This is a genomic window from Rhodococcus sp. SMB37 (assembly GCF_004345605.1).
Taxonomy (GTDB): domain Bacteria; phylum Actinomycetota; class Actinomycetes; order Mycobacteriales; family Mycobacteriaceae; genus Rhodococcus.
In genome coordinates, this window is record NZ_SLVY01000008.1 from 115,116 (window position 1) to 171,027 (window position 55,912).

A 55,912-nucleotide genomic window follows, 5' to 3' on the forward strand; every position below is an offset into this window, starting at 1 on the left:
GCTGGTGGTTCTCGAGGAGCGCGACGAGCCAACGCGTGGTCGCCAACGTCCCGTTGAGGGTCGCAGCGGTCTGCGGCTTGCCGTTCTCGTCGCGATAGCGAACGCCGAGACGGCGGGCCTGGAACGTGGTGCAGTTCGACGTCGACGTCAGTTCGCGGTAACGCTCCTGAGTGGGAACCCATGCCTCGCAGTCGAACTTGCGGGCCGCCGAGGAGCCGAGGTCGCCGCCTGCGACGTCGATGACCCGGTAGGGCACGTCGATCGCGGCGAGCATCTCGCGTTCCCACACCAGCAGCCGCTGATGCTCCGCAGTCGCGTCCTCGGGCTTGCAGTAGACGAACATCTCGACCTTGTCGAACTGGTGCACGCGGATGATGCCGCGGGTGTCCTTGCCGTAGCTGCCGGCCTCGCGGCGGAAGCACGACGACCAGCCCGCGTATCGCTTGGGGCCGCCGGACAGGTCGAGGATCTCGCCCGAGTGGTAGCCGGCGAGCGGAACCTCGGACGTGCCGACCAGGTACAGGTCGTCGTCCTCGAGGTGGTACACCTCGTCTGCGTGCTGCCCGAGGAAGCCGGTTCCACGCATGATCTCAGGGCGCACCAGCACCGGCGGGATCATCATGGTGAATCCGTTGGCCGTGGCCTTCTGCGCAGCGAGCTGAAGGAGGCCGAGCTGCAGGAGCGCACCGTAGCCGGTGAGGAAGTAGAAGCGCGCACCGGAGACCTTCGCGCCGCGCTCCATGTCGATCAGGCCCAGCGACTCACCGAGAGTGAGGTGATCCTTCGGCTCGAAATCGAACGTCGGCAGGTCACCGACCGTCTCGAGGGTGACGAAATCGTCCTCACCGCCGGCCGGAGCACCCTCCTGGACGACGTTGGAGAGCGCCATGTGCGCCCGCTCGAGTGCCTCCTGCGCGGCGTTCTGCTCGGCTTCGAGTTCTTTCACCTTGGCCGCGAGTTCCTTCGCGCCGTCGAGCAGCGCGGGCCGCTCCTCCGGGGATGCCTTGCCGACCTTCTTACCGAGCGCCTTCTGCTCGGCGCGGGCGTTGTCGCCCGCCAGCACAGCGGCGCGACGAGAGGCATCCGCATCGAGCAGCGCATCGACGAGACCGGGGTCCTCGCCTCGAGTGCGCTGCGAGGCGCGAACGGTGTCGGGATTCTCGCGGAGGAACTTGAGGTCGATCACGAAGGTGAAGCCTACCTCTGCCAGAGCTGCAGGTAGTCCTCGCGCCCGAACATCTGCGCCGCGTCCACCGCGGTGGGGTGCCCGCCCAGCGGATCCGCGCCCGCCTCGGTCAACATCCGCACAACCTCTTCTTCGCCCTTGAAGACCGCGCCGGCGAGCGGAGTCTGGCCACGGTCGTTCGCACGGTTCACGTCCGCGCCGTTGTCGATGAGGACGCGCACGGCAGCGGCGTTCCCGCGGTAGGAGGCGAGCATGACGAGGGTGTCGCCGGCTCCGTTCGTCAGGTTCGCGGGGACGCCTGCCTCGATATATGTCGCCAAGGTCTCGCTGTCACCTGCGCGCGCTGCGTCGAAGCAACGCTGCGCGATCTCCTGGATGCGGGGATCGATCTGGTCGTCGGCCATGAACCGACGTTACCCGCAGGGACTGGGCCAGGGCATGATGGGAGGTGATGGCCGAAGACAAGAAGAAGAAGCCGGTACGGCGTCCGCCGTCAGCAAAGCTGACGCGGCGCGCGTTGGTATTCGTAGCTGCGGGTGCGGTCCTCGCCGCGATCGCGACGTTCGTCGTCGCGGGCTTCCAGGGCACCGACACCGTCGACGGAAACAACCGCGCTGCGTCCCCGTCGACCGGTGCCGTCGCCGGTGAAGCGTTCGGTACCTCCACCAGCGGAGACTGTCTGAGCTGGACGGAGCTCGATGCGAGCGACCTCGCGAAGGTGGACTGCGAGCAGACTCACCTGTTCGAGGTGGTCCGAGACGTAGACCTGAGTGTGTTTCCCGGCGCCGAGTGGGGGCCGGGGTCCCGTTTCCCGTCGGTGATGCGGTTCACCGAGCTCCGCGACGAGCAGTGCGAGCCTGCGGCGATGGACTACCTGAGCGGACGCTTCGATCCGCACGGCAAGTTCAGCGTCGGACTGATCAATCCCGGCGAAGCCGGTTGGGCCGCCGGCGAACGCACGTTGCGCTGTGGACTGCAGTTCTCGTCGACCACCGGCAACCTGCTGCCCATCAAGGGCCGGGTCGCCGATCAGGACCAGTCCCGCGCCTGGGACGTCGGCCTGTGCATCGGCATCAACAACGGGGTCCCGGCCGATCCCGTCGAATGCTCGAAGCCGCATGCGTTCGAAGTGGTCGCCACGGTGGACCTGTCCGAGAACTTCCCTGGCGGAGTGCCGAGCGTCGAGGATCAGGACGCCTACCTCGAACAGACCTGCACGGAGCGTGTGAACGAGTACCTGGGCGACCCGGACGCGTTGCGGAACAAGACGCTGACGCTGTTCTGGGACAACTTGAACTTCGACAGCTGGCTGGCGGGCAGCCGCAAGGTCAACTGCTCGATCGGTAAGCAGGTCGAGGGCGGCGGCTTCGCTTCCATCACGGGCAGCGCGAAGGGCGACATCCTCATCGACGGCCAGCCGCCTGTTCCCCCGCCAGCGCAGCCGGAGGGCAGGTCGCTCCCCACCCCGCTCCCCGGCGCAGCTCCCCTGCCGGGGGCCTGACCCGATGGTGGAGATGAGCGACGAGCGCTTCGACGGACTCGTCTCGGATGCGCTCGACGAGATTCCCGCGGAACTCACGCGGGCTATCGACAACGTGGTGGTGCTCGTCGAGCCGCGGCACGAGGACGAGCCGAGCCTGCTGGGTCTCTATCAGGGAATCGCGCTGACCGAACGCGACAGCCACTACGCCGGGTCGCTACCGGACACGATCACGATCTACCGCGACGCGATCCTCGACATCTGCGACACCGACGAGGATGTGGTGCACGAAGTCGCGGTGACGGTCGTGCACGAGATTGCGCATTACTTCGGAATCGAAGAGGAGCGCCTCCACCAGCTGGGCTGGGGGTAGGCGCTCGGACTCTTGCGAGGTCGGGCCGGGTCAGACGCGGGCGGGCGTGTTCCGCTCGACCTCGGCGTTCTTCTTGTCCGACGCCAGGAGGAAGTGCGGGCCGACGGTCGACGCCACGAGCAGGGTCAGGCAGCAGGCCACGACGACGGCAATACAAGCGACCACGATGACCATGCCGATCAGTTCAAACATGCCCGATTACCTCCACACTCGACGTAACAGTGCCGTGCAGTGACCACGGCACTCCGACGTTCACCTTAGCCGCCCGCGCCGGCAGGGCGGCGACCGGCGTCGGGCCCACCACGATTTCCGGTCGATCCCCCGGGGTTCTACGCTCAGCACATCCGGCGTCCGAACCTGTGAGGGAGAGCCTGTGAGTCTGCCACCCGTCCTGCAAGACCGACTGCGTCTGCCGCTCGTCGCGTCGCCGATGTTCATCGTGTCGAACCCCGATCTCGTCATCGCACAGTGCACCGCGGGCATCGTCGGCTCGTTCCCGTCGCTGAACGCGCGACCCCAGTCGCAGCTGCGTGAGTGGCTCACCCGGATCACCGAAGACCTCGCCAAGCACGACGCGAACAATCCCGACGCGCCGTCGGCTCCGTACGCGGTGAATCTGATCGTGCACCGGTCCAACGACCGCCTCGAGCAGGATCTCGCGACAGTCGTCGAGTTCGAGGTACCGATCGTCATCACCTCGCTCGGTGCGCGCACCGACGTCTACGACGCCGTGCACTCGTACGGCGGCATCGTGCTGCACGACGTCATCGACAACCGTTTCGCACGGAAGGCGATCGAGAAGGGCGCCGACGGCCTGATCGCGGTCGCGGCGGGCGCGGGCGGGCACGCCGGCACCCAGTCACCCTTCGCCCTGCTCCAGGAAATCCGCGAGTGGTTCGACGGGCCGCTGCTGCTGTCGGGGTCGATCGCACACGGCAACGCGATCCTCGCGGCGCAGGCAGCCGGTGCGGACCTCGCGTACGCCGGGTCGGTGTTCATCGCCACCGACGAGGCGAACGCCGTGGACGGCTACAAGCAGATGCTCGTGGACTCGACCGCGTCGGACATCGTCTACTCGAATCTGTTCACGGGCGTCCACGGCAACTACCTGCGCGGCAGCATCGAAGCTGCGGGCCTCGACCCCGATAACCTCGCCGAGTCGGATCCGTCGGCGATGAGCTTCGACTCGGACGACAGCACCAAGGCGTGGCGCGACGTGTGGGGTGCGGGCCAGGGCGTGGGCGCAATCGACTCGGTGGTTCCCGCTGCAGACGTCGTCGCGCGCCTGAGCGCCGAGTACGCGGGAGCCCGCCGACGCTTGTCGCTCCGGTAATCCGGGGATGCGGACCGGCGGTCTCCGGTACGTGCGTTATCTGCGCCGATACGAGGGAGGCCGCCGCTCCAGGAACGCGGCGGTCGCCTCGCCGCGATCCTCGGTGAGTGCAGTGAACACCTGCTGACGGTTCTCGAACTCCACCGACGAATCGAACGACGGCGTTTCGAGTGCAATCCACATGCCTTGTTTGGTGAGCTCCACCGACAACGGCGGATTCAGCATGATCTGCTGGGCCTTCGCGAGCGCGGAGTCGAGCAGTTCCTCCGGATCGAAGACTGCGGTGACGAGCCCGATCCGATGTGCCTCGGAGGCGTCGAAGCGCCGGCCGGTGAGCATGAGCTCGTGGGCCGGACCGGCGCCGACAATGCGTGGCAGCAGCCACGATACCCCGATGTCGCAGGCAGAGAAGCCCGCACGGATGAACGAGACCGCGAAGACCGCCGACGTCGCGGCGAGACGGATGTCGCTCGCGCACACCAGCGCGAGTCCACCGCCTGCCGCGGGTCCGTTGACCGCGGCAATCACCGGTTGCGGGAGTTCGTGCAACTGCTGCGCCAGCCCGGCGATGTCCCGCTGCCGAGAGAGCATCCGACCGACCGTGCCCTCGGCCGCGATCCGGTCCTCGTCGCCGTAGCCGTGGAGGTCGAGCCCCGCGCTGAACGCACGGCCGTCCCCGGTGAGCACCACGACACGACAGGACCGGTCGGCGGCGATGTCCGCCAGAACACTCCGGAACTCGGCCACCGAGTCCGAGGTCAGAGTGTTGAGGGCATCGGGCCGGTTCATCGTCACCTGCACAACGCCGGCGATCGGGGTCGAGACGACGACAGCGGTCACGAAACCGCCTTCTGCGAGTAGCGGTCGCGCAGCAGCCGCTTGTACAGCTTGCCGGTGGCGTGACGAGGCAACTCGTCGGCGAAATCGATCCGACGTGGGCATTTGTAGGTCGCCAGCTTCTCCCGGAGGAACGCGAGCAGTTCTTCCTCGAGCGCACTGTCGCTCGCCGCGCCCGGTGCCGGCTGCACGACCGCGTGCACGACCTCACCGAGTTCGTCGTGTGGGATACCGAACACCGCAGCATCGGCGACCTTCGGATGTACGACGAGTACGTCCTCCGATTCCCGCGGGTAGATGTTGACACCGCCCGACAGGATGAGATCGGCTCGCCGATCCGACAGGTAGAGATAGCCGTCCTCGTCGAGATAGCCGAGATCGCCCACCGTCGTCCAACCGGCCTCGTTGCGGGCTGCCGCGGTCTTCTCCGGATCGTTCAGATACTCGAACATCAGCCCGCCTTCCGACCAGATCGTGCCGGACTCCCCCGGTGGCAGTTCCTCCCCCGACTCGTCGAGGATGTGTGCGGTACCCAGGATCGGTCGTCCTACCGATCCGGGGTGGGCCAGCCACTCGTGCGAATCCAGGGCGGTGAACAGGCTGTTCTCTGTCGAAGAGTAGTACTCGTGGATGATCGGCCCGAGCCAGTCGATCATGGCTCGTTTGGTGTCCGGCGGACACGGCGCGGCGGCGTGGATGACAACTTGCAGCGACGAGACATCGAATGCGGCGCGTTGCGCCTCCGGGAGTTTGAGCATCCGGATGAACATGGTGGGCACCATCTGGGTATGGGTCACCCGGTAGCGCTCGACGAGTTCGAGCGCCTTCTCCGGGTCGAACCGCTCCATCACGATCGCGGTGCCGCCGTACCGATGCACCGTCATGGTGAAACGTAGCGGTGCAGCGTGATACAGCGGTGCCGGGGACAGATACACACTGTCCCGGCCGATCCCCCATTGGGTGTGCAACAGGCCGGCCACACCCGGCGGCGTCCCGAGCGGGTGGAGCGGCAGGTCCGCCACGACACCCTTGGGCCGACCTGTGGTGCCGGACGAATACAGCAGATCCACACCCTCACGCTCGTCCGGAACCACGGTAGACGCAGCGGAGTCCAGTTCGACCGCCAGATTCTCGAAGCCTCGGGCAGCCTCGTCCACAGTGAAGCGGTGCTGCACTCCCGGGGTCAGTTCTGCGGCATCGGCTGCCGCGTCGAGATAGCGCCCGCTGGTGAACAGCGCGCGTGCTCCGGAATCTCCCAGGATGTATGCGATTTCATCCGCCAGTAGACGCGTGGACAGAGTGACGTAGCGCAGTCCGATTCGCTGTGCCGCCCACGCGATCTTCGGAAACGACACACTGTTCTCCATCAACACAGCCACACAGTCGCCGTGTCGAAGACCTTTGGACCACAACATTTTTGCGATACTTAGCGAGTCGGCGACGAGCTCGCCGTAGGTCACGGCGGCACCGGTGTCCGCCATGATGTACGCGAGGCGACCGGGGTCGGCCTCAGCGTGGGTATCCGGGAAGTCCAGCATCTGTCTACTCCTGGTCGTATCGGGTCAGGCTGCGTCCACAGACTCGTGCGGCCGGGAATACCTCCGCACGATTGCGATCAGGCACAGCAGTCCGACCGCGGCGGAGAGGGCGAGGAATATGCCTACCTTCCACGCATTGCCGGCCTCGCCGTTGATGAGCAACACCATGACCATCGGAGCGAAGCCGCCGATGATGGCCGAGATCTGATAGCCGAGTGATGCTCCGGAGAAACGCACCTCGGGCGGGAACAGCTCCGAGAACAACGTCCCCTGGGTTCCTGTCTGGAGCGACATCGCGACAACGCCGACGATCACCGCAACCGCGAACGGCCACACCGTGTCCGGCCCGGACGCTCCGATCAGCAGCCACATCGGCAGGCCCCACACCATCATGGCGACGGTACCCGCACCGAAGACGAGTTTACGGCCGATGCGGTCCGACAGATGACCGAACAACGGCACCAACGGGATCTGGAGAAGGCACGCGATGAGGATGAACGTGAGTACGGTCGAGCGGCCGAGGCCGAGATAGGTCGTCGCGTACTGCACCGAGCCGGTGATCATCGTGTAGAAGAAGATGACACCGATCGCGTTCGAGCCCGCGGCCATGAGCACCGTGCCCGGATTCTTGCGCAGCACTTCGACGATCGGAGAACGACGGGCGGCCGGAGCCTCCTCGAGTTTCGCAGCAATCTTCTTGAACTCGGGGGTCTCCTCCAGGTAGCGATGGATCGCGAACGCCACCGGCAGCATGATGAGGCTGATCCAGAACGGGATTCGCCAGCCCCACGACAGGAACGAGTCCTGGGCGACGGTTGCGGTGAGTATCAGGAAGACGACGTTGCCGAGGACGACACCGATCGGAACGCCGAGCTGGGCGAAACTACCGAAGAATCCGCGACGATTCGCGGGGGCGTTCTCCGTGGCCAGCAGGACTGCGCCGCCCCACTGCGCGCCGACCGCCAATCCCTGACAGATACGCAGGGTGACGAGGAGCATCGGCGCAAGCCAGACGATCTCGGTGTTCGGTACGAAGCCGATCAGCGACGTCGCGACCGCCATGAGCACCACGGCAGCCACGAGCACCGGTTTACGCCCGACCTTGTCACCGAAGTGCCCGGCGAGGATACCGCCGATGGGTCGCGCGATGAATCCGACCGCGACGGTAGCGAAGGAGTTGACCGCCGCGACGACTTCGTTGCCGGTGGCGAAGAAGGTCACGTTGAACACGAGCGCAGCGGCCGTCGAATAGATGAAGAAGTCGTACCATTCGAGCGATGTGGAGATCGCGGCGGCAACAGCGGCGCGGCCGGCACGAGGGGCCGGACCCGCTGGCGTACCGAGAGGTTGTTCGTGGGTTTGTGTTTCGGACATCGTAGGTCCTCGTTTTCGAACCAGGGGGGAATTGGGGGATGGGGAGCGTCAGTGGTCGCCGGTCATCCGCGGACTTCTCGGATGGCGGGCGTGGCAGCGAATTCGGCGCGGGCGAGCGAACGACGGTGCACCTGGTCGGGGCCGTCGGCGATCTGCAGGAATCTGGCCTGCGAGTACAGCATGGCGAGCGGCGTGTCCTCGGACAATCCGGCACCGCCGAAGATCTGCATTGCTTCGTCGATGATCCACTTGGCCGTCGACGGCACCATGACCTTCGCGGCAGCGATGTCGTGACGAGCCTGTTTGGGGCCCTCGACGTCCATTCTCCATGCCGCGCGCAACACCATCAGACGTGCTGCGTCGACCTTGATCCGAGCGTCCGCGATCGTCGCCTGGACGACGCCTTCGTCTGCGAGAGGCCTGCCGAATGCCACCCGGGTGCGCGCGCGTTCGGCCATGAGCGCGATCGCGCGCTCGGCCATGCCGATCAGGCGCATGCAGTGATGGATGCGACCCGGACCGAGACGGGCCTGGGCCACCGCGAAGCCTTTGCCGCGAGGACCGAGCAGGTTCGCTTTCGGAACCCGAACGCGGTCGTAGACGATCTCGCCGTGACCACCCTCGTGCCGGTCGTCGAATCCGAGGACCATGGTGGACCGTTCGATGGTCACGCCGGGGGTGTCGGTGGGTACCAGCACGATCGAGTGACGCGAGCCGGCCGGCGCGTCGGGATCGGTGACGCCCATGACCATTGCGACCCGGTTGTCTTCGCGCAGCGCGGCGGTGGTCCACCATTTCCGGCCGGTGAGTACCCAGTCGTCGCCGTCCTCGGCGATGTCGAGCCGGACGTTGGAGGCATCCGAGCTCGCGACATCGGGCTCGGTCATCGAGAAGCAGGAGCGGATCTCACCCTCGAGGAGCGGGGCGAGCCACTGCTGCTTCTGATCCGCGGTGCCGTAGCGGGCGAGTAGTTCCATGTTGCCGGTGTCCGGCGCGTTGCAGTTCAGTGCTTCGGGAGCGAGCTGTGGGCTCCAGCCCGTGAGTTCGGCGAGCGGCGCGTACTCGAGGTTGGTCAGACCGGCACCACCGTCCTCCGGCAGGAAGAGGTTCCACAGTCCCTGCTGCTTGGCCGCGGCCTTGAGATCCGCCATGATCGGCGGCGCACCCCAGAAGTCCGGTTTGCTCGCAAGCTGTTGCGTTGCAATCGGTTCAGCAGGGAGAATGCGATCCTGCACGAACCCGGTCAGCTTCTCCCGCAGCTCCTCGACCTTGGGGCTGTACGCGAAATCCATTGTGCTGTCTCCGATCGGTGTGTGTGCCTACTGGCGAAGTTCGTGGAGCGACGACGTCTCGGCGAGCTCGAGCGCGCGCTGCAGCAGCGGGCCGACCATGTCCGCGATGTCCTCGAAGCCTTCACCGACGGTGTCGCCCTGCAGATGGCGGGCGTGGATCCCCTCGAGGATGACCGCGATCTTGAGGTCGGCAAATACTGTGTACCAGTCGATTTCGGTCAGTTCAATCCCACGCCTGGCCGCGTAACGGTCGACGAGTTCCGCTCGGGTGGGGAAGCCGTCGAGCGTCGCGAGACCCTTCGTGACCGGGTTGAACGGCGAGCCGGGCACATCCCAGAAGCTGAGCATGATGCCTACGTCGGCGAGGGTGTCGCCCAGAGTCGCCATCTCCCAGTCCAATACAGCGACGATGCTCGCCGGGTCTTCGTGAGCGACCAGCACATTGTCGAGTTTGACGTCGCCGTGCACGATGCCTGGGAATCGAGTGCGGGGCAGCGCTCTGCTCAATTTACCGAGTAGAGCGGCCACCTCCGAGCGCTCCGAGGTCTTGGACGACACCCACTGTCGCTCCCAGCGTTTCAGCTGCCGCTCGAGATACCCGTCCGGCCTGCCGAATTCGCTCAGCCCTACCGACGCGGGGTCGATCTCGTGGAGATCGGCCAGCGTGTCCGCGAGGTCGAGACCGAGACGGTGACGCTGCCCGGGAGTGAGGGCCTCGGCCTGCGACACGGTGCCGACGGATCGGCCGTCGACGAGCTCCATCAGGTAGAACGGCGCCCCGAGGATGTGTGTGTCCTCGCACAGATGCACTGCAGCAGGCACCGGGACCGCAGAGCCGGCGAGAGCGTCGATGACCGTGTACTCGCGCTTCATGTCGTGCGCGCTGGGAAGTACGTGACCATAAGGAGGCCGGCGCAGCACCCAAACGTTCTCGCCGTCGGTGAGGCGATAGGTCGGATTCGAGCGGCCGCCGCCGACAAGCGTGGCACTCAGGGGGCCCGCAATACCGCCGTGCAGGGTCGCCTGCAGATGGACACCGAGTGCGTCGAGGTCGAGTTCGGCAACTGCGCCGGCCATGGGAGCGGCCATCGACGGGCCTCCTTTCGATCACGTACCCAAACGATCGTTCGGGTAGCGCAATAGTGACTTAGCGCACGGCGCGTGTCAACTCTCTCGCAGTGACCTCATACTTTCTGCAGAATGACGCGCTGGTCCCAGAGGGGATTGCCCTCAGCCAATCAATCGTTCACTCGAATAAGGACATGCGACCAGCGCAGACGTCCAGGTTGCTGCGCTACCGGCCGTTCACGGGCTGCACCATGGCAAGTGCGAGCTCCGCGTATCGGTCCGCAAGCTCCTCGGGTGTCAAGGGCCCGTCCGACCGCCACCAGGTACACACCGACTGCCCCATGTGAATGATGGCGCGCGACGCATCCAGCGGCAGCGCAGTGGTGAACACACCATCGTCGACCCCCCTGTCGATGATCTCGCGGAAGACGCTCTCCTGTTCGTCACGCAGTGCGACCACCAGCCTGCGCCCCTCGTCGTCGAGGCTGCGCAACTCCGTGGCGCCGACAAGGGCGTCGGACTGTCGCGTCGTATGAAAAATGACCCACGCGCGCACGACCGCGCGGAGTTGTTCGGCGGAGGACCCTCCCGAACGCAGGAGCGCGGCCCGGGTCATCGCGAACGCGTCGTGCAACGCCCGGGTCATGATGTCCTGCAGGATTTCCTGCTTGGATTTGAAATGGTGATAGATCGATGCGACGGTGATGTCGGCGTCGCGCGCGATGTCGCGCATGGACGTGCCGTGATAGCCGCGGTGGTTCATGTTCCTGATGGCGGAATCCAGGATCACCTGGCGACCGGCACCCGGCACCGCCCCTTTTGCAGCACGCATTCTCTTCCCATCTCATCGCCGATCAACTACGCACAGCGTAGAGTCACGCGTCCCGAATCCGCCCTAGCGATCGTTCAATAACCGTGCGATGCTGTCCCGATGGAGCACATTCGACTCGACATCGCCGATGGGATCGCCACAATAACCCTGAATCGTCCCGACCAGCTCAACGCCTTCACGACCGTCATGGAGAACGAGCTGATCAACGCCTACGAACACTGTGACACCGACGACGGCGTCCGCGCCATCGTGCTCACCGGCGCCGGACGAGCGTTCTGTGCCGGGGCCGATCTCTCCGCCGGCGCGGACACCTTCACCGAGTGGCAGGACGAGCGCTCGGACAACGAGATGCGCCGCGACGGTGGCGGACGGGTCGTCCTGCGCATGTTCGAGTCGCGCAAGCCGATCATCGCGGCCATCAACGGTCCCGCCGTCGGTGTGGGCATCACCATGACCCTGGCAGCCGACTTCCGCCTCGCCGCCGACGACGCACGCATCGGATTCGTCTTCAATCGGCGCGGGCTGATTCCGGAATCGTGCTCGTCGTGGTTCCTGCCCAAACTGGTGCCGATGCAACGCGCGCTGGACTGGGTCTACTCCGGTCGGCTCATCGACGCCGCGGAGGCATACGAGTCGGGCCTGTTCTACGCACTCCATCCGAAGGCATCCGTACTCGACGAAGCGCTTGCCCTGGCACGCAGAATCACCGAACATTCGGCCCCGGTGTCCGTCGCGCTGTCCAGGCAGTTGATGTGGCGCATGCTCGGAACCGACCATCCGATGTTCGCCCACCGGGCCGAATCCAGAGGCATCAACCTCCGCGGCGTGGGACCGGATGCCCGCGAGGGCATCGCCGCGTTCCTCGAGAAACGTCCGGCGGTGTTCCCCGATCGCGTCGGCACCGACACACCCGACCTGTTCGGCGACGATCTACCCACCCGGACGTTCTTCGCGTGACAGTGGGGGCGCACCAGGGCGCACCCCCACTGGGAATTCGCGTATCAGAGCGCGTTGTAGTGCGTCAGCTTCGGCGCTCCTGCAAGCAGCGGCCCGAGATCGGTGATCGCACCTTCGCCCGCGCGGAACTTCCGGTATGCGGTGTCGTGCTCCTGCGACTGCCACTTCTCGACGACGACCCAGCGTGCCTCGTTCTTCTGGTCCACGAGGATCTCGATGCCGACGCACCCGTCGAACGCCCGGGTCTCGTCGAGGACGCGCGTCATGACCTTCTTCGCGTCGTCGAGCGCATCGGCCTTGAACTCGAGCTCCAGCAGTGCAGTGAGCGCCATGTTCTCCCTTTCGTAGAATGCGGTTTTCACGCTCTACATTTCCCGATCGCTCCGGGTCACGCAATAGGCCGGCCCGGCGCGAGGGAGAATCAGAACATGCTGTATCCGCCGTCGATGAGGGTCGTGCTTCCGGTCTGGAAACGCGACGCGTCGCTCGCCAGGTAGACGGCAATGCCCTCGAAGTCCTCGGGCGTGCCCCAGCGACCGAGCGGTACCCGGGAGATGACGTTGTTGTGGAAGACCTCGGAGTCCTGCAACTGCGCGGTCAGATCCGTCGCGATCCACCCCGGAAGGACACTGTTCACGCGGATACCGAACCGCGCGAACTCGACGGCGCACCCGTTGGCCATGGCCAGCACCGCGGCTTTGGTCGCACCGTACGCCTGATTGCGACCGGCACCCTGGAGCGCGCCGAGGCTCGACGTCACGATCATCGACCCACCGGTACCCTGCGCTACGAGAATCTTCGATGCCTCCCGCAACGTGAAGTATGCGCCGTCGACATTGGTCGCCATCACCTTCCGGTACAGCTCGGTCGACGATTCCGGGAACTTCTGCAGCGAACCGGTGATACCCGCGTTGGCGACGACGATATCGAGGCCACCGAGACCGTCGGCGGTGGCGACGACGCCGTCGATCACTGCTTGCTCGTCCGCCACGTCGACCGACCGGGTGCACACCGTCGTGCCGAAATCCGCGAGTTGGGCCGCCGCAGCCTCGAGCTTGTCGGGGCTGCGCCCCCAGAGCGCCACGTCGGCGCCGGCGCGCACAAGTCCGCGCGCCATGCCGAGCCCGAGACCGGCCGATCCGCCGGTCACCAGAGCCCTCTTACCGGTCAGATCGAACATGCCGCTCCCCATGGGTGACCTCGTTACTTGAACTCGGCGGCGATGTCGCGGCCGATGATTTCCTTCATGACCTCGGTGGTGCCGCCGTAGATGGTCTGGATGCGCGCGTCCCGGTAGGCGCGACCGATCGCGTACTCCATCATGAACCCGTAACCGCCGTGCAGCTGCACACCCCGGTCCACGACACGCTTCTGCAACTCGCTGGCCCACCACTTGGCCTTCGACGCATCGACCGCGGTGAGTTCCCCAGCGTTGAGCGCGAGAATGCACCGGTCGACGTGCGACTCGGTCACCTCGATCTCCGTGAGCATCTCCGCGAGCACAAATCGGGTGTTCTGCAGATCGCCGATCGGCTTTCCGAATGCCTTGCGCTCGAACACGTACTGCTTGGTCCACTCGTAGGCCGCGCGTGCCGAGGTGATGGCGCTGACGGCAATGCCGATCCGCTCGAGCGGCAGGTTCTCCATGAGGTGGATGAAGCCGCGCCCTTCGGTGCCGAGCAGGTTCTCGGCGGGTACGCGGGCGTCCTCGAACACCAGCTCGGCGGTGTCCTGCGCGGCGAGACCGACCTTGTCGAGTTTGCGTCCGCGGCTGAAGCCGGGAGTGTCGCGCTCGACCACGATGAGCGAGAACCCTTTCGACCCGGCACTCGGATCGGTGCGGCACACCACGATGACGAGGTCGGCGTGGATACCGTTGGTGATGAAGGTCTTCTGGCCGTTGATGATCCAGTCGTCGCCGTCGCGAACCGCGGTGGCCTTGACGCCCTGCAGGTCGGAACCGGCACCCGGTTCGGTCATCGCGATGGCACCGATGATCTCACCGGAGGCCATACGCGGCAGCCAGCGAGCCTTCTGCTCCTCGGTACCCAGGTGCAGCAGGTATGGGATGGCGATGTCGTCCTGCAGCGCCAGGGTCGCACCGAACGACGTGGTGTTCGTGCGGGCCGTCTCCTCCTGGACGATCTGACGGAACCGGTAGTCGGTGACACCGGACCCACCGAATTCTTCCGGAACTCCGAGGCCCAGGATGCCGGCCTTGCCGGCCGCCAGGTACACGGACCGGTCGATGAGCCGTTCCTCTTCCCAGCGTTCGTAGTTCGGTTCGACCTCGCGGGCGTAGAACTCACGCACCGTTTCCCGGTACGCCTCGTGATCACCTTCGAAATGGGTACGCTTCACAAATTCTCCTGGAAGTAGGCGCGCATCAGGCGTTCACGCGGTCGATCAGGCCCGCGAGACGCTCGGAGATCAGGGCTTCCGCGTCGGCGACGATGCGCTCGACGAGCTCACCTGCGGTGGGGATGTCGTGGATGATGCCCTGGACGGTGCCGACGGTCCAGATGCCGGCTTCCGGGTCGCCGTTCTCGTACACCAGGCGACCACGCGCACCGGCGACGAGTTCCTGCACATCGGGGAACTGTCCACCGCGGTCCAAGATCTCGACGACCTCACGGCTGACGCTGTTGCTGGCCACGCGCGCGGTGTTGCGGAGCGTACGGAAGATCAACTCGGTGTCGGTTTCCTTCGCCTCGACGATCGCTTCCTTGATCTTCTGGTGGATCGGCGATTCGACGGTGCACATGAAGCGGGTGCCCATGTTGATGCCGTCGGCACCGAGAGCGAGCGCGGCGACGAGACCGCGACCGTCACCGAAACCGCCCGAGGCGATCATCGGGATGCTGATCTGCTCTGCTGCTGCCGCGATGAGCACGAGACCCGGGATGTCGTCCTCACCGGGATGTCCGGCGCATTCGAACCCGTCGATGCTGATGCCGTCGACACCGACATCCTGTGCCTTGACGGCGTGGCGGACACTGGTGCACTTGTGCAGCACCTTGATTCCGGCGGCGTGGAAGTCGGGCAGGTGCGGCGCGGGATTGGATCCCGCGGTTTCGACGATCTTGATGCCGGAATCGATGATGACCCGGCGGTATTCGTCGTACGGCGGCGGCGTGATCGACGGCAGGATGGTGAGGTTGACACCGAACGGCTGGTCGGTGAGCTCACGGGTGCGGGCGATCTCCTTCGCGAGGTCTTCGGGCGTGGGCTGGGTGAGTGCGGTGATCATGCCGAGCGCACCTGCGTTGGCGACGGCGGCGACCAGTTCGGCGCGGCCGACCCACTGCATTCCGCCCTGCACGATGGGGTGACGAACTCCGAAGGTTTCGGTGAAAGCTGTGGACAGCACGAAAGATCTCCTCGCAGTGAGACGTTCAGGTGGTGGCGTGGTAGCCCACGATGCGCAGGGCGATCACGATGTAGCGGTCGGCGACCTGCGCCGGGGTGAGTGGTCCGTCGAGTTGGTACCAGCGGGCGATGGATTGCAGCATGCCGAGCATGGCCCGCACGGTCTCCTCTGCATCGTCGACGTCGAAGACTTCTGCCTCGGCTCCGTCACGGACGAGGTCGAGCATGATGAGTTCGAGGCGTTTCCGCGTGGCAGCGTAGGTGCGGCGGTTCTCGAAGGAGACGTGTCGCAGTTCGGAATCCAGTCCGGAACGCATGGCGCGGAACGTCATGTTGAGCACGATCGCCTCGACGGCATTGGAGAATCGGGCGACCGGGTCGGCGCCGCCGTCCGCGACCGCGGCCAGGACCCGGTCTATGAGGTCGACGACGGCGGCGTCGAGCAGGGTGACGAGAACGGCTTCCTTGTTCTCGAAGTGGTAATACAACGCGGGCACCGTCACGCCGACCCGGCGAGCCAGATCGCGAACAGTGGTGCCGTGGAAGCCGTTCTCGCTGAAGGCTTCCAACGCGTGCTCGAGGATGGGGTCGTACCGCAACGGTTCGAACACCCGCCACTGGGTGAACCCCGTCTCGGGCTGCGCGGTCATCGACCCCCTCCTCTCGCGTGTGCGTCGTGCGGTGTCTAGCGCGGTGCCATACGGATGGCGCCGTCGAGGCGGATGACCTCGCCGTTGAGCATCGGGTTCGACACGATGTGCGCGGCGAGAGCACCGTACTCGGCGGGGTCACCCAGGCGGGCGGGGTGCGGAACCTGCTGGCCGAGCGAGGCCTGTGCCTCTTCCGGGAGCGAACCGAGCAGCGGGGTCTTGAACAGGCCCGGAGCGATCGTCACGACGCGGATGAGCAGCGACGCGAGGTCGCGGGCGATCGGCAGGGTCATGCCGACGACGCCGCCCTTGGACGCGGAGTACGCGGCCTGACCGATCTGGCCGTCGAACGCAGCGACGGAGGCGGTGTTGATGATGACGCCGCGCTCGCCGTCGACCGGTTCGGTCTTCGAAATACGCTCGGCCGCCAGGCGGATCACGTTGAACGTGCCGATCAGGTTGACATCGATGACCTTCTTGAAACCATCGAGCGGGAACGCGCCCTTCTTGCTGACGGTCTTGACTGCGTTGCCGATGCCGGCGCAGTTCACCGCGACACGCAGCGGTCCGAGGGACTCGGCAAGATCGAGAGCCTCGACCACTGCTGCCTCGTCGGTGACGTCGGCCGGTGCGAAGCGCGCACGATCGCCGAGCTCCTTGGCGACGGCTTCACCGTTGGAGGAGGGGAGGTCGATGATGACGACGGTCGCACCGTCGGCGATCAGCGCCTTGGTGGTGGCGAGGCCGAGACCCGAGGCACCTCCGGTGACGACGGCAACGCTGTCATTGACGATCATTGAAATTCCTTCCGAATAGTGTTGTGTGTCAGATACGTTCGATGATGGTGGCGTTGGCCATGCCCGCGCCCTCACACATCGTCTGCAGACCGTAACGGCCGCCGGTGGCTTCGAGGTGGTTGACGAGCGTGCTCAGCAGACGGGTGCCCGACGAACCGAGCGCATGACCGAGCGCGATGGCGCCGCCCCACGGGTTGAGCTTGGCCGGGTCGGCGCCGAACTCGTGCGCCCACGCGAGCGGCACAGGAGCGAACGCTTCGTTGACCTCGTATGCGTCGATGTCGTCGATGCTCAGTCCCGCCTTGGCGAGAACCTTCTGCGTGGCCGGGATCGGCGCGGTGAGCATGAAGACCGGGTCGTCGCCGGCGACGGAGAACGAGTGGAAGCGGGCACGAGGGGTGAGACCGAGCTTGCTGGCGAGCTCCTCACTCATGATCAGTGCCGCGGAGGCACCGTCGGTGAGCGGCGACGAGTTGCCGGGGGTGATGATCCACTGCGCCTCGGGGAATCGGGCGGCGTATTCCTCGGTGTAGAACGACGGCTTCAGGCCGGCGAGTCCTTCTGCGGTGGTGGCGGCGCGCACGGTCTCGTCGACCGTGTGCTGCACCTGTTCGCCCGCTGCGTCGGTGACCTCGATCGGGACGATCTCCTTGTCGAAGTGTCCCGCGGCAATGGCGGCAGCGGCGCGCTGATGCGACTGCGCGGAGAACGCATCGAGCGCGTCACGGTCGAACTTCCACTTCGCCGAGATCAGCTCGGCGGAGATGCCCTGGTTGACCAGGCCCTCCGGGTAGCGGGCGCGGATGCTCGGACCGTGCGTGTCCTTGCCCATCGACGAGGTGCCCATCGGGATGCGGCTCATGGATTCGACGCCGCACGCGATAACCATGTCGTACGCGCCGGCGATGATGCCCTGCGCTGCGAAGTGGGCCGCCTGCTGGCTCGAACCGCACTGACGGTCGATGGTGGTGGCGGGCACGGATTCGGGGAAGCCCGCCGCGAGAAGCGCGGTGCGGGAGATGTTGAGTGCCTGTTCGGAGGCCTGGTTGACACAACCGCCGATGACGTCGTCGACCTGAGCGGGGTCGATGCCGTTGCGCTCGACGAGCGAGCGCAGCACGTGCGCGAGCAGTTCGACGGGATGGGTACCCGAAAGAGCCCCTCCGGGTTTGCCCTTGCCGACCGCGGTGCGGACGACGTCGACGATGACTGCATTGGTCATGGTGACTCCTGATGTTCGAACGGGACGGTCGTCGGAACGACCCGATGCCCCGGGAGCGGTTGGTGCGACCCGATGTCACAGGAGCGATCGCTGCGACACCGGGCCGGGATCCTGGGTCAGCGGCCCTTCCACACGGGCTGCCGCTTCTGGGCGAACGCGGTGGGGCCTTCGATGGCGTCCTCGCTGCTGAAGACGACCTTCAGGGCTTCGACGTTCGCGTTCCACGCCGCGTCCTCCCAGTCGGGGAGGTTCGCGGTGCGGTAGATCATCGATTTCGATTCGCGCACCGACAGCGGCGCGTTGGCTGCGATGGTCTCGGCGATCTCGAGTGCGACGTCGAGGGCGGTGCCGGCGGGAGCGACCCGGTTGACCAGGCCGTATTCCTTCCCCTGTGCGGCGGAGATGGGTTCGCCGGTGAGGGCGAGTTCGAGGGCGAGCTTGCGGGGGATCTGCTGCTGCAGGCGGATCACTCCGCCGGCCGCGGCGAACAGTCCGCGCTTGACCTCGGGCAGTCCGAGCTTGGCCTCCTCGTCGACCACGGCGAGGTCGCTGGCGAGGACGAGTTCGGTTCCGCCACCGAGCGCGAATCCGTTGACGGCCGCGATCGTGGGCTTGCTGATCCAGTGCTGTGCGTATCCGGCGAAGCCCCATTCGGGGTGTCCGTCCGCGGAGGTGTTCTCCCCTGCCGCGATGGCCTTGAGGTCGGCACCCGCGCAGAACGCGCGTCCGGATCCGGTGATCACGATGACGCGGACGTCGTCGTCGTTCTCTGCCTGCTCGAGCAGCGTGCCGACTGCCGTCGACAACGCACCGTTGACCGCATTGAGCGCCTTGGGCCGGTTGAGCGTGATGATCGCGACCCCGCCACGCTGTTCGTACAGTGCCGCGGGTTCGGTAGCGGTCGTGTCGTCGGCCATGCGTGCCCCTTCGAATCCGGAATCTGTTACTTATCGATCGCTAAAGGATTACCACGGAACGATCGCTCGGTCAACAGCAAGTTTTATCTAGCGCCCGATCAGTTTCGTCTGGTAATGATTGGCCGTGAGCCCGGATACCGATTTCGGCCACCACACGGCGGGAGACCCATGCAGGCTGCACAGTTGACCCAGAACACCGGTCCTGACGGTGTACACACCGTCGACATTCCGGAACCCACCCCAGGCCCCGGCGATGTTGTCGTCGACCTCCACGCAGCAGGCGTCTCGTTTCCCGATCTCCTCCAGACCAGCGGCGGTTACCAGGTGGTCCGCCCCCTCCCCTGCGTCCTCGGGTCCGAAGGCGCCGGGATCGTCCGTTCCGCGCCCGAGGGCAGCGGGTTCGTCCCCGGCCAACGGGTCGCCGTACTCGCCCACGGCGGTACATGGCAACAGACGGTCGCCGTCGACCCCCGGTCGGTGTTCGCACTCCCGGATCACGTGTCACTCACGGCCGCAGCCGGCATGCCACTGAACTACCTGACTGTGCATTTCGCCCTCGACGAGCGCGCACGCTACCGCCCCGGCGAGACCGTGTTGGTCCACGGCGCCGCAGGCGGCGTCGGCGTCGCAGCACTCAATGTCGCCGCGGCACTGGGTCTCGAGACGATTGCCGTCGTGAGCACCGACGCGAAGGCCGAGGTCGCCGAGGCCAACGGAGCGACCCACGTCATCCGTGTCGACGGATTCAAGGACAAGGCCCTCGAACTCACCGGCGGACGAGGCGTCGACATCGTGCTCGACCCCGTCGGCGGCGACCGGTTCACCGACAGCCTCCGCAGCCTCGCCCCGGGCGGTCGCGCCGTGGTGCTCGGCTTCACCGGCGGCGAGATCCCGACCGTGAAGGTCAATCGACTTCTACTCCAGAATATTTCGGTGGTCGGAGCCGGATGGGGCGAACACATTCGCATGCTTCCCGACTATCCCGCTCAGCAGTGGAGCGTGCTCGAGCCGCTGCTGAGGTCGGGCGCCCTGCAGGTCCCCGAACCCACCGCCCACCCCCTGGCCGAGGCTGCGGATGCGCTGCACTCACTCGCAACCCGCTCGGCGACAGGCAAAGTCGCACTCTCACTTCGCTCGTGACCCCCACCGAAAGAAGTTCAATGACCGAGAATCAGCACAACGATCTGCCCGGCGTCGACGTCGACGTGACCGACGGCGTCCTGCGCGTGACGATCAACAGGCCGGCGCGCATGAACGCCGTGCAGGCGGTCACGCTCACCACCATCGGCGATGCCTTCGAGAAGTACGCGGACGACGACTCCATCCGCGTCGCCATCCTCACCGGCACGGGCCGGGCGTTCTGCTCGGGCGCCGATATCGCCGGTCGCGACCTGTCCGCACCGCCGAGCAGCGAGACCATCGATGCCGGCAACCGGCTCGCCGCACTGCTCCGCGCGTTCCCGCGGCCCGTCATCGGTGCCGTGAACGGTGCCGCAGCCGGAATCGGGGTGTCGCTGGCACTGTCGTGCGACCTCACCGTCGCGAAGGAGTCCTCCTATTTCCTCCTCGCATTCACCAAGATCGGCCTGATGCCCGACGGCGGTGCCACAGCTCTGGTCGCCGCGTCGGTCGGGCGCGCCCGCGCCCTGAAGTTGGCGTTGCTCGCCGAGCGCCTTCCCGCCCCCGAGGCGCTCGCAGCGGGACTCATCGCCGACACCTTCCCGGACGACGAATTCGACAGCAAGGTCGAGGAACTCGCGAAGCGACTCGCGGACGGCCCGACCCCTGCGTTCGCATCCACCAAGCATGCCATCAACGACGCGACGCTCACCGAGCTCGACAACGCCTTCACCCGCGAATGGAACGGGCAGATGAAGTTGCTTGCCGGTCCGGATTTCAAGGAAGGCGTTTCCGCGTTCCAGGAGAAGCGGCCCGCGAATTTCCGCGCGCACTGAGCACTCCACGGACCGTTGTCGTCGCCGACGACAACGGTCCGTCACGTGCGGTGCGAAGCCCCGACCATCTTGAGCGCGATCTTCACGTACTTCTTCGCAACTTCCGGCGGACTCAGCGTGCCCTCGGAGTGGTACCACCGCGGAATCGATTGGCACATCCCCAGCAGGGCACGGGTGGTCTCGGCCGAATCCTCGACGTCGAACGCTCCCGACTCGGTTCCTTCTTCGACGATCTGCCGCACGATCTGTTCGATCCCCTTGCGAACCGCGCGGTATCGCTGACGATTCTCCGGGCTCAGGTATCGTGCCTCACCTTCGAGCGCGGCGAGGCGCGCGCGCATCGTCATCCGCAGCACGATCGCTTCGATGACATTCGACAGGCGCTGCACCGGGTCGGCACCACCGTCGGTGTCGGCTGCGTGCGAGCGCCAGAGCACGTCGCTCGTGGACAACTCGAGCAGCGCGATGAGCAGACCCTCTTTGTTCTCGTGGTGGTAGTACAACGCGGGCACCGTCACGCCGACTCGCCGCGCGATCTCACGCACGGACGTGCCGTGGAAGCCGGTTTCGTAGAACGCGTCGAGACTCGCCGACAGGATCGGAGTGAGCTCCATCGGCTCGAGAGTCCGCCAGTCCGCGGCGACCGCCTCTTCCGCGGCGACTGTGTCGTCGGTGGAACTCCCCATGAACGTATCCAACCTATCGATCGCTATGCCCGGACGGCTCGAGGATACCTGTGCCGACGTGCGAACATGAACAACCGTCGAGCACCTCACGCGACCTGACCGGTCGAACCGCGCACCACCAGATGCGTCGGCAGCACGAGCGAGTCCGGCTCGGCGACCCGCTCGTAGGCGAGTCGACCCAACATCTCGATCGCCTGCGCGCCGGCGTCCGCGGTGCGTTCCGCGAGCGTGGTGAGGGTGGGAGTGCAGATCGCAGACCCGAACATGTCGTCGAATCCGACCACGCTCACCTGCTCCGGCACGGAGACGCCGCGCTCCTGCAACCTGCGCAGGACCCCGATCGCGAGCATGTCGTTGTGGCAGATCACCGCGGTGGCGCCCGCGGCGAGTGCCGCATCCGCAGCGGCCGGACCGCCACTGAGTGTCGGGGAGTACGGCCCGAACCGCCGGACCTGCATCTGATGCAGTTCCGCCGCGGCCTGCAGACCCGCCCAGCGCCGCGCACCCGACCACGATTCCGGCGGCCCGCCCAGCACGAGGAGCGACCGGTGGCCGAGGGACGCGAGGTGGTCGACGATCTGGCGGGTCCCGGACGCGTAGTCGGCGACGACGCACGAAACACCGCGAGTGGCCCGGTTGACCAGGGTGACCGCATTCAGGTCGGCCGCCTTGCGGAGGTCGTCGTCAGGCAATCGGGATGCGGCCAGGACGAAGCCGTCCACTGCCGGACCGAGCCGCTTCACCAGGTGCTGTTCGGTGGCGGCGCTTTCCTTGGTATTGCCGATGACGAGCGTGCGGCCGGCCGCCGCAGCCGAGCGCTCCGCCCCGTTGATGATGCCCGCGAAGTACGGGTTCGTGATGTCCGGGACCAGCAGGGCGAAGGTGTTGGTTCGGCCCGATTCGAGAGCGCGCGCCATCGGATTGGGGGTGTAGCCGAGTTCGGCGGCGATCTCCAGGACGTGTTCCCGAGTGGTGACGTTGACCCTGTCCGGGTTCGTGAACGAGCGCGACACCGTGGACGCAGCCACACCCGCGGCGCGGGCGACATCGGTGATGGTGGCCCGCTTACGGGGAGACACACGTCTGGGCTCAGGGGACATAAGATCAGTATGGCAAATAATGGCAAACGTTTGTCATGTGATGACCGCCACCCTTACCGTCGATTGCACCGACAATTGATGTAGCAATCCCGAAGGGCTATCCCATGGCAGAAACGACCACCGTGCAGCGCACGCCGCGCAAGGCGGCGTTGGCAGCGTGGAGTGGCAGTGCTCTCGAGTACTACGACCTCGCGATCTACGGCACAGCCGCCGCACTCGTCTTCCCCACCATCTTCTTCCCCGAAGGCAACCAGGCCGTCGCCACCGTCGCGTCCCTCGCCACCTTCGGTGTTGCATACGTCGCCCGACCGTTCGGCTCGTTCCTGATGGGCCACATCGGCGACCGATTCGGCCGCAAGCAGATCCTCATCGGCACGCTCCTGCTGATGGGCGTCTCGACCTTCCTCATCGGCTGTCTCCCGAGCTACGACAAGGTCGGCATGCTCGCGCCGATCCTTCTCGTCACGCTCCGACTCCTCCAGGGTCTGTCGGCCGCGGGCGAGCAGGCCGGCGCCAACTCGATGTCGTTCGAGCATGCTCCTGACGACCGGCGCGGCTTCTTCACCAGCTGGACACTCAGCGGCACCCAGGGCGGCCAGGTCCTCGCACCACTGGTGTTCCTGCCTGTCATCGCACTGCTGTCGGACGAACAGCTGCATTCATGGGGCTGGCGAATCCCGTTCTGGATCAGCGCCGCGCTCCTGGTCGTCGGGTTCATCATCCGCCGTTCCCTCGACGAAACCCCCGAATTCCACGCCGAGAAGAAGAGTGCCGAGGTGCCGCCCGCTCCGCTCGCACTGCTGTTCCGCCATCACTGGCGCGGTGTACTGCGCGTCTTCTTCGCCTCGTTCATCGCAATGGTCAACACTGTCTTCCAGGTCTTCGCTCTGAACTTCGCGACCTCCGACGAATACGGCATCGGCATCAGTTCGACCACCATGCTGTGGCTCGCGATCGTCGCCAACGTCATCGCGGTGGGCACGATCCCGCTCTGGGCCTCACTGTCCGACCGGGTCGGCCGCAAACCCGTGTTCGTCTCCGGCCTGATCGGAACCGCCGTAATGGTGACCGTATTCTTGTGGTCGATCTCCACCGGCAATGTCGCGCTCGTGCTGATCACCGGCATCCTGTTGGCCGGCATCATCTACAGCATGCCGAACGCCTGCTGGCCCTCGACATACGCCGAGTACTTCCCCACCAGCGTCCGGCTCTCCGGGATGGCCATCGGAACTCAGTTCGGGTTCGCCCTCGCCGGATTCACCCCCGCCATCGCCGGTGCCCTGATGGGCGGCAACGCCGACAACTGGTACCGCGTAGCACTGTTCGCATTCGGTGCCGTACTGATCTCGCTGATCGCAGTCCTGTCCGGCCCGAAGGCCACCCACAAGGTGCTCACTCGCGACCTCGGGCAAACCCACACCACCGACGAGGTCACCCGCGTCCCGGCCGGAGTCGCAGGATGACCGGCCGCCCCACCTTCACAGTGCTCAACGGACCCAATCTCAATCTGCTGGGCAAGCGCGAACCCGCGCTCTACGGCACCGCCACCCTCGCCGATGTCGAAGCGCTCTGCGCACGGGTCGCCGACGAACTCGGTTACGACCTCGACTTCCGGCAGTCCAACCACGAAGGCGACCTGATCGACTTCGTCCACGAGGTGCGCGAGACCACCTCCGGGTTCGTCGTCAACGCCGGCGCGTACACCCACACTTCGGCTGCACTACACGATGCGCTGGTCACCGTAGCCGCGCCGATCATCGAGGTCCATCTGACCAACGTCCATGCACGCGAACCCTTCCGGCACCACTCGTACGTCACACCGGTCGCGCAGGCCGTCATCGCCGGCTGCGGCGCTTCCGGCTACGAATTCGCCATCCGCCGCCTTGCCTCGCTCGACATCAACCGGGAGATCCACCGTGTCCACCGATAACACCGATCGCACCTCGTTCGTACTCGGTCTCGTGGGTGCCGGAATCAGCGGGTCGCTCACCCCAGCCATGCAGGAACGGGAAGGCCTCGAATCCGGATTCAATCTGACCTACCGGCGGCTCGACGCCGAAAAGATCGGGTTCGGCGCCGATGACCTTACAGAAATACTCTCCTGGGCAAAGTATTTCGGATTCGACGGACTCAACATCACTCACCCGTTCAAACAGCGCGTGATCCCACTACTCGACGAACTCTCCGACGACGCCCGCGATCTCGGCGCGGTCAATACCGTCGTCTTCCGCGATGGCAGAGCACTCGGCCGCAACACAGACTGGTCCGGCTGGGGCCGTGCTTTCCGCCGCCGGCTCCCCGAGGCCGTCACCGACACGGCCGTGCTCGTGGGCGCAGGTGGCGCCGGAGCCGCAGTAGGCTACGCCCTCCTCGACCAGGGATCCGCACACGTGTCGATCATCGATACGGACACGCAGAAAGCGAAGGACTGCGCGACCCGGCTGGCAAAGCGATTCGGCGACGAGCGTGTCTCCGCAACAGACGATCTCGCTGGAGCCCTGCGCGACGCGCAAGGTCTCGTCAACGCGACCCCGACGGGCATGACCGGGCACCCGGGACTGCCTGTGCCCGCCGATCTCGTCCGCGACGACCTGTGGGTCTCCGACGTCGTCTACTTCCCGCTCGAGACCGAACTGATCCGGCTCGCGCGCTCGCGCGGCTGCCGCGTCGTGCCCGGCGGTGGCATGGCGGTGTTCCAGGCGGTCGGCGCGTTCGAGTACTTCACCGGCCGCGCCCCTGACGCCGAGCGGATGGTGCGGCACTTCGAGGAGCTGACCAGCTGATGCACAACAGTCGCATACGGAAGGGCATCGCAACCGTCTCACTGTCCGGCGTGCTCAGCGACAAGCTCGAGGCCATCGCCGCCGCAGGATTCGACGGGATCGAGATCTTCGACAACGATCTCGTCGCATCGCCGCTCTCACCACGCGAAGTGGCTACCCACTGCTCCGAGCTCGGCCTGTCGATCGACCTGTTCCAGCCGGTACGAGACATCGAAGGTGTTGCTCCCGAACGATTCCCCGCGGTGCTGCACCGTGTGCGACGCAAGCTCGAGGTGATGACGGAACTCGGGGCCACCGTGTTCCTCGCATGTTCCAACGCTCTGCCCGACGCCATCGACGACACCGATCTGTCGGCCGAGCAGCTGCACGCCGTCGGAGACCTCGCCGCGTCCTACGGTGTCACCGTCGCCTTCGAAGCGCTGGCGTGGGGACGACACATCGATCGGGTCGGTCAGGCATGGGCGGTCGTCGAACAAGCCGACCACCCGGCGATCACCCTGGCCGTCGACACGTTCCACATGCTGGCAAGGGGCGACGACGGCGCCGCACTCGCCGGTATCCCCGGCGACCGGATCGGTTTCCTGCAGGTCGCGGATGCGCCCGTGCTGGACATGAACGTGCTCGAGTGGAGCAGGCATTTCCGGTGCTTCCCGGGCCAGGGCACCCTGGACGTCGCCGGCGTCGTCGCCGCGGTACTCGAATCCGGATACACCGGCCCGGTGTCGCTGGAGATCTTCAGCGACGTGGTGCGCGAGGCCGATCCGTTCGTGACCGCGCGCGACGCGATGCGATCGCTGGTCTTCCTCGAAGATCAGCTCGGTGAGCGCCTGTCCGGACCGGCCCGCGAAAAGATCTCCGCTGCTCCGCCCGTACCGCAGCGCACCGATGTCGCGTTCGTCGAGTTGGCGGCACCGGCCGGCTCCGCCTATGCCGAACTGCTGACCGGACTGGGCTTCCACATCGCGGGGCGGCATCGCAGCAAGCCGGTGGTCCGGTGGAGTAACGGTGGCGCCGACGTTGTGCTCAACGAGCAACCCGCGCCGGGACCGGCCGCCACCGCCCTGGGGCTCGTCGCACCACCCGTGTCCGACGTCGCGGAACGCGCCGCCGCTCTGCTGTGGCCCGCGGTCGACCGCACGCGCGGGGCAGGTGAAGCAGATCTGCCGGGCATCACGTCGCCCTCCGGGTTGCACGTGTTCGTCAGTTCGGAGCCCGGAGACGCCGACGACTGGCGCACCGATTTCGTCCCGTCCACCGACGCTGCGCAGGAGCACGGCTGGCTCGGTCTCGACCACGTCGACATGACCGTCCCCGCCGACGAGCTCAACCAGGAGCTGTCGTTCTTCCGCACCCTGTTCGGACTCGAACCGGAAGCTCCCGAGGAGTACATCCAGCCGCAGGGCCGGTTACGGATCCGCGCGCTGCGCGCACGCAAGGGAAATCTTCGCGTCGCACTCAACGTCTCCGAGACCGGTCCGGATGTTCCGCAGCGACACGGTATCTCGCAGCTGGCATTCGCGACGGCCGATGTCGTCGCCGAAGTCCGCCGCGCGCGATCACGGGGTGTCGAGTTCCTGACGCCCCCAGAGAACTACTACGTCGACCTCGACGCGCGATTCATTCTCGAGCCCGGTCTGCTGGACACGTTGCGCGAGCACGGACTGCTGTACGACCGGGTCGGCGACGGCGAACTGCTCCACGCCTACACCCTGCCCGTCCCCGGCGGGTTCCAGGTCGAACTGCTCGAGCGGCGCTGCGGTTACGACGGATACGGCGCGTCGAACACGCACGTCCGGCTGGCCGCTCCCCGCTGATACCGCCCCACCATCAGCGGGCAGCGAGGTCTTCTTCGCGCGCATCCGCCTTGTGCCAGCTGTCTTCGAGAGCACGCGGCCTGCAGGCCTGGTAGCCACCGGTGACCAGCACGACGACCGCGAGAGTCAGAAGAGCGAACGACGCCGTCCATCCCGACGTGGCGTCGTGGAGGACACCGAACAGGAGGGGGCCTGTGCACGCGACGGCGTAGCCCACGCCCTGAGTGAATCCTGAGAGAGCGGAGGAGCCGGCCTGGGTGCGGGTACGCAGGTTGATCAGGGTCAGCGCCATCGGGAAGGTACTGGGCCCCAGGCCGAGCAGCACGATCCACAGGATGGGCACGCTCATCGGCGCAACCCACAGTCCGGCGAATCCGACGAGCATGCAGGCCGCGCACGCGAGTACCGCGGGGAACGGGTTGTTCATCCGGGCGCACATCGTCGGGCCCCCGAATGCGCCGACGAGGCCCATCAGCGAGAACAATCCGACCATCGCGCCACCGAAAGCAGGGCTCGCACCCGCATCACCCAGGATGTCGGGGATCCAGGTGAACATCGAGTAGGTGACCAGCGAGGTCATGCCGAACATTCCGGCCATTCCCCACCCCACGGCCGATCGCCATACCTGACCGTGCACCTGCGGCGCCGCTCCGGTCTGCTCCTCCGCGGCCGCCCCGCGCCGACGGGCAAGAATTGCGATCCAGGGCACTGCCGCAGCGAAACCGAAGACCGCCCAGATTCCGATCGACACGCGCCACCCGTAGGCATCGGCGAGCGGCACCGCCGCAAACGCCGGCGCGATGGTTCCCAACTGGACGCCGACGATGTACACCGAACTCACCAACGCCAGGCGGTCGGAGAAATACCGCTTCACCAGCGGCGGAATGACGACATTGCCGATTCCCATCCCGCCGAGCGCCAGGGCGGAGAGCGCGAGCAGCGACCACGTCTCGTCCATGAACGCCCGAGCCGCCATGCCGACTCCGGCCATGAGCATCGCGACCAGGGCGGTCCGCTCGAGCCCCCACCGTCGGGCCAGGGACGGCGTGGCAATCCCGAACAGCGCGAACATGGCGGTCGGCACCATGCCGAACACACCCACGATCGTCGGCGAGAAGCCGATGTCCTCTCGAATCTGGCTTGCCAGCGGACTGAATGAGGTGACGGCAAGCCGGAGCACGAGCGCAGACATCGCGATCGCACAGAAGACAAGAAGACGGCCGCGTAGAAGACTCACGCCAGAAATCATAGGATGACAGGATGACTTTGGGACAACCGGTCCGACGCGCGAGCCTGATCTCGCAGGTCACCGAACAACTACGCAGTGAGATCTGCCGCGGTCGCTGGGCGGTCGGAGACCGCATCCCCACTGAACCGGAACTGACTGCGCTCACCGGAACGAGTCGCAACACCGTCCGCGAAGCCGTACAGGCACTCGTGCACACCGGTCTCCTCGAACGCCGTCAAGGCTCGGGTACCTACGTCGTCGCGACCTCCGATATCGGCGGCACCCTCGGCAAGTACTTCGCGACCGCGCACGAGCGCGACGTGCAGGAACTGCGACAGACACTCGACGTCACCGCGGCCGTCCTCGCGGCGCGCCGGCGTACCTCCGACGATGTCGCGCGCCTCGAGAAACTGCTCGCCGAACGCAACAACCGATTCGCCGAATCCGACACCGATGCCGCGGTCGAAGCAGACATCGCGCTCCACCGGGCCATCGTCGAAGCCAGCCACAACGCCGTGTACCTCGAGTTCTACGATTCACTGCTGCCGTCGATCCGGCAGACCGTCGATCGGCACGTCCACACGACCGGACGAGGATTCCACTACGAGCACACCGCCCTGGTGACCGCGGTGATCGAGGGCGACGAGGAAGCGGCAACTCAGGCCGCGCAAGCGCTCTTCGTCGAACTCATAGGGTGAACGCCCCTGCTGTTCAACCCACTACTGCTCGTACCACGAAAAACTCTCGTCCCGGGAATTCGTCGCTCCGGATACTCAGGTTCACCATTGCCGGCGCCGGAGCCCGACATTCCGCCCAGGCGGGAGTAGGGGCCCGGCACCGGGACGGACACTACTTCAGCGCACTGCCCGCATCGACCGACAGGGTGAGTCCTGTGACGTAACGGGATTCGTCGGAAGCCAGGAACAACACCGCATTGCTGATGTCCTCGGGCTCCACCCAACCGATCGGCAGCACGTGCATGAGCTGCGCAACCACCTTCATGTCCTCCGGGCCCGGGTTCTCGAGGTCGGGTCGGAACATCTTCATCGCGCCCTCGTTCATGAACATCGGTGTATTCACATTCGTGGGGTGAACGGTGTTGACCCGAATGAAGTGCTGTCCCAGTTCGACCGCGAACGAGCGCATCAATCCGACCACGCCGTGTTTCGCCGCAATATAGGGCCCCATATTGGGATGGGCCTTCAACCCTCCCACTGAACTCGTCAGGACGATCGATCCGCCTGCGCCGCCCTCGATAATGTGGGGTACACCGGCTTTCACCGACTTCCACACACCCGAGAGGTTGATGTCCTGCATTTCCTGCCAGTCGACCTCGTCGGTCTCGTGCAGGGGGATGCCACCCGTTCCGATCCCGGCGTTGGCAACGATCACATCGAGTCTGCCCAACTGTTCGACGCCGTTGTCCACCGCGACCTTCACCGCATCGAAATCGCGGACGTCCGCTTCCGCCGTCACGATCCGACGGTTGAAACCCTTGACCAGTTCCACGGTTTCGGCCAGGTCTTCGGGAGTCGCCGGAGCGATCTGCGCGTCGTCCCTGATCGGGCCGCAGATATCGAGTGCGATGATGTCCGCGCCCTCCTGTGCCAAGCGCACGGCGTGACTGCGTCCCTGACCTCGCGCTGCCCCCGTGACGAGCGCGACCTTTCCTTCAACTCTGCCCGACATGTTCCACCTCTCTCGTCGCGCATCGAGCGACTGCTCGATGCAGTGTTTTCCGAGCCGTCTCTGCCGGATCCGGCTACTTCGGGGTCTGCTCGAACTCGATGTGCAGCTCTACGAGACCACGCAGCAGGAAGGTGGGCTCGTAGAGGAACACGCGATTGTCCGCCGGTCCGTGGTCACGTTCGCTGATGCGGATGTCGCTCATCCGATCGAGAAGGCGGTGGAGAGTGACGTGACCCTCCATGCGGGCCAGCGGCGCACCGGCACATGTGTGCAGCCCGCGCCCGAACGCGATGTGATCGTGGGCGTTCCGGCGATCGAGCCGGAACTCGTTCGGATCCTCGAACTTACGTGGATCACGGTTGGCCGCTGCAAGTCCCAGCATCACGATGGTTCCCGCCGGAATGTCGACGTCGCCGATTCTGGTGGACTTGCGTGCGAGGCGGAAGTCCACCTTCGTCGGACTGTCGAATCGGAGCGACTCCTCCATGAACGGTTTGATGAGACTACGATCTTCCCGCAGGATCTGCTGATACTCGGGCCGTTCTGCGAGCACTCGCAGCGCCGAGCTGAGAAGCTTCGTCACCGTTTCCTGACCAGCGGCGAACAGGAAAGTGGCGGGACGCACGACTTCCATGAGTTCGGGGGTCGATCCGTCCGGATAGGTCGCCGTCGCCAATCCACTGAGGATGTCATTGCGGGGTTCTCGCCGCCGTTCGGCGAGATACCCGCTGAATCGGTCATCCAGATACTCCAGCGGGTTGATCCCCACGGGCTCGTGATCGAGCGCGCCGACCCGGGTTCCGGCTCGCTCGCCCGCCCCGAGCGCCCGGCGGAACTCGTCGCGGTCTCCCTCCGGGACGCCGAGTAGATCTGTTATGGCCAGTGTTGCAAATGGTTTGGCGAACTCTCCGAGGAACTCGCAGCGACCGTTGTCGACGAATTCGTCGAACTGCTCATCCGCCAGGGACCACAGGTACTCCTCGTTCTCCTTCAGTCGTTTGGGAGTGAGGAGCCGGCCGAGCAGCGCACGGGCCTTGGTGTGATCCGGAGGGTCCATCGTGACCAGGTGCTCGAAGATCGGGAACAGGTGACGGTGCGCCTCGATCTGGTCGGTGATGTCGTCACCCTCCGGCTCGAACGGCAACGGTGGAAACGGCCCGCCGATCGCATTGACCGCCGACAACGCTTCGCTGTTCTTGAAGGCTTCGATCACCTCCTGATACCCGGTGACGGCCACGACACCGTAGTGCGGTTCACGGAACACCGGATTTCGGCCTCGGAGGTGGTCGAAGTATTCGAAGGGGCTCTGGGCCACGTTTCCGTCGGTGAAGTAGTCGACTGAGGCGAGATCGGTCATCGGATTACGTACCTTTCGGTGAACGAGGTGGCAGGCGGGCCGGGGTCTCGACGAGACGGATGGCCTGGCGCGGGCACGCACTGATGGCAGACAGCGCTCGGGGCCACAACTCTTCCGGCGGATTCTCTTCGCAGGTGGCGATGTCGTCGGCGGCAAGATCGAAAATCTCCGGAGCGATCTCGATACACAATGCGTGCGCCTCGCACATGTCTCGATCGATGTGCAGATGCTTGGGCGATCCCGTCATAGGACACTCCCATGGGTGAGTTCGGGTTCGAGCGGCAGGATGGAACGTTGTCAATGTGGCTGTCACCGCAGATACGGTGAGTAACGACGTTACTGACGCCACGATAACTCGGTTACCCTCAGAGGACAAGAACATTTTCGGAATGGAGAACACCGTGGTGACGGCTGACGCAGACCCGACTCGAGACCGACTGCTCGACACCGTCGTCGATCTACTCGACAACGAGGGCTACGACGCCGTCCAACTGCGCGAGGTCGCGCGGCGCGCGCGCACGTCTCTGACGACGATCTATAAGCGGTACTCCACCCGCGAAGAATTGATTCTCGCGGCAATCGAACATTGGATGCAGGCGAATCACTCCGGAATCGTCATGCGGAGCCGCGACCCGGACGAGCCCCTGCACCCGGCGATGATGCGGGTCATCCGTGCCATCTTCGAGCCCTGGGAGAAGCACCCCGCGATGCTCTTCGCGTACTTCCGGGTGCGAGCCGCGCCAGGTGGGGCGTCCCTCACGGTGCGGGGCTTCGATCCCGTCGTGCCGATCGGCATGGCGGTGCTGTCCGACGTCGATCCGGAGTTCGTCACAGAGCTGGAAACAATCCTGTCGAGTCTCGTATACGGCCTGGTAGGACGCTGCCGTGAGGGTCTCATCCCGATCACCGACATCGTGCCCACAATCGATCGCACCGTCTTCTGGCTCACCACCGGCTATCAGGCGCAACTCCGCGACGAAACCTGAGCCGTTTCCTCCACGATCGGCCCCCGGCCGGCCCGAAGCACGGTGCGGGGTCCCGCGATCTCGTCAGGGATGGGAGAATGACTTCATCGAGATCGGAGCCTCGATGTGAGGATCCGGATCGAGTGTGTAGGGAGTATCGGTATGGCACAGGGCATCGTCAAGTGGTTCAACGGCGAAAAGGGCTTCGGATTCATCGCGCCCGACGACGGAACCCCCGACGTTTTCGTCCATTTCTCCGAGATCGCGGGCAGCGGTTTCAAGTCGCTCGATGAGAATCAGCGCGTGGAGTTCGAGGTCGGCCAGGGTCAGAAGGGCCCGCAGGCCACGAACGTCCGCACTGTCTGACCAGTGTGACGTCAGGGGGGCCGCATCCACTGGATGCGGCCCCCTGTTTTTCATCACGATCGCAGCGCTCCGGCTCAGCCCATCGGGTCGTCGGCTCCTGCACGGGCGGTGTCGTGGAACGGTGCGTGGACCGCCGCCCACCGCACACACTCCCATCCGCCACCGGGGACCGGTACGAGTTCGACAGTGTCGGTGTTGGCCAGGTGGTTGCCGCTCGCGAAACCGCCGGGCACCTTACCGAGGTACGACGCGACCAGACGGATCGCGGCGCCGTGGCTGACCACGACGATGTCACCTGATCCCGCCTCGAGGTAGTCGGCGCGCAGCTCGTCGAGCACAGGCACGAATCGGTCGAGTACGTCGAATGCGGTCTCGCCGCCAGGAACCCTCGCACGCAGGTCGCCGTCGTGCCACGACTGGTAGACCTTCACGAACATCGCGTGCGACTCTTCGTCGTTGCGGTCCTCGAGTTCACCGACCTGCACTTCGTGCAGGCCCTCGCGCGCCGACGCCTGCAGACCCACCGGGTCCTGCGCATGCTGCGCGGTCTGCCGTGCGCGAATCGCCTCGGATGACACGAGCAGCGTCGGCGCCCGCTCGATGAGGTTCTTGCCGAGTGTCTTCGCCTGCGTGACACCGAGTTCCGTCAACTCCGCACCGGGAAGTTTCGTGTCGAGCCGCTTCTCGACATTCGCCACCGTCTGGCCGTGCCGGGCCAGGATCAATCTTCCGTTCAACTGCTTTCCTCTCCGCGCCGCAACTGCTCCAGCCACTGTGCATCGTCTTCGTCCGACACCGGGGCAACGCCCGGTTCGGACACTGCCGCCCACGAACCGAGGAACCGCACCTGGGCGAAACGGTGAAGTGCCTTGAGCGCTTCTGCAACGAGTGCGTCGTCGATATGCCCCACACAGTCCAAGTGGAAGAAATAGGTGCCGTATTCCTTTCGCGTGGGCCGCGACTCGATACGGGTCAGGTCGATGCCGCGGGTCGCGAACTCCGTCATCGCACGGACGAGCGACCCTGGCTCGTTGGGGAGCTGCAGGATCACCGACGTGCGGTCGCGGCCGGTCCGCTTCGGCACCGGCGCCGGACGAGTGACGAGAACGAACCGTGTCCGGGCTCCGGCGAAATCCGCGACGCCATCCGCGAAGACTTCGAGGCCCAGTCGTTCACCGGCGAGCGCGGTCGACACGCCCGCGTCGACCTTGCCGGCCTCCACGTCCTCGGCAGCACCCGCATTGGAGGATGCGGCCACGATCGTGGCGTGGGGCAGCGTGTCGCTGACCCACTGCCGAACCTGGGCGGCTGCCACGGGGTAGGCACCGATGGTCTCGATCTTGTCGAATGTCATCCCGGAGCGCACCACGACAGTGAACGCGATGTCGAGCTCGGTCTCCGCCACGATCTGCAAGCGAGGCCCCATCGAGAGCGCGTCCATCGTCGGGGGGACCGAACCTTCGACGGAGCTCTCGATGGGAACGACCGCGGCGTCCACCGCACCGTCGCGCAGCAACTGCAGCGTGGCAGGCGGGCTGGCCGCGGCGACACGCACGACGGGCTCGTCGAAGACACCGAGGTCCTCGAAACGGGCGAGGGCCATTTCGGTGAAGGTTCCGGTCGGGCCGAAATACGCGATACGGGGCACGGCTTCCAGATTACGCATCGCCCCTTGCCGGGATGCGTCGGAAAAGTGAACCGTCTCAGCGCGACGTGAGACCCATCTCTCGTAGCCCGCCCAGTACCGCGTCGGTGTCGTCGACCTCGACAGCGAGCAGAATCTCGCGCAATGCTTCGGTGGCCTCGGGGATCAAGCGGCCCAGGCGGTCTACGTCGGGTGCGGTGAGGGCGTCACGGACGTCGGATCCGCTCAGCGCTGCCGCCGTGCCGGAGAGCAGTGCGAGCACGTCGGAGGCCGTTTCTGCACGAGCAACGAACCCGGTGTCGGCGTGTGCGAGCACGGCGAGGAAATCTGCCACGGCGCCCGGCGTGTGGCCGGTCGGCAACCCCGGGATGTGCCCCGCTTCGGTGAGTGCACGGGCTGTGTCGGCGAGCGCTGCGTCGGCAAGGGTTGGGTCGTCGACCTGCACGTAGACCGCCAGCGGCGCGGGAGCGGTGAACGCGAGCACGTCGTCGAGGTCACCTCGCGCACAGTCGAGCTGGTAACGAACGGGTCGCCACCCTGCGGGTGACGGCGCTTCGGCGGAGGCATCGAGCCCGACTACGACATCGCGGCCGGGTGCCTCCGCAATCTCGCTCGCGGGAACGATCGGCGCTGCCGATTCCGGCCCGGACGCCGCGAGCGCGGACTCGAGGTCCGCGTACCGCCGGGAGAACAACGCATCGAGCAGGCCACGCGGCTCTTCCCGCGAGGGCGGCATTCCGAGGGGCAGTGGGATCGACACGTCGTTCAGGTTAACGCGCGTAGCCCTTGCGACCAGCGTCACAATGACTTAGGTTTGCCTCACCTACATGAGAAGGAGGGCCTCGCATGCAGACCACCACGACCGACATTCCGGCGCCGACGACGGCAGAACGCGTGCGCACCGCTCTCATCCGGGCGGATACCACCTATCTGGCGATCGACGGCTGCGATCCGATCCAGACGACCGTCCACTTCCTGCAGGAAGACGGCGACATCGCGATCGTCGTACCGGCCGAGACCGCGGCGGTGGCACTCGCCTGGCAGTCCGGAGCGGCAGGCCTGCCCGCGATGCTCGAACTGACCGACCACTCACCCCTGAATCTGCGCAACCCCGTCCGGTCGCTGATCTGGCTCAGCGGGAACCTGTTCCCCGTCGACGAACCGCGACAGGTCGCTGCCGAGGTCGCCGAGACCCTTCCGCACCCCGAACTCCTCGACGTCGGCCACAACTCCGAGCTACTCGTCCTCCGACTCACGTCCGTGGTCGCTGCAGACACCACCGGAGCCGAATCCGTCGACCTCCCGGATGTCTTCGACGCCGCCCCCGACCCCTTCGCCACCTACGAAACCGCGTGGCTCGAGCACCTCGAGCAGGATCACGCGGACATCCTCGCCCGCATCGCGCGGCGAATCCCGCCGTCTGCACGCACCGGCCGGATCCGCCCCCTCGGCCTCGACCGGTACGGACTGCGCCTGCGCATCGAATCCGGCGAGGGTGACCATGACGTCCGCATCCCCTTCCAGGAACCTGTCGACGAGCCGAACGGGCTCAGCAGAGCGCTGCGTCTGCTGGTCGGATGCCCGTTCATGAACGGGATGCGCGCCGCGCACTGAACACGCGGCCGGCTTTGCAGCGCGTTCGGGCACAATCGCTCCCGTGACGACGATCCGCGCCTGGCTCACTCCACCCCGGCAGAATCCCGGCACGCCACTCGATGCTGCCGAACGCCGGGCGTTGTGGATCGAAATTGCGATCGTCCTGCTCGTCACCTTCGGGCTCAGCGGCCTGTCGTCGATCTTGTCGTTGCTGGAAGCCGCCCTCGCACCGGAGCCGCTGTCCGATCAAACAGTCGCGCTGAATGCGCCGCGGTCGTCTCAGGAGTTCATCGACCTCGCGCGACAACTCCTCGGCATCGTCCGCCTGCTCGCGTGGGCCGCACTCGGCCTCTATCTTCTGTGGCGCAGCGGCCACGGACCGAAGATCATCGGCTTCGCGCGTCCACTGCTGCGCCGCGACTGGCTTCCGGGCGCCGGGCTCGCCGCGCTCATCGGGCTGCCGGGCCTCGGGCTGTACCTCGTGGCACGCGCCGCCGGACTCAATCTCAACGTGGCGCCGAGCATCCTCGCCGACTACTGGTGGCGCCTGCCCACGGAAGTGCTGTGGGCCATCGCCAACTCGGGTGCAGAAGAAATACTGGTGGTCGCGTATCTGATCACTCGCCTGCGGCAGCTCGGGTGGTCGGAGAACGGATCGCTGCTGGCGTCGGCACTGCTCCGCGGCAGTTACCACCTCTACCAGGGCCTCGGCGGCGGATTCGGCAACGTCATCATGGGCCTGGTGTTCGGCCGGTACTGGCAACGCACCTCGAAACTGTGGCCCCTCGTGATCGCACACGCGCTGATCGACTGCGTCGCGTTCATCGGGTACCAGGCATTGCGGGGGCACGTCTCCTGGTTGTCGTGAACGTACAGTTGTCCGGGTGAACGGCGACCAACCCGATCCCCGGAACCGGCCGCGCCCACCACAGGGGCCGCCGCCGCGTCGGCAACCGCCGATGCGCCGACCCGTCCCACCACCCGCCGCGCCTCCCTCTCCGGAAGGCAATCAGGTGATCCGGCGCAACCCTGCCGCGCCGCCGCGGGCGTGGTCGCAGGCACCCGGTTCCGAGCAGCGCGCCGCGCCGGCACCTCCCCGCAGGCAGCCGCCGCCTCGGCAACAGCCGCCGTCACAGCAACCACCACAGCGTCGGCAGCCACCGCCGCAACTGCAGCACCAGCCGCGGCAGCAACCCGAGCCGTTCGTCGACAAGCGACGTGCCGCGACCGCACCGCCGCCTGCTCCTCCGCGGCGCCGTCCCCCGCCGGTCGCCGAACCCGAACCGCGGCGCCGACGCCCCGGCGGTGCTCGGCGCACCCTGCGTCGCGTGGGCGCGCTGCTTGCCGTCCTTCTCGTCGCTGCGGTCGCGGGTGTCGTCTACTTCGACGGCAAACTCGACCGGATCGATGCGCTCGCCGACTACGAGGGCCGTATCGGCGACACCCCCGGAACCAATTTCCTGTTGGTGGGCTCCGACAGCCGCATCGGGCTGACGCCCGAACAAGAACAGGAACTCGCGACCGGCGGCGACGTCGGCCCCGATCGAACCGACACGATCCTGCTCGTCCACGTCCCCAGCGGGGGTGGCGCGACCACGATGGTGAGCCTGCCCCGCGACTCGTACGTCCCGGTGCCCGGTTTCGGACAGGACAAACTGAACGCCTCGTTCGCGCTCGGTGGGCCACAGCTGCTCGTCCAGACGGTCGAAGGAGCGACGGGTATCCACATCGATCACTACACCGAGATCGGCTTCAGTGGATTCGCGTCGATCGTCGATGCGGTCGGCGGTGTCGACATCTGTGTCCCGTATCCGATCGACGATCCGCTCGCGGGCCTGCAACTCGAGGCGGGCTGCCAGGAATTGAACGGCGCGCAGTCGCTCGGATTCGTGCGCACCCGCGCCACCCCGCTCGCAGACCTCGACCGGATGAACAACCAGCGGCTGTTCATGTCGGCGTTGCTGGGTAAGGCGACCAGCCCCACCACCTTCCTCAATCCGTTCCGGCTGTGGCCGCTCGTATCGGGCGCTGCAGGCTCGGTGCGCGTCGACGAAGGCGATCACCTGTGGAACCTCGGTCGGCTCGCGTGGGCGATGCGCGGTGAGACGGTGACGGCCACTGTGCCCGTCGGCGGGTTCGAGGACGTCTACGGAGTCGGCAACGTACTTCTGTGGGATCGCGAGCGGGCGATCCAGTTCTTCGGGGCACTCGAACAGGACCAGCAGATCCCCGTAGACCTTCTCGCGCCCGCACCATGACCGATTTCCGACGACCGTCTAACCTGTGATCATGGGCACAGTCACGAAACTCTCGACAGGGTTTCACACCCTGTTGCACAGCGAAATCGGGAATTTCTTCGACGTGTCGTACCAGCACGTGGCGATCGCCGTCTATTTCGACCACCGCGATCTGGCTCATCTGGCTGCCCATTTCTACTCTCGGGCGGAGGAGAAACGTCGCAATGCGCTGATGGTGATCCGCTACTTCGTCGACCGGAATATGTCGGTGGAATTGCCCGCGGTCGGCGCTGCCGTCTCGGGATTCACCGACGTGCACGCACCGCTCGCGCTCGCACTCGAGAACGAGAACCGGCTCACCGACGACATCGCCGAACTCACCCGAACAGCCCGTGAAGAGGGCGACTACCTGGGAGAACAGTTCGGGCAGTGGTTCCTGCAGGAGCAGGTGGACGAGGTTGCGAGGATGAACTCCCTGGTGACGACAGCTCGCCGAGCGGGCGGCAATCTGTTCAGGCTCGAGACGTTCGTGGAACGTGAACTCGCCGGGGCGCCCGAGAAGGTGGGCGCCCCTCCACCACCCTCGGGGACGGTCTGGATTTCTCGCGCAAGGGCCGAGGGCATATCGTCGAATTCAGTGCCCGATCGCGCTGAATGATCTTGGGATAGCCAATCCTGAAATAGCCCAGCTTAGGCAATACTCCGAGAAATGAGTCTAGCCAATGCTTGGATGAAATAATCCCTGACCTGCATTAACGTCGTCGGCATGACAACAATGGGCGAATCTCGCACGACCAAATTCCATTCGCTTCTGCACGACCAGATTCGCAACGAATTCAATGCATCGCATCAGTACATCGCCACCGCGATCTTCTACGACAATGCCGATCTGCCGCAGCTCGCGAAGCACTTCTACGCGCAGGCCGTCGAAGAACGCAATCACGCCATGATGATCGTCCAGTACTTCCTGGACCGCGACATCGCCGTCGATCTCACCGGTGTGGACGCCGCGCAGTCGATGTTCGAGAGTGCTCGCGAGCCCATCGCACTGGCCCTCGAGCAGGAGAAGGCCGTCACCGAGCAGATCGTCGAGCTCGCCCGCACTGCGCGCGAGGAAGGCGACTACCTGGGCGAGCAGTTCATGCAGTGGTTCCTCCAGGAACAGGTCGAAGAGGTCGCGACCGTCACCACGCTGCTCACCGTCGCCGATCGTGCAGGCGAGAACCTCTTCAACCTCGAAGACTTCGTCGCACGCGAGCTGAACTCGAAGGACCGTCCGTCCAGCGTCAATGCTCCGTTGGCCGCCGGCGGCAGCATCTAGCCAGCCCCGCTGCCGTTAGCCCCGGAAGGCCGCATTCATACAGTGTCGACTGTGTGAATGCGGCCTCTGGTCGTACTGGAGGGGCTGCGATCAGCGCAGCGTGACCTGGCGGCTGCGCAGGCCGTCGCGTGAGCCTCGCTCGGCGACGGTGAGCGGCGACTCGTCGGCCAGCGCTGCACCGAGCCGGGCGTCGAGCTCGAGCGTCGCCGCGACCCATTCGTCGGGATGCTTCTCACGATCGAGGTCGAACACGGGCACCAGCAGGCCGTGCGTGCGGAACGAACCCGCAAACCTCGAGCCCTCACCCAGATGCAGTCCACCGGCGGCGTGCACCCGCGACAGGGCCGTCATCAGCGCATCCTCGTCCTCGGGACGAATCCAGCGCAGGTGTGCCTTCTCTCCCGTGTCGACCCACCACGCCGCGACGAGTGCGTCACCGTCGAGACGCGCCGAGGGCATCACGGCAGCGTTGGCCTGCTGCAGCGTCTGCGCGACATCGGGAGCGGCTTCGACACCTTCCGGGATCCACCACTGGAAATCCTGGTGCACGGTGATCGACGGAAGCTCGTCGGCACCGAGCAGATCCTGCAGGCGCGGGGAATCCTCGGTGGGCTCTGCCACCTTCAACGACGTCCCGGGCTCCGCGGTGAGGGCCCACTCGACTGCCGCGCCGAGTTCGCCCGCAGGGTCGGGACCGAACGTCGCCAACTGCAGCCCGACGTACCCGACGACCTCGTCGCCTTCCTCACGCGCAAGTGCCGCGACACCGCCCGGGAGGATGGTCGCGCCGACCACCCGGCGTCCGCCACCCGCGACCGGAAGATCGACGAGTGCAGACGGCACGAACTCCCGCAACGCCACGAGATCGAGTTCGAGGGCAAGGCCCTCGAACGGCCGGGACGACGCGCCGGACGACGCTTCCCGTTCCAGCCTGCGCTGCTCGAGCTTCGCGGCGCGATTGCTGCCGGGTTTGGGTCCGCTGTTTCTCTTGCTCTTCTTCGCCACGGCGCAAAACTACACGCCGGGCACTGCCTCGAGTTGAGCCTTGGTGCGTCCCGGGTGATTGGTCGCCACCCAACCGACGCCGAGCGTGCGGCACAACTCCACGTCTTCCGGCTCGTCGACCGTCCAGCAGTACGTCGCCCGGCCCGCGAGAGCAGCCCTGTCGACGAGATCGCGATGCTCGCGCAATGTCGCGACGGACGGGCCGATTGCAGTGGCACCGACGGTCGTGGCGGCACTGCCGCCGAGGTAGCGGGAGGTCTCTCCCAGCAGCACCGTGGGCAGCAGCGGCGCCTGCCTCCGGATCCGCCAGACGGCGCTCGCGGCGAACGACATCACCACGACCCGGGAGAAATCCGCCGACGGGGGCGTTGCCAGCCCGAACCGCGACAGCTCGGCGAGCACCTTCGCCTCGACGAGGGCGCCGTACCGCACCGGATGTTTGGTCTCGACGAACAACTTCACCGGCACGCTCGTGAAGTCCATCATCAGTTCGATGAGTTGACGCAGGGTGAGCAGGCTCGCGGGTTCCCCCGGTCGCCCGTAGTCGAATTCGGACAGCTCCGCGAGCGTCATCTCGCTCACGACACCGGTACCCGTCGAGGTCCGGTCGATCGTCCGGTCGTGGACGCACACGAGATGACCGTCGCGGGTCAGCCGCACGTCGCATTCGAGCCCGTCTGCGCCCTCCTCGAGCGCGAGTTCGTACGCGGCGAGGGTGTGTTCCGCCCTGGCCGCTGACGATCCGCGGTGGGCGACGACGCGCGGCACGGCGAACTCCGTCATGGCGTCACCACCGGAGTCCGGTGCTCGTCCTCCTGAACAGCACCCGCCGGCACGATCTCGGCGATCGGCGCATACGCCGGCCCGGTCGCCATGGTGAATCGATGATGCTCGAGGGGCCGGCCCCACAGGTCGGCGCCGTCGAACAAGCGAAGGACGTACAGCGCCCCCAGCGCGACCACCGCGGCCATGGCAGCCACCACTGCGGTCAACAGCACCGCGTCGGCCATGGCCTGGAGCGCATCCCGCTGACGCCAGAACAGGACGAACACGAACAACACCGCGTTCGACACGATCAGCACCCACCAGATCCGGACGGCACGCAGGATCCGCGGTCTGTCGTGGGCGATCTCGGTGAGGAACACCCCGGGCAGCACAAGGTTGACGCCCGGCACCACCACGCCGAACAGCACCGAACCCGGCGAGCGGGGATCGGAGGTGCCATGGTCGGCGAACACGCGTCGACGAACCTCGATCAGGCGCAGACCCGACGCGACCGAGGCAGCGAGCGCGACGAGCGGACCGACGATCTGAGTGGCCCACACAGCCGAGTCCGACAGGGCCAGGACGATCGGTTCGATCAGCCGCGTCCGGTTGACCAGCAGCAACACGTATCGGGCCAGTTCAGCGACGGCCGCGAGTCCGAACACCGCAGCCGTACCGGCCAGCAACGTGGGTGCCAGGCCTGCGAATGTCTCGGCTCGGGTCGGCTGCTCGTCGTGCGGTCGTGGCCGGTCCAGCAGCCCCCACCGCGGAACCTCTTCGTAGGCGGGTGTTGCCGTGGACTGCGGTGCGCGGGGTGCTGTGTCTTCCGCGGGTTCGCTCTGCGGTGGTCGGACGACCCAGCGGAAGTTCCGCCGATTCGGAGGAACAGCAACGTGGGTGTCGACGGGTGAGAGCAGCAACCCGCGGCACGACGGGCACCACTGCCGCGCCTGGTACGACACGGGCCAGCGGCTCTCACAACGAACGCAGATCTGATATGCGGCCATCAACAGATCTTTGCCGGGTCGTCGCCGTCACCGATCAGCGGCCTGTCTGCCTTCTGCCACGCGCCCTGGCGGCACACCACGTCCACCGACACGGTGGGCACATCGGAAGAACTCACGATTCCAATAGTGGCACGCGTCGATATGCGATGCAGCCGCGCGGCACGCCGTGATGAATATCCACAATGCCCGAGCGCAGGAGTTATCCACAGTTTCCACAGGTTCATCCACAGGGATCCTCAACGGTCGAATTCATCGCTCGAGACCGCTCACAATTCGCGGAAATCGGGTTCCTGGAACAATCGAGGAATGGAATTACGGATCTTCACCGAACCACAGCAGGGAGCGACCTACGATGATCTGCTCGCGGTCGCGCAGACCGCCGAGCGGCTCGGCTACGGCGCATTCTTCCGCTCCGACCACTACCTCGCGATGAACGCCGAAGGGCTGCCCGGCCCCACCGATGCGTGGATCACGCTCGCCGGACTCGCCCGCGACACGTCGACGATCCGGCTCGGCACCCTCGTGACCTCGGCGACCTTCCGTTATCCCGGCCCGCTCGCGATCTCCGTCGCCCAGGTCGACGCAATGAGCTCCGGCCGCGTCGAGTTCGGGCTCGGCGCCGGCTGGTTCGAGGAGGAGCACTCCGCGTACGGCATTCCGTTCCCGCCACTCAAAGAACGATTCGACCGCCTCGAGGACGCCCTCGCCATCGTCACGGGTCTGTGGGAGACCCCGGTCGGTGAAAAATTCTCGTACGACGGCGCGCACACCCGGATCGTGGATTCACCGGCCCTGCCCAAGCCTCACCAGCAGAAGATCCCGGTGGTGATCGGTGGTGCAGGGAAGAAAAAGACGCCGGCATTGGCGGCGCGCTACGCGAGCGAATTCAACGTTCCGTTCAATTCGGTGGAAGGGTCGGCGACCCTCTTCGAGCGGGTGCGGCAGGCTTGCCGCGACGCGGACCGCGATCCCGCCGAACTGACGCTGTCGAACGCGCTCGTGCTGTGCTGCGGGCGGGACGAAGCGGAGATTGCCCGTCGTGCCGCGCGCATCGGCCGCGAGGTCGACGAGCTTCGTGAGAACGGGCTGGCGGGAACACCCGAGGAAGTCGTGGAAAAGATCCGCACCTACGCAGACATCGGATCGCAGCGGGTCTACCTGCAGATTCTCGACCTGGCGGACCTCGAGCACCTGGAACTCGTCGCGCGGGAGGTCATGCCGGAGATAGCGGCCCTGTAGGTTTCGGCAGCACTGTGGGTTTTCGGTAGCGCTGTAGGTCAGTGGCTGCTGGTGGAGCCGAGGAACGCTTCGATTTCGCGGCTCCACTCGCGGCTGCGGGCACGCTCGATGCCCCAATGCGCCAGTGCGAACAGGCCGCACGCGATCAAGAGCGCGAACATGTACACCGCGACACCGGCCAGCACCGAGGAGAACTCGGCGGCGGACACACTCGTCGGTTGCAGGGTCACAGCGCCTGCGCGATCCACCCACACCTGCACTTCGTCGCCTGCGCCCTCGGAACCGGTGATCTGTACGTCGCCGCGGTGTTCGACGCCGCGGAACTCCCAGGTGGCGGGAGCAGTCGACGGTGCGACGTAGGAGAACTCGCCCCATCCCGAGTTGGCCACCACGGGGTCGGCGTCGAGTGTGGCGGTGACCATGGTGCGTTCGGCGAGTTGCTGCTGGGCCAGGGCGACCTGAGTGCTCTGGACGTTCGCGATGACGACCCCGGCGACGGGGACCATGATGAGCATCGCGGCAACGAGCAACGAGAAGACACGGGCTTCGAAGCGGTCGGTACGGCGGACGAGGGGGCTACGCCCACGCAGACTCCGGCGGGTGCGCCGTAGATATCCCCCTGTGGACGTCATCTCGGTACCCCGATCCTTTCCCCCGGTCGACACTCTTACACTCCAGAGTGCTCGCCGACCGGGCGAAATTCAAGGAATACCAACTCATCTCACACTGTGCGGTGGCGCACAGCGCTTCTCATACTCCGAGACCGATGGTCGCTACGCTCCGAGACCGACCGGGCAGCTCACCCCGGTCGCGTGAACCGGGCAGTAGCCGTTGGGGTTCTTCGCGAGGTACTGCTGGTGGTAATCCTCCGCATAGTAGAACTGGGTGAGCGGCGCGATTTCCGTGGTGATCTTGCCGAATCCCGCCTCCGCGAGGCGCGTCGCGAAGGATTCTGCGGTGGCCTCGGCGACCTCGATCTGCGATTCGTCGAACGTGTAGATGGCAGACCGGTACTGGGTTCCGTGGTCGTTGCCCTGCCGCATGCCCTGGGTGGGATCGTGGTTCTCCCAGAACTGCTTCAGGATCCCCGCGAAGTCGATCACGTCGGGATCGAAGACCACCAGCACGACCTCGGTGTGCCCGGTGCGACCGGAACACACTTCCTCATATGTGGGGTTGAGGGTGTACCCGCCGGCGTAGCCCACAGCGGTGGAATACACGCCGTCGAGCTGCCAGAACTCCTTCTCGGCACCCCAGAAGCACCCCATACCGACCACGGCGGTGGCGAGACCTTCCGGGAAGGGCGGGACGATGCGATGACCGTTGACGTGATGCGTCTCGGGAACCGGCATGGCCTCCGATCGTCCGGGCAGCGATTCTTCGGCTGCGACCATCTGGGACTTCGAGCCGGCGTGGGCGAGGATGTCGTCGAACCAGGACATGACCCGATGCTACGCGTGTGTCCGCGCGGTGACCTCTTCCGCGACCGCAGGCCGCTTCGGGTGAAGCCACTGGTTGCTGATCCAGCGGGCCGCAGGCACTTCGACGCCGCGATACACCAGCTCGGACACCAGCGCGACACCGAGGAGCAGACAGATCACAGCACCTGTCATACCGACGAATCCGACGGTGTTCTCGTAGATCCGGTACATGACGAGGGTGTGCACGAGATAGATCGCGTAACTGCGAGTGGAGACCCAGTGAACGACCCGCAGGCGTCCGATCCTGCCGTCGTATCGGGACAGCAGGACCACCACCGCGAACACCACGCTGATCGTCCACAGATAGTGGCTACCGGCCCAGTACACCTGCATGTCGGTGGCGAGCACGATCACCTGGACCTGGGCGATCAGGGCCACCAGCAGTCCGCGGACGGAGATCAGCCCGGCCCACGCCAGATAGGCGATCTGCCCGAGGAACACGGTGGGCAGTGTCGCGGCGATCTTCGACAGGAACGGCACGGTGTACGGCTCCGGCATGTACAGGTTGTAGATGATCACGAGCATGCACAGAGCGGCCCCGAGCAGCGGCATGACGATGGGCTTGGCACGCAACAGCGACCGGCCGCTCACGCAGAACAGGTAGAAGGCGATCTGCACGGCGAGCGTCCACGCCACACCGAGTACCGCGACCTGTGGTTTCAGGAAGAACGCACCGAGGAAGAAACTGAGTGCGGCCTCGCCGTCGGTGACGGTGGTGTGGCCGCTGAACATGCCGTTGATGCCGAAACGGACCAGCAGGATCGCCGCGAGGATGCACACCCAGAACGCGGGGACGAGCCGCGCTGCACGGGCGATCAGGAACTTTCCCCGCGGCTGGCGTATCGCGGAGCGCGTGATGAGCAGTCCCGTGAGCATCATGAACGCCGAGACACCGACGAACGACAGGTGCATGTTCAGACCGGCACCCTGGGTCATCACCGCGTGGACGACGTCGATGAACCACCAGCCGGTGCCCAGATCGTCGATCAAGTAGAAGCAGATGTGCGAGTAGACGACCGCGATTGCAGCGAGGAATCTCAGCAGGTCGAGCCCAGGCAGCTGGACACGTGGTGCCTCGGCTCCTCGTGTCGGAACGTCGAAGAGCGGTCGAGACACCCCGCAATGTTAAGGGGCCGTTCACCGCCGATTCCAATCACGCTCCCGATCGGGCGAGTCGGTGCAGGTAGAGGCGATGCGGCCCGGTTTCTCGGGCACACCGGCTTCGCCGGGTCGGTGGTAGGGCACGGCGTCCCGCGTGAGCCCGAATGTTGCGCAGCGTGTAGTTATGGGTTTGGGTGGATACCCATATAGGCACGGAAAAATCGAACGGGCCCACCAGGCCCGCAAAGAAGGGACCCTTCGTGGCTGAGTACACGCTTCCGGAACTTCCATACGACTACGCAGCGCTCGAGCCGCACATCTCGGCGAAGATCATGGAGCTGCACCACGACAAGCACCATGCGACCTACGTCGCCGGCGCCAACACCGCTCTCGAGAAGCTCGCCGAGGCCCGCGAGAACGGCACCCTGGCGGCTCAGGCCACCAAGCTCGAGAAGGACCTCGCATTCCACCTCGGTGGTCACACCAACCACTCGGTGTTCTGGCAGAACCTTTCTCCCGAAGGTGGCGACAAGCCGACGGGTGAGCTCGGAGCAGCGATCGACGACGCGTTCGGCTCGTTCGACAAGTTCCGCGAGCACTTCTCCGCGAACGCGAACTCCATCCAGGGCTCCGGCTGGTCGATCCTGGCATGGGATTCGATCGGACAGCGTCTGATCATCGTCCAGCTCTACGATCAGCAGGGCAACATCTCCATCGGCCTGACCCCGCTGCTCATGCTCGACATGTGGGAGCACGCGTTCTACCTGCAGTACCAGAACGTGAAGGCCGATTACGTCAAGGCGTTCTGGAACATCGTCAACTGGGCCGACGTGCAGGCTCGCTTCGAGCGCGCACGCACCCAGACCGCCGGCCTGATCGTCTAGTCACCGGCACCATGTAGAGAGGGTCACCCAGCGGGTGGCCCTCTTCTGCGTTTCGGGACACCGTTGTCTCCGGCCGACCGCTAGCGTGTGCGGCCATGACGACTCCCCCGCTCGACACCGTATGCTCCGGCCTGGCATTTCCCGAATGCCCACGCTGGCACGACGACCGGCTCTGGTTCTCCGACGTGTACGCGAACGACGTTCATCGCCTCGATCCGTCCACCGGAGCGTCCGAGATCGTCGCCCACATCGACGGGCATCCAGCGGGCCTCGGGTTCCTTCCCGACGGGCGCCTGCTCATCGCCGTCGGCCACACCCGCAGGGTGATGCGGCGCGAATCCGACGGCACGCTCACCCCGCACGCTGATCTGTCGGGGTTCGCGACCTGGCATCTGAACGACATGTACGTCGACGGTGCCGGTCGCGCATATGTGGGTAACTACGGCGACGGCAGCGCCCCACCCGCCCCGGTCCGTCCCGCGGTGCTCATGCTCGTCGAACCGGACGGAACCGTGCGGGCCGTCGCCGACGACCTGCTGTTCGCCAACGGGATGGTCGCGACGGCCGACGGTCGCACGCTCGTCGTCGCCGAGACCCGCGCGATTCCGGGCCGGCTCACCGCGTTCACGGTGGGCGACGACGGCTCGCTCACCGACCGTCGCACTGTGATCGAGTTCGATCGATCGGTGTTCCCGGACGGGCTCGCCATCGACCGTGACGACGCCGTGTGGGTCGCATCGCCGTTCGGCAACGAGGTGATCCGGGTGTCGCAGTCCGGGGTGATCACCGACCGGGTGCCCGTCGCGAATCCGTATGCGGTGGCACTCGGTGGTCATGACGGCCGCGACCTGTTCGTCTGCACCGCCGAGAACTGGCAGCCCGAGGTCGCGGCGCGTGAACGCACCGGAGCGATCGTGCGGCTGCGTGTCGGCGTGCCGGGCGTCGACGTGTCGGGCTGACCACGCGCCTGGCACCGAACACACCTGGCACTCGGAGCCTCTTGTGTGCCAGCGAGAAAAACGGGCATTCTTCCCTCATCGCCGGCGAGGGATCGGAGGGACGCCATGAGGGATCAGATCGGGATTGCCGCGTTTCATTCCGGTGGGTCGCTGCGGGGATTCGTAGTGACGGGACGGTGGCCGTCGACCACCCGCGAATGGGCACAGCTGCTCACGCTGACGGTGCGTGTGGCATCGCTGCCGGGTCTGCTGCCGACCTCGACGGTGTTCGGGGTCCGGGAGGAACTTCCGGACGATCCGGAGCCGGGCACCGTCGGCCTCGTCATCGCCGCCGGACCGGTACTCGGGGAGACGGCCGTGGAGCCGGGATGCTTCGCGCAGCATCAGCCCCCGGCACTGATCATGCTGCATCCTCCGTCGGAGACGACGCCGTCGCTGCCCGAGAATGCGGGCGCAGCCTCGGGGTGTGTGCTCCTGCCCGGGTTGCCGTATCTCGGGCTCGACCATCGCGCCGCGTGGGTGGAGGCCGAAGCGGATGGAACCGTGACGTCGCTGGTCAGTAAGGTGAACGTGGATCCCGGCAGGGATCCCGACACCGCAGTTCTGGCGATGCTGCTCGCGGCATGACGCTATGCCGTAAATGAGAGTTCGGTTCTACTAAACTTAGCATTACCTTTACACCCGCGGTCTTCGCGCGCTAGTGTCGTGAAAGCGAAGGGGAGTAGCCCCCAATCGCCCTGTCGACACACTGGCCGCCATCGGCCCGGCACGGCGAACCGGACGACCTCCGGTGGGCGAGACCTTCGGTCGTCGACGCACCACGCGTCCGACGTCCGGAGGAAGCCCGATTCCTCCACAGACGAAGGAGGAAAAGCCGCTCATGTGGTCCGCAGTCGTTCTGAGTTTCGCAATCATCTTCATCGCCGAACTCGGCGACAAATCCCAGTTGATGGCCATGACGTTCGCGCTGCGCTACCGCTGGTGGGTAGTGCTGTCGGGGATCCTGTTCGCCACCACCGCCGTGCACCTCGTCTCAGTGGCGGTGGGCCACTATCTCGGTGTCGCGATCCCGACCGTGGCCATCTCACTCGTCGGTGGCGTCGCCTTCCTGCTGTTCGGCGCGTGGACGTTGCGCGGCGATTCCCTCGACGACGACGAGCAGTCGAAGGCCGGCCGTGTCACACGGTCGGCGTTCCTGGCCGTCACCTCCGCGTTCTTCCTCGCCGAACTCGGCGACAAGACCATGCTTGCGACCATCACGCTCGCGACCGACAACGACTGGATCGGCGTCTGGGTCGGGTCGACGGTGGGTATGGTCGCCGCCGACGCACTCGCGATCGTCGCCGGCGTCGTACTCGGGCGGCACCTGCCGGAGAACGCAATCCGCTTCGGGGCGTCGGCGCTGTTCTTCGCCTTCGGCGCGTGGATGCTCGGGGCCGGTATCGCTCCAGACGCGCCCGCGGTCGGCCCCGTCGCCGGTGGCGTCACCCTCGTGGTCACAGCACTGGCCATGTACCTGTTCACGCGGCGCACCAAGCAGTCCGACACCACCGAGTCCGCGCCCGCCACACACGTGTGAGGTTCCGCGCAGACCGACGCCCCCGCACCCTCCGCAGGTATATGCTTGCCGATAGGCAAATACTTGAGGAGGCGCGGAACCGATGAGCAGAGAGTCGTTCGATCCCGACGAGGTGAATCGCCTGCGCATCGCACTCGGCCGCATCGCACGCCGCGTCTCCCGGCCGGCAGGCGACGGCAGCCTGACACCCTCGCAGGCATCCCTGCTCGCGACGGTCGCACGACGAAAGACCATCGGGGTACGCGAACTCGCCGACCTCGAAGGCCTGAACCCCACGATGTGCTCACGCATGCTCGGCAAACTCGAAGACGCCGGGCTCGTGTCACGTTCGTCCGACGCCGACGACAAACGCGTCGTCCTCGCCTACATCACCACCGACGGCGCGGCACTCGCCGAAGAACTCCGGATCCGACGTACCGCCCTGTTCACCGAACACCTCACCGAACTGAGCGAACACCACGTCGACGCACTGCACGACGCGCTTCCCGCACTCGAGGCCCTCGCCGACAGCATGGGATGCGGCAGAAGCGAGGCGCGCAAGTGACCGTCCTCGCCGATATCCGCGGAAACACATTCGCCGCCATGCGCGGCCCCAACTTCCGCCGCTACATCACCGGCCAGGCGATTTCGCTCGTCGGCACGTGGATGCAGACCGTCGCGCAGTCGTGGCTCGTTCTGCAACTGACCGGATCGGCCACCGCGATCGGCATCGTGCTGGCCCTGCAGACCGTCCCGATGTTGCTGCTCGGTCCGTACGGCGGTGTCGTCGCCGACCGCTCCGACAAACGCAAGCTCATGATCGGACTGCAGTCGATGATGGGCCTGCTCGCGCTGATCCTCGGACTGCTCGTCATCACCGATGCCGTCGAGCTGTGGCACGTCTACGTCCTTGCCCTCGGGCTCGGGCTCAACCAATGTTTCGAGAATCCGGCGCGGCAGTCGTTCATGCTCGAGATGGTCGGACCCGAGGATCTGCGCAACGCGGTGAGCCTGCAGTCCACCCTGGCCGCGTGTTCGCGCATGATCGGCCCCGCGGTTGCCGGCATCGTCATCGCCGCGGGCGGCATCGGGATCTGCTTCCTGCTCAACGCCGCGAGCTTCGTCGCGGTGGTGACCTCGCTGCTCACCCTCGACGTGTCGAAACTGCGCCCCTCTCCCCCGACCGCGCGCGCCCGCGGTCAGCTGCGCGAAGGACTCGCGTATGTGCGACGGACGCCCGATCTGGCTGTGCCGTTGGCGATGATGGCGCTCGTCGGCTGTCTCGCATACGAATTCCAGGTGGTGCTCCCGGTCTTGGCAGACCACACCTTCGAGGCAGGCGCCGGCGCGTACGGCTTCCTCACCGCCGCGATGGGTGCCGGATCCGTGGTGGGCGGCCTCGTCGTTGCCACGTGGGGCCGCACGGGTATAAAACCGCTCGTGCTCGCCGCACTCGCATTCGGCGTGGCCATGGCCGTCGCGGCGGCAGCACCGTCCCTGCCGATCCTGATTGCACTCATGGTGATCGTCGGCGCCCTGAGCGTCACGTTCACGACGAGCGCGAACAGCACACTGCAGCTCGCCGCCTCGCCGCAGATGCGGGGCCGGGTGATGGCACTGTGGGCGGTCGCATTCCTCGGATCCACAGCGATCGGCGGCCCGATCGCCGGATGGGTCGTCGAACAGTGGGGTGGCCGCGCCGGATTGCTTCTCGGCGCCGGTGCCTGTGTGGTGGCCGTGCTGATCGGCACCGCCGTACTGCGGCGACCGGCGCAGCAGAGCAGCGGCGCAGCGGATTCGGGAGTGTTGTCGCGCTAAGGTTCGACGCGAAACGCGTGTCCCCTGGAACAGGAGCAAGACTGTGGAAATTCAAGGTTCTGCCGCGCTCGTCACCGGTGCTGCATCGGGTCTCGGTGCCGCCACCGCTCGCCGCCTCGCCGACGCCGGGGCTACGGTGTTCGGACTCGATCTCGAACAGTCCATCGAACGGGTCGGAGACAACGCACCCGCCGGCGTCACCCTCATTCCCACCGATGTCACCAGCGGCGACGAGGTCCAGGCTGCGATCACGCGCATCACCGAATCCGGAGTTCCCCTGCGCATCGTCGTCAACTGCGCCGGTGTCGGCTGGGCCGGGCGGATCCTGTCCAAGAACGGCCCGCACGATCTCGAGCTGTTCCGCACGGTCATCACGGTGAACCTGCTCGGCACGTTCAACGTCATGCGCCTCGCTGCCGACGCGATCTCCAAGACCGAGACCGTCGACGATTCCGGCCAGCGCGGCGTCATCATCAACACCGCGTCCGTCGCCGCGTTCGAAGGCCAGATCGGCCAGATCGCGTACTCGGCGTCGAAGGGCGGCGTGCACGGCATGACGGTGCCCGCGGCACGCGATCTCGCGCAGTTCGGTATCCGCGTCAACACGATCGCCCCCGGCATCGTCGACACCCCGATGCTCGCCGGTGTCACCGAGGATTACCGCAAGGGTCTCGAAGCCGGTGTGCCGTTCCCGTCGCGGCTCGCGCAGCCCGCCGAGTACGCGCAGCTGGCGCAGATGATCGTCGAGCACGACTACCTCAACGGCGAGACCATCCGGATGGACGGCGCACTGCGCATGGCACCGCGATAGGCAGCTTCGCTGCCCGTGCGTGGTTTCGGTAGCGGGTACTACCGAAACCGCGCACGATCGGTTAGACAGGGGCTGTGCGGATCGCTCTCGTCGTCGTGCTGGTCGCCGTGATCGTCGGGGTCGCGGCGTGGGCGCTGCAACGACAGTTGATCTTCCTGCCCGATACATCGACTCCGCCCGCCGCCGCGACTCTGCTGCCGGACGCCGAGGACGTGGTTCTGACGACGTCGGACGGCCTCGAGCTCGGGGCCTGGTTCGTCCGCGGACGAAACCCGACCGGGCCGGGCGCCGACTTCACGGTTCTTCTCGCTCCGGGCAACGGTGGGAACCGGCTCGGGCGCGCGCAGATCGCCGCCGATCTTTCCGCCGCAGGATTCTCGACGCTGTTGTTCGACTACCGCGGATACGGCGGCAACCCCGGTCGACCGTCGGAAGACGGAGTGGCCCGCGACGCCCGCGCAGCCATGCAGCATCTGCTGGACCGAGAGGATGTCGACTCGGATCGAGTGCTGTACTTCGGGGAGAGTCTGGGCTGCGCCGTGGTGACTGCACTCGCCGCCGAATCACCCCCGGCCGGAATGCTTCTGCGCTCGCCGTTCACCGACCTCGGATCGGTGGCGCGTCACCACTACCGACTCGTGCCGGACATCGTCCTGAAGGACAGGTTCCCGGTCGCCGACATCGTCGCGCAACTCGATGTGCCCCTCACCGTGGTCTACGGAACCGCCGACAGCATCGTGCCGGCCCAGCAGAGTGCAGCGGTTGCGGACAGTGCGCGGAACCTCGTCGAACGCGTCGAACTCCCCGGCCTCGAACACAATGACCCGCCGATGTTCGGGGCACCGGTCGTGGACGCTTTGTCCCGTCTGGCCGACTCGGTTCAGCATTAAGGTGCCACTTGCGGTCGCAGGCGATGCGGTCGGCAACTGCAGTCCGGTTCCCACACACACCACCTCGACGCTGGCTACAGTGCTTCGGTGTCGGATCGACTGGAAACAGGACAGAACCGCGGGTGGCGGTGGCGCCCGCAGAATATCGGTCACCGATGGATCACCGGACCGGGTTGGACCGGAGCGACCGCACTCCTGGGCGTGGTGGTTCTCCTGCTGTGGCTGTGGCGGGCGATCGAGCAGGCAATGCCCGGTGCAGTGGCCGTCTCCTGGCGGATCTCGGCGCAAGATCTCCTGCTGACGGCTGCGGTGGGGTCGGTGGCAGCGCTGATGGGCACCTCGGCGGCCGCACTACTGAAGCGGCGCGTACCGGTGCCGTTCCTCAGCGTGCTCGTGATGTCCGTGCTGATGCTGCTGACCATGGGGGCCGGGCCATCACCGGTCGGCTGGCTGGTGGTGTGCCTGATCGTGCTGCTCACCGCTCCACTGCTGGGGAGCTGGATCGGTACACTCATCGGCGCGGCATCCGGCCACGGCCGCCGCCCCGGCAGGCGGCATAGCGCGGCCGCAGCGGTTGCCCTGCTGGTAGCCGCCGCCGGTGCGGCCACATTGGAGGGCGTCAACTACCTGACCATAGGCGGTAGCCATGACGCCGACGTTGGAGCCTTCGCCGGTACGAAGCAGTACGCCCGCACCGGAATCGCCCCCGGACAGGTCAAAGCCGCGGTCTCGATATACCGGGCCAACCACAGTCAGTTCAACACCCGATGGGGTAGCTACGATGCCGGGCTCGGTCTCAGCAAGCATCTCTTGGACACGGAGGCGCTGCTCGGCGCCCGGGATCAGCAGCAGGCAGCCGCCGTCTTCGTATCCGCATTCCTCGATGCGACCCTCTCCTACGATCGAGCTGCCATGCGACTGTTCGAAACTCCTGCACCGGATGTGGAGTGGCTTCCTCGGACCGACTACCGCATCGCAGTTGCTTCCGGAGACCAGACCGGAGTCATCGGATTCGCCGACGTGGACCACAGCGCCGGTGACGTGAACACGCCCGGACCGACGGCCGGTGAGGGCACCGCGCAGATGACCGCGCTACCGCTTCGAACGGGTGTCTCGGACAACACCGTGCTGCACGTACGCCCCGACCGGCCCGGCGGGGAAGCGGCCGTCACCGTTGACGTGAGCGACTCCCCGCCCGTACCGGAGGGCAGGGTCGTGGTCGACCTCGCGGACGCGCGTCCCCACGAGATTCCCGGCGAATCCGCAACCGTCGAGGTCGACATCACCGATTCCGCGGGCCGGACCACGACCTGCCCATTGACCGGCCCGGCCGGCCTCCCCGGACAGATGCCCGCGACGACCGTGAAGCTGGAGGCGCTGAAGAACGACGCTACGAGCGAACCGACACTGCAGACCCACACTGCATCCACCGACTGCATCGCGAACGGTGCAGTGGGCCTGGACGCGGTCGAGGCGCTCACCTTCCGGGCGCGGGGGCTGTCGAACGAAGGGCTCTACCTGGACAATGCCGGAGTGGCCGGCGGCCACTGATGACACGGCCGGTCGTATCAGAGGTCGTCGATGTGTGGAATATCCAGCACTGCACGACCACTCATCCACTCGCGCAGCACCTTGGTGGCGACCACGTCGTCCTCGTTGTACTCGAGCAGCCGAGTCCGCTGGGACGGGACCGCCTCGCCGCCGTCGTAGCCGACAGCCTCGCGATACCAGGCCATCGACGCCTCTCCCCCGGCCTCGTCGTCGCGCCAGTGGTGACCAGCGATCGGTGCAATCTTCTTGAGTCCCTTACCATTCGGGCACACGAACTGGTCGGTCACCGCCTGGTAGATGTCCACCCACTGCGGCGACGAGATGAACTCCTTGACCTCCACCTCGGACGGCACCCCCGGATAACCATGGAAACGCCGGGCCGAAGACAGCAACCATTTGTCTTCCGCAGACCGCGAATAGCAGTAGGCGGCAAAAGTTTTCCCGCGACGCTCGGCTGCGCGACGCTCCGCCGACAACCACGTCCAGAACTCCCCGAACGAGCGGGCCTCGTCCGTCGTGGGCACCGGCTGCCACGTCGAGAACGGCCGGTAGACGGACTGCACGTCAGTGTTGAGCAGCGTCCCCCACAGATATGCGCCGTGTTCGTGGTAGCTCTCCATGTCGATGTCGATCTCGACATCGGCGCGCGCGACATGCACCTGCCGGTAGCGGCGCACCAGCGGCGCCCCCGCGAGCCATGCCTTCGCGACCACGACCGCGTCCTCGAACGGCCCCTGCGGCCACACCTCGGGTTGTCGACCCGTCCAGTCGGCGAGCCTGTCGATGGTGGTGACGCCGAGTTCGCGCAGCACGTCGGCGCGCTGCCCCGGCGCGACCAGCGACACGTCGTGCCGTTCGGCAAGCTCCGAACGGCAC

At 66.1% G+C, this 55,912-nt stretch carries 61 protein-coding genes (2 of these 61 only partly in view); 28 read left to right on the forward strand and 33 right to left on the reverse strand.

Annotated features, from left to right (window positions below; genetic code table 11):
• Positions 1-1,186: the 5' portion of a serine--tRNA ligase gene (serS, locus tag EV641_RS14870; RefSeq protein WP_132472642.1), read on the reverse strand. The gene continues 77 nt to the left of window position 1, outside the view; 1,186 of the gene's 1,263 nt are visible here — the first part of the coding sequence; it begins with the start codon at positions 1,184-1,186; its stop codon lies off the left edge, out of view.
• 11 nt (positions 1,187-1,197) lie between these two features.
• Positions 1,198-1,590: an ankyrin repeat domain-containing protein gene (locus EV641_RS14875; RefSeq protein WP_054717308.1), complete on the reverse strand. Its 393-nt coding sequence runs from the start codon at positions 1,588-1,590 to the stop codon at positions 1,198-1,200.
• A 47-nt stretch (positions 1,591-1,637) separates the two neighbouring features.
• Here EV641_RS14875 and EV641_RS14880 point away from each other — a divergent pair, with 47 nt between their 5' ends.
• Together EV641_RS14880 and EV641_RS14885 are read left to right on the forward strand one after the other, a co-directional pair.
• Positions 1,638-2,687, forward strand: a complete 1,050-nt coding sequence (locus EV641_RS14880; protein ID WP_132472644.1) for a septum formation family protein — start codon at positions 1,638-1,640, stop codon at positions 2,685-2,687.
• A 13-nt stretch (positions 2,688-2,700) separates the two neighbouring features.
• Positions 2,701-3,039 carry a metallopeptidase family protein gene (locus EV641_RS14885; protein ID WP_054717318.1) on the forward strand — a complete coding sequence of 113 codons (339 nt, stop codon included), beginning with the start codon at positions 2,701-2,703 and terminating at the stop codon, positions 3,037-3,039.
• A gap of 30 nt (positions 3,040-3,069) precedes the next feature.
• On the opposite strand, the gene EV641_RS29245 is transcribed toward EV641_RS14885, so the two are convergent.
• Entirely contained in the window at positions 3,070-3,231 is a 162-nt protein-coding gene (locus tag EV641_RS29245) for a hypothetical protein (RefSeq protein WP_158289174.1), read from the reverse strand.
• Positions 3,232-3,412: 181 nt separating this feature from the next.
• Between EV641_RS29245 and EV641_RS14890 the strand changes: the two genes are divergently transcribed.
• The gene (locus EV641_RS14890; RefSeq protein ID WP_132472646.1) at positions 3,413-4,372 is read left to right on the forward strand and encodes a nitronate monooxygenase family protein; all 960 of its coding nucleotides are present in this window, start codon (positions 3,413-3,415) and stop codon (positions 4,370-4,372) included.
• A gap of 36 nt (positions 4,373-4,408) precedes the next feature.
• Here EV641_RS14890 and EV641_RS14895 read toward each other — a convergent pair whose 3' ends face one another.
• The 6 genes from EV641_RS14895 to EV641_RS14920 all read right to left on the reverse strand — a co-directional run bounded on the left by EV641_RS14895 (position 4,409) and on the right by EV641_RS14920 (position 11,313).
• The gene (locus tag EV641_RS14895; protein ID WP_132472648.1) at positions 4,409-5,212 is read right to left on the reverse strand and encodes an enoyl-CoA hydratase/isomerase family protein; all 804 of its coding nucleotides are present in this window, start codon (positions 5,210-5,212) and stop codon (positions 4,409-4,411) included.
• On the reverse strand, positions 5,209-6,747 hold the full coding sequence (locus EV641_RS14900; RefSeq protein ID WP_132472650.1) for an AMP-binding protein: 1,539 nt from the start codon (positions 6,745-6,747) through the stop codon (positions 5,209-5,211). Before EV641_RS14900 ends, EV641_RS14895 begins: the two co-directional genes overlap by 4 nt.
• 24 nt (positions 6,748-6,771) lie before the next feature.
• A complete protein-coding gene (locus tag EV641_RS14905) occupies positions 6,772-8,121 on the reverse strand; it encodes an MFS transporter (protein WP_132472652.1) in 1,350 nt (449 codons plus the stop codon).
• 62 nt (positions 8,122-8,183) lie between these two features.
• Entirely contained in the window at positions 8,184-9,413 is a 1,230-nt protein-coding gene (locus EV641_RS14910; RefSeq protein WP_132472654.1) for an acyl-CoA dehydrogenase family protein, read from the reverse strand.
• Between the two features lie 27 nt (positions 9,414-9,440).
• Entirely contained in the window at positions 9,441-10,502 is a 1,062-nt protein-coding gene (locus tag EV641_RS14915) for a phosphotransferase family protein (protein ID WP_132472656.1), read from the reverse strand.
• A 205-nt stretch (positions 10,503-10,707) separates the two neighbouring features.
• The gene (locus tag EV641_RS14920; RefSeq protein ID WP_132472658.1) at positions 10,708-11,313 is read right to left on the reverse strand and encodes a TetR/AcrR family transcriptional regulator; all 606 of its coding nucleotides are present in this window, start codon (positions 11,311-11,313) and stop codon (positions 10,708-10,710) included.
• A 99-nt stretch (positions 11,314-11,412) separates the two neighbouring features.
• Here EV641_RS14920 and EV641_RS14925 point away from each other — a divergent pair, with 99 nt between their 5' ends.
• Complete coding sequence (locus EV641_RS14925) at positions 11,413-12,270, forward strand: crotonase/enoyl-CoA hydratase family protein (protein ID WP_132472660.1); 858 nt, start codon at positions 11,413-11,415, stop codon at positions 12,268-12,270.
• A 44-nt stretch (positions 12,271-12,314) separates the two neighbouring features.
• Here the strand turns inward: EV641_RS14925 and EV641_RS14930 are convergent, their stop codons facing one another.
• The 8 genes from EV641_RS14930 to EV641_RS14965 all read right to left on the reverse strand — a co-directional run bounded on the left by EV641_RS14930 (position 12,315) and on the right by EV641_RS14965 (position 19,225).
• Positions 12,315-12,602 (reverse strand): antibiotic biosynthesis monooxygenase, encoded by a 288-nt coding sequence (locus tag EV641_RS14930; protein WP_132472662.1) that lies wholly within the window; start codon positions 12,600-12,602, stop codon positions 12,315-12,317.
• Between the two features lie 89 nt (positions 12,603-12,691).
• Entirely contained in the window at positions 12,692-13,450 is a 759-nt protein-coding gene (locus EV641_RS14935) for an SDR family NAD(P)-dependent oxidoreductase (RefSeq protein ID WP_132472664.1), read from the reverse strand.
• A 23-nt stretch (positions 13,451-13,473) separates the two neighbouring features.
• Positions 13,474-14,631 carry an acyl-CoA dehydrogenase family protein gene (locus tag EV641_RS14940; protein WP_054717108.1) on the reverse strand — a complete coding sequence of 386 codons (1,158 nt, stop codon included), beginning with the start codon at positions 14,629-14,631 and terminating at the stop codon, positions 13,474-13,476.
• Positions 14,632-14,656: 25 nt separating this feature from the next.
• Positions 14,657-15,640, reverse strand: coding sequence for a nitronate monooxygenase (locus EV641_RS14945; protein ID WP_132472667.1), 984 nt, complete (start codon positions 15,638-15,640; stop codon positions 14,657-14,659).
• Positions 15,641-15,665: 25 nt separating this feature from the next.
• Complete coding sequence (locus EV641_RS14950) at positions 15,666-16,289, reverse strand: TetR/AcrR family transcriptional regulator (RefSeq protein WP_054717102.1); 624 nt, start codon at positions 16,287-16,289, stop codon at positions 15,666-15,668.
• 35 nt (positions 16,290-16,324) lie between these two features.
• Positions 16,325-17,086: a 3-hydroxyacyl-CoA dehydrogenase gene (locus EV641_RS14955; protein ID WP_132472669.1), complete on the reverse strand. Its 762-nt coding sequence runs from the start codon at positions 17,084-17,086 to the stop codon at positions 16,325-16,327.
• A gap of 28 nt (positions 17,087-17,114) precedes the next feature.
• Positions 17,115-18,308: a thiolase family protein gene (locus EV641_RS14960; protein WP_132472671.1), complete on the reverse strand. Its 1,194-nt coding sequence runs from the start codon at positions 18,306-18,308 to the stop codon at positions 17,115-17,117.
• Between the two features lie 116 nt (positions 18,309-18,424).
• On the reverse strand, positions 18,425-19,225 hold the full coding sequence (locus EV641_RS14965) for a crotonase/enoyl-CoA hydratase family protein (protein WP_132472673.1): 801 nt from the start codon (positions 19,223-19,225) through the stop codon (positions 18,425-18,427).
• A gap of 168 nt (positions 19,226-19,393) precedes the next feature.
• Here EV641_RS14965 and EV641_RS14970 point away from each other — a divergent pair, with 168 nt between their 5' ends.
• Both EV641_RS14970 and EV641_RS14975 read left to right on the forward strand, forming a co-directional pair.
• Positions 19,394-20,365 carry an NADPH:quinone oxidoreductase family protein gene (locus EV641_RS14970; RefSeq protein ID WP_132472675.1) on the forward strand — a complete coding sequence of 324 codons (972 nt, stop codon included), beginning with the start codon at positions 19,394-19,396 and terminating at the stop codon, positions 20,363-20,365.
• Between the two features lie 20 nt (positions 20,366-20,385).
• A complete protein-coding gene (locus EV641_RS14975) occupies positions 20,386-21,180 on the forward strand; it encodes an enoyl-CoA hydratase (protein WP_132472677.1) in 795 nt (264 codons plus the stop codon).
• A gap of 41 nt (positions 21,181-21,221) precedes the next feature.
• On the opposite strand, the gene EV641_RS14980 is transcribed toward EV641_RS14975, so the two are convergent.
• Positions 21,222-21,866: a TetR/AcrR family transcriptional regulator gene (locus EV641_RS14980; RefSeq protein ID WP_132472679.1), complete on the reverse strand. Its 645-nt coding sequence runs from the start codon at positions 21,864-21,866 to the stop codon at positions 21,222-21,224.
• Positions 21,867-21,952: 86 nt separating this feature from the next.
• Positions 21,953-22,966 (reverse strand): LacI family DNA-binding transcriptional regulator, encoded by a 1,014-nt coding sequence (locus EV641_RS14985; RefSeq protein WP_132472681.1) that lies wholly within the window; start codon positions 22,964-22,966, stop codon positions 21,953-21,955.
• Positions 22,967-23,070: 104 nt separating this feature from the next.
• Between EV641_RS14985 and EV641_RS14990 the strand changes: the two genes are divergently transcribed.
• Genes EV641_RS14990 through EV641_RS15005 form a run of 4 tightly spaced genes read left to right on the forward strand, consistent with a single transcriptional unit; the run spans position 23,071 to position 27,563 of the window.
• Positions 23,071-24,429 (forward strand): MFS transporter, encoded by a 1,359-nt coding sequence (locus EV641_RS14990; protein ID WP_132472683.1) that lies wholly within the window; start codon positions 23,071-23,073, stop codon positions 24,427-24,429.
• Positions 24,426-24,896 carry a type II 3-dehydroquinate dehydratase gene (aroQ, locus tag EV641_RS14995; RefSeq protein WP_132472685.1) on the forward strand — a complete coding sequence of 157 codons (471 nt, stop codon included), beginning with the start codon at positions 24,426-24,428 and terminating at the stop codon, positions 24,894-24,896. The genes EV641_RS14990 and aroQ overlap by 4 nt, the downstream gene beginning before the upstream one ends.
• Entirely contained in the window at positions 24,883-25,749 is an 867-nt protein-coding gene (locus EV641_RS15000; RefSeq protein WP_132472687.1) for a shikimate dehydrogenase, read from the forward strand. Before aroQ ends, EV641_RS15000 begins: the two co-directional genes overlap by 14 nt.
• On the forward strand, positions 25,749-27,563 hold the full coding sequence (locus tag EV641_RS15005) for a sugar phosphate isomerase/epimerase and 4-hydroxyphenylpyruvate domain-containing protein (RefSeq protein WP_241997242.1): 1,815 nt from the start codon (positions 25,749-25,751) through the stop codon (positions 27,561-27,563). Before EV641_RS15000 ends, EV641_RS15005 begins: the two co-directional genes overlap by 1 nt.
• A 13-nt stretch (positions 27,564-27,576) precedes the next feature.
• Here the strand turns inward: EV641_RS15005 and EV641_RS15010 are convergent, their stop codons facing one another.
• Positions 27,577-28,812, reverse strand: coding sequence for an MFS transporter (locus tag EV641_RS15010; protein WP_054716175.1), 1,236 nt, complete (start codon positions 28,810-28,812; stop codon positions 27,577-27,579).
• A gap of 11 nt (positions 28,813-28,823) precedes the next feature.
• On the opposite strand from EV641_RS15010, the gene EV641_RS15015 reads away from it, so the two are divergent.
• Complete coding sequence (locus EV641_RS15015; RefSeq protein ID WP_054716178.1) at positions 28,824-29,489, forward strand: FadR/GntR family transcriptional regulator; 666 nt, start codon at positions 28,824-28,826, stop codon at positions 29,487-29,489.
• Positions 29,490-29,640: 151 nt separating this feature from the next.
• On the opposite strand, the gene EV641_RS15020 is transcribed toward EV641_RS15015, so the two are convergent.
• From EV641_RS15020 to EV641_RS15030, 3 genes are all read right to left on the reverse strand, one after another.
• Entirely contained in the window at positions 29,641-30,480 is an 840-nt protein-coding gene (locus EV641_RS15020; RefSeq protein WP_054716179.1) for a mycofactocin-coupled SDR family oxidoreductase, read from the reverse strand.
• A 73-nt stretch (positions 30,481-30,553) separates the two neighbouring features.
• The gene (locus tag EV641_RS15025; protein WP_132472689.1) at positions 30,554-31,837 is read right to left on the reverse strand and encodes a cytochrome P450; all 1,284 of its coding nucleotides are present in this window, start codon (positions 31,835-31,837) and stop codon (positions 30,554-30,556) included.
• Positions 31,838-31,841: 4 nt separating this feature from the next.
• A complete protein-coding gene (locus EV641_RS15030) occupies positions 31,842-32,084 on the reverse strand; it encodes a ferredoxin (protein WP_054716182.1) in 243 nt (80 codons plus the stop codon).
• A 154-nt stretch (positions 32,085-32,238) separates the two neighbouring features.
• On the opposite strand from EV641_RS15030, the gene EV641_RS15035 reads away from it, so the two are divergent.
• Both EV641_RS15035 and EV641_RS15040 read left to right on the forward strand, forming a co-directional pair.
• On the forward strand, positions 32,239-32,823 hold the full coding sequence (locus EV641_RS15035) for a TetR family transcriptional regulator (protein ID WP_241997243.1): 585 nt from the start codon (positions 32,239-32,241) through the stop codon (positions 32,821-32,823).
• A 141-nt stretch (positions 32,824-32,964) separates the two neighbouring features.
• Positions 32,965-33,168, forward strand: coding sequence for a cold-shock protein (locus EV641_RS15040; protein ID WP_132472693.1), 204 nt, complete (start codon positions 32,965-32,967; stop codon positions 33,166-33,168).
• A 74-nt stretch (positions 33,169-33,242) separates the two neighbouring features.
• Here EV641_RS15040 and EV641_RS15045 read toward each other — a convergent pair whose 3' ends face one another.
• From EV641_RS15045 to EV641_RS15055, 3 genes are read right to left on the reverse strand one after another with little or no spacing between them, the layout of a single operon-like run.
• Positions 33,243-33,905, reverse strand: coding sequence for a histidine phosphatase family protein (locus tag EV641_RS15045; RefSeq protein ID WP_199233263.1), 663 nt, complete (start codon positions 33,903-33,905; stop codon positions 33,243-33,245).
• Positions 33,902-34,816: a prephenate dehydratase gene (gene pheA / locus EV641_RS15050; RefSeq protein ID WP_132472825.1), complete on the reverse strand. Its 915-nt coding sequence runs from the start codon at positions 34,814-34,816 to the stop codon at positions 33,902-33,904. The genes EV641_RS15045 and pheA overlap by 4 nt, the downstream gene beginning before the upstream one ends.
• Before the next feature lie 55 nt (positions 34,817-34,871).
• A complete protein-coding gene (locus tag EV641_RS15055) occupies positions 34,872-35,573 on the reverse strand; it encodes a hypothetical protein (RefSeq protein ID WP_241997244.1) in 702 nt (233 codons plus the stop codon).
• 86 nt (positions 35,574-35,659) lie between these two features.
• Between EV641_RS15055 and EV641_RS15060 the strand changes: the two genes are divergently transcribed.
• The 5 genes from EV641_RS15060 (at position 35,660) to EV641_RS15080 (ending at position 39,967) form a co-directional block, all read left to right on the forward strand.
• Positions 35,660-36,427: a DUF2470 domain-containing protein gene (locus EV641_RS15060; RefSeq protein ID WP_054720552.1), complete on the forward strand. Its 768-nt coding sequence runs from the start codon at positions 35,660-35,662 to the stop codon at positions 36,425-36,427.
• Positions 36,428-36,470: 43 nt separating this feature from the next.
• Positions 36,471-37,277, forward strand: a complete 807-nt coding sequence (locus EV641_RS15065; protein WP_132472695.1) for a CPBP family intramembrane glutamic endopeptidase — start codon at positions 36,471-36,473, stop codon at positions 37,275-37,277.
• 145 nt (positions 37,278-37,422) lie between these two features.
• Positions 37,423-38,667, forward strand: a complete 1,245-nt coding sequence (locus EV641_RS15070; protein ID WP_241997260.1) for an LCP family protein — start codon at positions 37,423-37,425, stop codon at positions 38,665-38,667.
• A 31-nt stretch (positions 38,668-38,698) separates the two neighbouring features.
• A complete protein-coding gene (locus EV641_RS15075; protein WP_132472697.1) occupies positions 38,699-39,304 on the forward strand; it encodes a ferritin-like domain-containing protein in 606 nt (201 codons plus the stop codon).
• Between the two features lie 108 nt (positions 39,305-39,412).
• Positions 39,413-39,967 carry a ferritin gene (locus tag EV641_RS15080; RefSeq protein ID WP_132472699.1) on the forward strand — a complete coding sequence of 185 codons (555 nt, stop codon included), beginning with the start codon at positions 39,413-39,415 and terminating at the stop codon, positions 39,965-39,967.
• 90 nt (positions 39,968-40,057) lie between these two features.
• Here the strand turns inward: EV641_RS15080 and EV641_RS15085 are convergent, their stop codons facing one another.
• The 3 genes from EV641_RS15085 to EV641_RS15095 are packed head-to-tail and all read right to left on the reverse strand — an operon-like array spanning position 40,058 to position 42,744.
• Entirely contained in the window at positions 40,058-40,972 is a 915-nt protein-coding gene (locus EV641_RS15085; RefSeq protein ID WP_132472701.1) for a DUF5926 family protein, read from the reverse strand.
• 9 nt (positions 40,973-40,981) lie between these two features.
• Positions 40,982-41,755: a glycerophosphodiester phosphodiesterase gene (locus EV641_RS15090; protein WP_132472703.1), complete on the reverse strand. Its 774-nt coding sequence runs from the start codon at positions 41,753-41,755 to the stop codon at positions 40,982-40,984.
• Entirely contained in the window at positions 41,752-42,744 is a 993-nt protein-coding gene (locus EV641_RS15095; protein WP_132472705.1) for a DUF4328 domain-containing protein, read from the reverse strand. Before EV641_RS15095 ends, EV641_RS15090 begins: the two co-directional genes overlap by 4 nt.
• 306 nt (positions 42,745-43,050) lie before the next feature.
• Here EV641_RS15095 and EV641_RS15100 point away from each other — a divergent pair, with 306 nt between their 5' ends.
• On the forward strand, positions 43,051-43,983 hold the full coding sequence (locus EV641_RS15100) for an LLM class F420-dependent oxidoreductase (RefSeq protein WP_054715822.1): 933 nt from the start codon (positions 43,051-43,053) through the stop codon (positions 43,981-43,983).
• 38 nt (positions 43,984-44,021) lie between these two features.
• On the opposite strand, the gene EV641_RS15105 is transcribed toward EV641_RS15100, so the two are convergent.
• The 3 genes from EV641_RS15105 to EV641_RS15115 all read right to left on the reverse strand — a co-directional run bounded on the left by EV641_RS15105 (position 44,022) and on the right by EV641_RS15115 (position 46,580).
• Positions 44,022-44,615 (reverse strand): hypothetical protein, encoded by a 594-nt coding sequence (locus EV641_RS15105; RefSeq protein WP_241997245.1) that lies wholly within the window; start codon positions 44,613-44,615, stop codon positions 44,022-44,024.
• 141 nt (positions 44,616-44,756) lie between these two features.
• Entirely contained in the window at positions 44,757-45,425 is a 669-nt protein-coding gene (msrA, locus tag EV641_RS15110) for a peptide-methionine (S)-S-oxide reductase MsrA (RefSeq protein WP_054715825.1), read from the reverse strand.
• Between the two features lie 9 nt (positions 45,426-45,434).
• Entirely contained in the window at positions 45,435-46,580 is a 1,146-nt protein-coding gene (locus EV641_RS15115; RefSeq protein ID WP_132472707.1) for an acyltransferase, read from the reverse strand.
• 245 nt (positions 46,581-46,825) lie between these two features.
• Between EV641_RS15115 and EV641_RS15120 the strand changes: the two genes are divergently transcribed.
• From EV641_RS15120 to EV641_RS15160, 9 genes are all read left to right on the forward strand, one after another.
• Positions 46,826-47,449: a superoxide dismutase gene (locus EV641_RS15120; protein ID WP_132472709.1), complete on the forward strand. Its 624-nt coding sequence runs from the start codon at positions 46,826-46,828 to the stop codon at positions 47,447-47,449.
• Positions 47,450-47,544: 95 nt separating this feature from the next.
• Complete coding sequence (locus EV641_RS15125) at positions 47,545-48,408, forward strand: SMP-30/gluconolactonase/LRE family protein (RefSeq protein WP_132472711.1); 864 nt, start codon at positions 47,545-47,547, stop codon at positions 48,406-48,408.
• Between the two features lie 105 nt (positions 48,409-48,513).
• Entirely contained in the window at positions 48,514-49,035 is a 522-nt protein-coding gene (locus EV641_RS15130; protein ID WP_132472713.1) for a peptidase, read from the forward strand.
• 253 nt (positions 49,036-49,288) lie between these two features.
• Entirely contained in the window at positions 49,289-49,987 is a 699-nt protein-coding gene (locus tag EV641_RS15135) for a TMEM165/GDT1 family protein (protein WP_132472715.1), read from the forward strand.
• An 82-nt stretch (positions 49,988-50,069) separates the two neighbouring features.
• Positions 50,070-50,531: a MarR family transcriptional regulator gene (locus EV641_RS15140; RefSeq protein WP_199233264.1), complete on the forward strand. Its 462-nt coding sequence runs from the start codon at positions 50,070-50,072 to the stop codon at positions 50,529-50,531.
• The gene (locus EV641_RS15145; protein ID WP_199233265.1) at positions 50,528-51,784 is read left to right on the forward strand and encodes an MFS transporter; all 1,257 of its coding nucleotides are present in this window, start codon (positions 50,528-50,530) and stop codon (positions 51,782-51,784) included. Before EV641_RS15140 ends, EV641_RS15145 begins: the two co-directional genes overlap by 4 nt.
• Positions 51,785-51,827: 43 nt before the next feature.
• Positions 51,828-52,595 carry an SDR family NAD(P)-dependent oxidoreductase gene (locus tag EV641_RS15150; protein ID WP_132472719.1) on the forward strand — a complete coding sequence of 256 codons (768 nt, stop codon included), beginning with the start codon at positions 51,828-51,830 and terminating at the stop codon, positions 52,593-52,595.
• A gap of 74 nt (positions 52,596-52,669) precedes the next feature.
• On the forward strand, positions 52,670-53,485 hold the full coding sequence (locus tag EV641_RS15155) for an alpha/beta hydrolase (RefSeq protein WP_132472721.1): 816 nt from the start codon (positions 52,670-52,672) through the stop codon (positions 53,483-53,485).
• Between the two features lie 87 nt (positions 53,486-53,572).
• A complete protein-coding gene (locus tag EV641_RS15160) occupies positions 53,573-55,036 on the forward strand; it encodes a hypothetical protein (RefSeq protein ID WP_132472723.1) in 1,464 nt (487 codons plus the stop codon).
• Between the two features lie 17 nt (positions 55,037-55,053).
• Here EV641_RS15160 and EV641_RS15165 read toward each other — a convergent pair whose 3' ends face one another.
• A protein-coding gene (locus EV641_RS15165; protein ID WP_132472833.1) for a TM0106 family RecB-like putative nuclease crosses the window boundary here: on the reverse strand, positions 55,054-55,912 show its 3' portion. 731 nt of this gene lie beyond the right edge of the window; 859 of the gene's 1,590 nt are visible here — the last part of the coding sequence; its start codon lies beyond the right edge, outside the window; its stop codon occupies positions 55,054-55,056.

What these genes read in the sequence shown, in the direction of transcription:
- EV641_RS14875 (WP_054717308.1), bottom strand. Translation starts at nt 1,590, where the DNA reads ATGGCCGACGACCAGATCGATCCCCGCATCCAGGAGATCGCGCAGCGT.
- EV641_RS14880 (WP_132472644.1), top strand. Translation starts at nt 1,638, where the DNA reads ATGGCCGAAGACAAGAAGAAGAAGCCGGTACGGCGTCCGCCGTCAGCA.
- EV641_RS14885 (WP_054717318.1), top strand. Translation starts at nt 2,701, where the DNA reads ATGAGCGACGAGCGCTTCGACGGACTCGTCTCGGATGCGCTCGACGAG.
- EV641_RS29245 (WP_158289174.1), bottom strand. Translation starts at nt 3,231, where the DNA reads ATGTTTGAACTGATCGGCATGGTCATCGTGGTCGCTTGTATTGCCGTC.
- EV641_RS14900 (WP_132472650.1), bottom strand. Translation starts at nt 6,747, where the DNA reads ATGCTGGACTTCCCGGATACCCACGCTGAGGCCGACCCCGGTCGCCTC.
- EV641_RS14905 (WP_132472652.1), bottom strand. Translation starts at nt 8,121, where the DNA reads ATGTCCGAAACACAAACCCACGAACAACCTCTCGGTACGCCAGCGGGT.
- EV641_RS14910 (WP_132472654.1), bottom strand. Translation starts at nt 9,413, where the DNA reads ATGGATTTCGCGTACAGCCCCAAGGTCGAGGAGCTGCGGGAGAAGCTG.
- EV641_RS14915 (WP_132472656.1), bottom strand. Translation starts at nt 10,502, where the DNA reads ATGGCCGCTCCCATGGCCGGCGCAGTTGCCGAACTCGACCTCGACGCA.
- EV641_RS14920 (WP_132472658.1), bottom strand. Translation starts at nt 11,313, where the DNA reads ATGCGTGCTGCAAAAGGGGCGGTGCCGGGTGCCGGTCGCCAGGTGATC.
- EV641_RS14925 (WP_132472660.1), top strand. Translation starts at nt 11,413, where the DNA reads ATGGAGCACATTCGACTCGACATCGCCGATGGGATCGCCACAATAACC.
- EV641_RS14930 (WP_132472662.1), bottom strand. Translation starts at nt 12,602, where the DNA reads ATGGCGCTCACTGCACTGCTGGAGCTCGAGTTCAAGGCCGATGCGCTC.
- EV641_RS14935 (WP_132472664.1), bottom strand. Translation starts at nt 13,450, where the DNA reads ATGTTCGATCTGACCGGTAAGAGGGCTCTGGTGACCGGCGGATCGGCC.
- EV641_RS14950 (WP_054717102.1), bottom strand. Translation starts at nt 16,289, where the DNA reads ATGACCGCGCAGCCCGAGACGGGGTTCACCCAGTGGCGGGTGTTCGAA.
- EV641_RS14955 (WP_132472669.1), bottom strand. Translation starts at nt 17,086, where the DNA reads ATGATCGTCAATGACAGCGTTGCCGTCGTCACCGGAGGTGCCTCGGGT.
- EV641_RS14960 (WP_132472671.1), bottom strand. Translation starts at nt 18,308, where the DNA reads ATGACCAATGCAGTCATCGTCGACGTCGTCCGCACCGCGGTCGGCAAG.
- EV641_RS14965 (WP_132472673.1), bottom strand. Translation starts at nt 19,225, where the DNA reads ATGGCCGACGACACGACCGCTACCGAACCCGCGGCACTGTACGAACAG.
- EV641_RS14970 (WP_132472675.1), top strand. Translation starts at nt 19,394, where the DNA reads ATGCAGGCTGCACAGTTGACCCAGAACACCGGTCCTGACGGTGTACAC.
- EV641_RS14975 (WP_132472677.1), top strand. Translation starts at nt 20,386, where the DNA reads ATGACCGAGAATCAGCACAACGATCTGCCCGGCGTCGACGTCGACGTG.
- EV641_RS14980 (WP_132472679.1), bottom strand. Translation starts at nt 21,866, where the DNA reads ATGGGGAGTTCCACCGACGACACAGTCGCCGCGGAAGAGGCGGTCGCC.
- EV641_RS14985 (WP_132472681.1), bottom strand. Translation starts at nt 22,966, where the DNA reads ATGTCCCCTGAGCCCAGACGTGTGTCTCCCCGTAAGCGGGCCACCATC.
- EV641_RS14990 (WP_132472683.1), top strand. Translation starts at nt 23,071, where the DNA reads ATGGCAGAAACGACCACCGTGCAGCGCACGCCGCGCAAGGCGGCGTTG.
- aroQ (WP_132472685.1), top strand. Translation starts at nt 24,426, where the DNA reads ATGACCGGCCGCCCCACCTTCACAGTGCTCAACGGACCCAATCTCAAT.
- EV641_RS15005 (WP_241997242.1), top strand. Translation starts at nt 25,749, where the DNA reads ATGCACAACAGTCGCATACGGAAGGGCATCGCAACCGTCTCACTGTCC.
- EV641_RS15010 (WP_054716175.1), bottom strand. Translation starts at nt 28,812, where the DNA reads ATGATTTCTGGCGTGAGTCTTCTACGCGGCCGTCTTCTTGTCTTCTGT.
- EV641_RS15015 (WP_054716178.1), top strand. Translation starts at nt 28,824, where the DNA reads ATGACTTTGGGACAACCGGTCCGACGCGCGAGCCTGATCTCGCAGGTC.
- EV641_RS15020 (WP_054716179.1), bottom strand. Translation starts at nt 30,480, where the DNA reads ATGTCGGGCAGAGTTGAAGGAAAGGTCGCGCTCGTCACGGGGGCAGCG.
- EV641_RS15025 (WP_132472689.1), bottom strand. Translation starts at nt 31,837, where the DNA reads ATGACCGATCTCGCCTCAGTCGACTACTTCACCGACGGAAACGTGGCC.
- EV641_RS15030 (WP_054716182.1), bottom strand. Translation starts at nt 32,084, where the DNA reads ATGACGGGATCGCCCAAGCATCTGCACATCGATCGAGACATGTGCGAG.
- EV641_RS15040 (WP_132472693.1), top strand. Translation starts at nt 32,965, where the DNA reads ATGGCACAGGGCATCGTCAAGTGGTTCAACGGCGAAAAGGGCTTCGGA.
- EV641_RS15060 (WP_054720552.1), top strand. Translation starts at nt 35,660, where the DNA reads ATGCAGACCACCACGACCGACATTCCGGCGCCGACGACGGCAGAACGC.
- EV641_RS15075 (WP_132472697.1), top strand. Translation starts at nt 38,699, where the DNA reads ATGGGCACAGTCACGAAACTCTCGACAGGGTTTCACACCCTGTTGCAC.
- EV641_RS15080 (WP_132472699.1), top strand. Translation starts at nt 39,413, where the DNA reads ATGACAACAATGGGCGAATCTCGCACGACCAAATTCCATTCGCTTCTG.
- EV641_RS15090 (WP_132472703.1), bottom strand. Translation starts at nt 41,755, where the DNA reads ATGACGGAGTTCGCCGTGCCGCGCGTCGTCGCCCACCGCGGATCGTCA.
- EV641_RS15095 (WP_132472705.1), bottom strand. Translation starts at nt 42,744, where the DNA reads ATGGCCGCATATCAGATCTGCGTTCGTTGTGAGAGCCGCTGGCCCGTG.
- EV641_RS15100 (WP_054715822.1), top strand. Translation starts at nt 43,051, where the DNA reads ATGGAATTACGGATCTTCACCGAACCACAGCAGGGAGCGACCTACGAT.
- EV641_RS15105 (WP_241997245.1), bottom strand. Translation starts at nt 44,615, where the DNA reads ATGACGTCCACAGGGGGATATCTACGGCGCACCCGCCGGAGTCTGCGT.
- msrA (WP_054715825.1), bottom strand. Translation starts at nt 45,425, where the DNA reads ATGTCCTGGTTCGACGACATCCTCGCCCACGCCGGCTCGAAGTCCCAG.
- EV641_RS15125 (WP_132472711.1), top strand. Translation starts at nt 47,545, where the DNA reads ATGACGACTCCCCCGCTCGACACCGTATGCTCCGGCCTGGCATTTCCC.
- EV641_RS15130 (WP_132472713.1), top strand. Translation starts at nt 48,514, where the DNA reads ATGAGGGATCAGATCGGGATTGCCGCGTTTCATTCCGGTGGGTCGCTG.
- EV641_RS15135 (WP_132472715.1), top strand. Translation starts at nt 49,289, where the DNA reads ATGTGGTCCGCAGTCGTTCTGAGTTTCGCAATCATCTTCATCGCCGAA.
- EV641_RS15140 (WP_199233264.1), top strand. Translation starts at nt 50,070, where the DNA reads ATGAGCAGAGAGTCGTTCGATCCCGACGAGGTGAATCGCCTGCGCATC.